Below are 56,556 nucleotides of genomic sequence, written 5' to 3'. Positions count from 1 at the left end.
GGCCCGCCGTGCCCATGCCCGCGACCACGACGGCCCGCGGGCGGCCCAGGCCGGCCAGCCGGTCGACGCCGGCCTCGACCGCGGCACGGTGGCCCGTGCGCACCTGGGCGGCCGAGGACGCGACCGCGAGCAGCATGCCGCCCGGATCGGCCTCGGCGAGATGTCGCTGGTCGTCGAGCCGCCCGGGCTCCCAGGTCACGGCTTTCTTGCCTCGTCGACCAGCAGGACGGGGATGTCATCGCGCACGGGGTAGATCAGACCGCAGTCCGTGCAGACCAGCTCCTCGGTCGCGGCCTCGGCGCGGAGGGGCGCCTTGCAGGCCGGGCAGGCCAGGATCTCCAGCAGCCAGTCGTCGATCTTCACAGTGACACCCTTCCCACGATGGCGAGGACCTCGTCCTTGATCGCCTTCATCTTGCTCTCGTCGGCCGCCTCGGCGTTCAGCCTGAGGAGCGGCTCGGTGTTGGACGCGCGCAGGTTGAACCACCAGTCGGGGCCGGTGATGGTCAGTCCGTCGAGCTCGTCGACCTCGCCCCGGCCCTCGAAGGCCGCGCGTACGAGGGACAGCGCCTCGCCCTGGTCGGAGACCGCGCTGTTGAGCTCGCCGGAGGCGTGGTAGCGGGAGTAGGCCGCCACCAGCTGCGACAGCGGGCGGTCCTGCTCGCCGAGTGCGGCCAGCACGTGCATCGCGGCGAGCATGCCCGAGTCGGCGAACCAGAAGTCGCGGAAGTAGTAGTGGGCCGAGTGCTCACCGCCGAAGATCGCTCCGGTGCGGGCCATCTCCGCCTTGATGAAGGAGTGGCCGACGCGGGTGCGCACGGGCGTGCCGCCGTGCTCGCGGACGATCTCGGGCACGCCGAGCGAGGTGATCACGTTGTGGATGATCGTGCCACCGGGGTCTTTGGCCAGCTCACGGGTGGCGACCAGCGCGGTGACGGCCGACGGCGAGACGGACGCGCCGCGCTCGTCGACCACCCAGCAGCGGTCGGCGTCGCCGTCGAAGGCGAGGCCCAGGTCGGCGCCGGTGTCGAGGACGGCCCGCTGCAGGTCGACGAGGTTCTGCGGCTCCAGCGGGTTGGCCTCGTGGTTGGGGAAGCTGCCGTCGAGCTCGAAGTAGAGCGGGACCAGCTCCAGCGGCAGGCCCTCGAACACGGCCGGGACCGTGTGGCCGCCCATGCCGTTGCCCGCGTCGACGACGACCTTGAGCGGCCGGATCGACGACAGGTCGACGAGCGCGCGCAGGTGGTGGGCGTAGCCGGACAGCAGGTCCTTCTCGATCAGCGACCCGGTCGGGGTGGCGGGGGCGCCGACCAGCTCGGCCGCGCGGTCGCGGATCTCGGCCAGCCCCGTGTCGCCGCCGATCGGCACCGCGCCGCCGCGGCACATCTTCATCCCGTTGTACTCGGCGGGGTTGTGGCTGGCGGTGAACATCACGCCGGGCAGGCCCAGGCTGCCGCTGGCGTAGTAGAGCAGGTCGGTGGAGCCGAGCCCGGCGAACACGACGTCGGCCCCGCGCGAACGGGCGCCCCTCATGAACGCCTCGGCCAGCGGTACGGAGGACTCACGCATGTCATGGGCGACGACGACGGAGACGGCTCCGGTCACCTCGACGAACGCCGCCCCCACGGCCTCGGCGATCGGCTCGTCGAACTCGCCCGGGACCACCCCGCGAACGTCGTACGCTTTGAAGATCTTGGCGAGGTCGCCCACTCTCCAGCTCCGCCCCTAGGTCGTCTGTCGTGTGGAACGAGCCTACCGGTCGCGGTGCTGCTGGGCCGACCGGAGAACGCGCAGGTGGCCTCTGCGCCCGACCTCGACCCCTTGGCCGACCGGCTCGCCGCTGCCGGACGGATTGGGCCTGGCGGCCTCCCTGACCGCGTTGGCCAGCGCCTCCAGGTCGTCCGAGCTGGGTGAGTTGCCGTCGGTGGGGAGCCGGACGACCTCCCAGCCGCGGGGAGCGGTCAGCCGCTCGGCGTGTTCGGCGCACAGGTCGTAACAGTGTGGCTCGGCGTACGTCGCCAGAGGGCCGAGAACTGCGGTCGAGTCGGCGTATACGTACGTGAGCGTGAAGACGGCAGGCTGGCTGCAAGCGGTGCGGGAACAGCGGCGGACGGGGCTCACGGAGGGACCGTATCTGGTAAGAGTGCGAGGCGCCACTATCTGGGCGCTCTTAACGAGCGTGTCGCCACAATTCGGACACCTGTCGCAGGCTTTCCGCCTACATGCACCGATGCGAGCGCCTGAGGGACAACACTGCCCCGTGACCGTTGACGCCACACCGGCGGGCATGTACTTTCCATATCAGTTAATTAACCACCAAGGAAAGTGATGAGACGGGACGATCAGCTGAGCGCCACCTTCGCCGCCCTCGCGGACCCGACGCGGCGGGCGATCCTCGCCCGGCTGGCCGAGGGCGAGGCGACCGTCGGGGAGCTGGCCGAGCCGTTCGACCTCACGCTGCCCGCCGTCTCGAAGCACGTGAAGGTGCTGGCGCAGGCGGGGCTCGTGGAGCAGGGCCGGCAGGCGCAGTGGCGTCCCTGCCGGCTGCGGCCCGAGCCGCTGCGCGACGTGCTGACGTGGATGGAGCAGTACCGCGAGTTCCTCGGGCAGAGCCTCGACCGCCTCGACGACTACCTGCGGGGCCTACAGGAAGGTGAACGACAGTGACGCGACAGGACCTGGGCGACGAGTCCACGACCGTGACCGCCGAGGACGACGTCCTGCTCATGGAACGGGTCTTCGACGCCCCCCGCGAGCTGGTCTGGACGGCCATGACCGGCGCCGAGCACATCCCCCACTGGTACGGCCCCCACGGCAACCGGGCCAGGGTGACGGAGATGGACGTACGGCCGGGCGGCCGGTGGCGCATCGCCCCGGAAGGCCCCGAGGGAATGGCCTTCACCGGCGAGTTCATGGAGGTCGTGCCGCCGGAGCGGCTGGTACGCACCTCGCGTCCGGACGTCGACCCGCCGGGCCCGGCGGCCGTGGAGACGCTGACCTTCGAGGACCTCGGCGGGCGGACGCGGCTGCGCTGGGAGGCCCGGTTCCCCTCGGCGGAGATCCTCGGCTTCGCGCTGGGCACGGGGATGACCAAGGGCGTGCTCGAACAGTTCGACCGGCTGGCCACACTCCTTCCCACCCTCCCTTCCTGACCGCGCCGCCCGGCCACGCCGACCCGGGACGGGGGTTCCGGGGGGCGGGGGCGGGTGCCCTTACACTTGGGCGGTGACTCCAAAGCGCGGTCCCAGACGGCGCGATCGCCACGGTCGTGGCCTGCGCGGCCCCCTCGCCCCCTCCCACGTCCCCATGGCCAGGTCCCGCAGCGAGCGTTTCGACGACCTCGTGCTCGACGCCGTCGACAGGCTCCGGCCGCGATGGGACAAACAGCTGTCCGCCGTGGAGTTCGCGGTCGAGGAGGTGCCGCCGCTCAACGAGCTGGGCGACGGCCCGAGCATGGGCACCGAGCCCATCCCGTTCGGCCGGGCCGACGCGGCCAGCGGCCAGTCACCCGCCGCCGTGGTGATCTACCGCCGTCCGCTGGAGGCCCGCGCCCGCGACCGCGACACCCTGGGCGCGATGGTGCACGACACGGTGGTCGAGCAGGTCGCCACCCTGCTGGGCCTCGCCCCCGAGACCGTCGACCCGGGCTACGACGACCGCCGCTGAGCCGCGGGCCCAGGTCGTCAGGGCGCCACCACGCGGGCGCTGTCGGTCAGCACGGGCAACATCGTCCACATGCGCGCGGGCGCGAGCGGCTGGGCCGTGACGAGCAGCCCGCTCTTCTGGCGTTCCTCGATGACGCGGCCCCCGTACACCTGGCCCGACACGGGGGTGACGACCACGGCGAAGTCGCCCTTGCCGCGCAGCCGTACGTCCTTGGTCCGGCCGGCGGGCACCGTCACGGCGAACGGCTTGCCCGCCGCGCCCTTCGCCGGCACCTCCTGCACCCTGACCTCGCCCGGCCCGCCCAGCGCGGTGAACAGCAGCCGCGTGCCGGCGCCGTTGCCCGCCACCGCGCTGCCCAGGTCGAGCGCCGGCGTGCCCGCCGTGAAAGCCACGTCCTGCCGCTGCCCGGTGCCGACGACGACCAGCCCGGCCACGACCGGCGCGGGCGCGGTGAGCACGAGCGCGGCCGACTCGCCGCCGATCCCGGTGGTCACGTCCACCGCGACCACGCTGCCGGCGGGCACGTCGACGGTCTCGCGGCCCTTCATGGCGTACTCGGCGTCCTGGCTGACCGCCTTGACCTGCACGGACACGTCGCTCTTGCCGGGCGCCGCGACCAGCAGCTCGCGTCGGCCGCCGCCGCCGGGGATGCCGGGCACCACCACGCGCGTGGCGGGCGGCGCGGCGAGCGGGAGCCAGTCCACGCCGCCGGCCCGCATGGACGCCCTGGCCGCGACCGCGACCCGGCCGAAGACGGTGGTGACGCTGACGGCCATGATGTCGGCCGAGGGGGCGAGCGTCCTGAGGTCGATCTCCTTGTGCTCGCCCGGCGCGATCTCCAGGCCGCGGCCCTTGTCCCCGGAGACCGGGCCCTCGGCCGCGTACACCTCGACGTCGGCCTGGGCCGGGGACTTGTCGGCGTTGGTGAGGTGCAGGAGCACGTCGCCCTCCGCGGGGCCGGGGCCGACCAGCCAGGCGACCGGGGCCGGCTCGGTGCAGCGCACCCCGGACAGTCCGCGCAGCGCGCCGGAGGTCACGCGGGTGGTGTATCCGGCTTCGAGCGCTCCGGGGCCGTTCGTCACGTACGGGTCGGCGTTCTTCATGACCTCGTGGGACAGGCGGCCGGGCAGGTAGACGTTCACCTGCGTGCCCTTGGCACCTGGGCAGACGGCGGTCACCGACTCGACGGCGACCTTCCTCGGCCCCTCCGCGCGTGGCTGGGCTGGGGCCGGGCGGGTGACGAAGGCGACGCCGTACAGGGCGGACAGGGCCACCACGACCAGCACCAGCAGGCCGAACCGGTTCTCCACGAACGCCTTCATCGCACTCCAACCGGCGCGGCGGCGGGCGCCTCGACGCCCTCGACCGCGCCGCTCTCCCGGCGTCCCGGCATGGCCAGGGCGAACACGAGCAGGGCCAGGACACCCTGCGCGCACAACCACGGCGTGTGCAGGACGCCCGCCGGCTGGACCGGTACGCGGGTGACCGGCTCGGTCAGCCGCCACAGGCCGCCCGCCTCGGACAGGCTCATGCGCCGCAACGACGGTTGCGAGTCGAGCGACCTGGCGAGCTGGGGCGGCACCGGCGCGGCCACGGCCATCATGGCGATCCCGTGCTGGGCCAGCGTCGCCGCGTCGGTCCCGCCGCGCCCGCCGACCAGGCCGCGCGCCGCGGTCGCCACCTTCGTACGGGCCTCGGAGGCGACCGGCAGCTCGGCCTCGCCGATCAGCGGGGTACGCCCGTGCAGCACGGTGAAGGCGTCACCCTTGATCACCAGCGTGCGTTCGCCGTTCCTGGTGCTCCAGGTGGCCAGGGCGGGCAGCACGTCGGGCGCGTGGCCGGTCAGCGGGCCGCGTACGCCGTACGCGATCCAGTAGCCGGCGGCCAGGATCGGCGTGCTCACGGCGGCGGCCACCACCAGGGTCGCGCCCAGCCTGCGCAGTCCGCCGCCGGCCCGCAGCTCGGCCAGCCGGTGCGCGGTCAGGCCCACGAGCACCAGCAGCCCGGTCCCCGCGAACGCCAGCGGCACCCCGGGCCAGGCCCGCGCCCCTTCGACGCTGATCCGGCCGATCAGGATGGCGGCCAGCATGCCGTACAGCGTGACACCCCAGCCGATCGCGACGATCATCCGCTGGCGGCGCATGAGCAGCGCGGCCAGCGCGGTCACCACCAGCCCGGCCGTCACCCAGAACGGCGGCAACCCCGGCCCTCCCGGGCTGAGCGCGAGCAGCGACTCCGGCGCGAGCCCCGCCTCCACCAGGGCGGGATCGTGCAGCCCGGCCTCCAGGAGGATCCGGCCTGGGTCCATGACCAGCCCGGCCAGCCACGGGAACAGCAGCGCGAGCGGCACCACGAGCGCGATCACCATGGAGGTCACCACACCGCGCCGCACCCCGCCGTACGCGACGGCGGCCAGCACGCCGAGCACCGCGAAGAGCGGGTACACCAGCGGCACGAACGCGGTCCCCACGGCGAGCAGCAGCCCGAGCGCCCAGGCCGCGCGCCGGGCGCGGCGCCGCTCGCCGGACAGCAGCGTGGTGCCGAGCGCGGCGTACACCGGGACCAGCACGAACACCACCGCCGTGCCGAGCCTGCCCGCCGCGATCGCGCCGGTCGCGACGGGCAGCAGCGCGTACGTCCCCGCCGCCCACGCCCGCGCGGGCACCGCCGGGATGATGTGCCTGGTCGCCAGGTACGCCGACGCCCCGGCCAGCGGCACCGACCCCAGCAGCAGCACGGACACCGCCAGCCACGTCTTGCCGAGCGCCAGCGTCGAGGCCAGCGCCAGCAGCCCCACGTACGGCGGCGCCCAGTCAGTGGACCCGAGCCCGATGTCGTGGAACCCCTCGGTGTAGAACCGCCACAGGTCCCCCGCGCCGCCCGTGACCGGCACCAGCGCGCCGCCGCCCAGCCGGTCGCCGAAGAGCAGCGACCGCTCGGCGGCCAGCGAGACCACGGCGAGCGCGAGCATGAGGACGACGCCGGGCCGGTGGAGGAAACGCTTGACCGCGCCGGTGTCGACCGGCGTGCTCTCCTCGTCCTCCTCGCCGGCGGAGTGGTGGTGGCGGCCGGCGGACTCCACGGGTCCCTCTCCGGCGAGGAAGCTCTGCACCATGTCGGTCAGCCGCCGGTACGCGACCCCCGACGGCGTCAGCAACCGCTTTATGCGGATAAATCCCTTTTTACGGCCTTCGCGCCGGGCCCTACGCGCCTTGAACAGCCTGAACGGGTGCACCAGGATCGACCCCAGCGCCACCATCTCGTCCAGCGCGTTCGCCGGCTGCTTGCCCACCAGGAACAGGAACGTGCGCAGCGCCGAGCCGGCCAGGTTCCGCAACAGCGCCCACACCATCACGCGGAACGGCAGGTTCGCCATGATCACGAAGATCGCGTTCCGCCGGTCGAGCCTGCGTGGATGGTCGCCGCTGACCGTGATCCGCCGCCGCCTGCGCGCCGCCGCCTCGGCGTGCCAGGCCACCGCCGAGGTGACGGCCAGGACCCTGTGCCCGGCGTTGCGTACCCGCCAGCACAGGTCGAGGTCGTCGCGGAAGAGCGGGAACAGCGGGTCGAGGCCGCCGAGGCGTTCCCAGACGTCACGGCGGACCAGCATGCCCGCCGTGGAGACCGAGAGCACCTCCCGGGTGCCGTCGTGCTGACCCTGGTCGAACTCGCGCGGCTCCAGCCCGGTGTCCCTGCGCCCGGTGAGGCCGACGGTCACGCCCAGTTCGAGCAGGCGCCTGCGGTCGAGCCAGTCACGCAGCTTCGGGCCGAGCACCGCCGCCTTGGGATCCTGGTCGGCCGCCATGAGCAGGGCCTCCAGCGCGCGCCGGTCGGGGGCGCAGTCGTCGTGCAGCAGCCAGATCCATTCGTCCGGCCCGCACGGCGGCAGCCTGTCCAGCACCTCCGCGACGGCGTCGCCGAAGGAGGCCGAACGCGGCAGCGTGAGCACGTTGGACGCGCCGAGCGTCTGCGCGAGCAGGTCGGCCGAGCCGTCCCTGCTGCCGTTGTCGACGCCGGCGACCCGCTCGGGCCTGCGGCTCTGGCCCGCCAGCGCGCGCAGCGTGTCCCCGAGCCAGCGCCCGCCATCATGGGCGACGACGATCGCGGTGACGAGGGGACGTGACATGGGCGGGCGACTCCAGCGTTGATCAGGCGCGCCCACCATACAGGTCAGAGCAGGACCACATGCGAAAAAGGGTCACACGGCAGCCCGCGTGACCCTTTCGCCTATATCCCCTAAACGGCCTGGCGCTTGATCCGTCTGCGCTCCCGCTCCGACAACCCACCCCAGATGCCGAATCGCTCATCGTGCTCGAGTGCGTACTCCAGGCACTCCGCACGGACCTCACACGATCGACAGACCTTCTTGGCTTCTCGGGTGGAGCCGCCTTTTTCCGGGAAGAACGCCTCCGGATCAGTCTGCGCGCACAACGCGCGCTCCTGCCATCCGAGTTCTTCAGCGTCAAGCTGATCCTGTGCGATGACCGGATCGGTCACTGCACACCTCCCTGCCGCCCGCCCGCAATGGAGCCCCCCATGGACGCCTTCCTTACTACCCACCCACAGGAAGGCGTAACAACATGGTTGTAATTACACGCGCGTGCCGTACGTGACGTCAAGCGGCATGACGGTATCCGGGGAAAGACCGACTCTCGCCCCGGTGTGCTCGGCATGTGGTGTTCGCACCAGGCCGGAGCCTCCTGCGCAGCAAGGCTTCGACCTGGTTCGTTCAACGCTGTCAGCGGTCGGAACCGTACCAGGGCGGGGTAGACGCCCGCCCTTTGGGCCACCTTCTCTCTAGCCGTCGTTTGCCGGTCCGTTACCTGCGTGGCTCGTTGGGCGTGTATATGGCCGTTGGGTCGATTGGGTCGTCGCCGGGGCGGTTCTGGGCGCCCAGCGCGTCCCCGAACGACGAGGGGTCCAGCCGCATCGTCGACTCGCCCTGCGCCTCGCTCCACCCGGCCGGGGCGTGGGGAGCCTGGGGAGCCTGCGGGGCCTGGTGGGTGGGGCGGTAGCCCTGGGGCTCGTACGCGCCCTGCTGGGGTTCGTACGCGCCCTGCTGCTGGTACGGCTGAGGCTGGGCCTGTTGGGGCTGGGCCTGCTGGGGGTGGCCGAACGGGTCGTCGTACGGCCTGGCCGGCTGGCCGGCGTAGTCGGGCACCCGCAGGTCGGGCTGGGTGCCGACGGCGCCGGCCGTCGAGCTCTGGTACGTCTCGGCCTGCTGGTAGGCGTCCAGGAGCTGCTGGGAGCGGGGATCCACGGGCGGGTCCGGCTCCTGGAAGGCGGGGGTGGCGTACTCGAGGCCGGAGTAGCCGGTGAACGGCTGACCGCCCTGCTGACCTCCCTGCTGGCCGGTCTGCTGGTCGAAGGCGTTCTGGCGGTCGTAGTACGACGGCTGCTGCTCCGCCGGCGGGTACGGGACGCTCGGGCTGGTCTCGCCGCTCGGGTACGCCTGGTCGGCGAACGCGTTCGGGGAGCTGTCGCGCGGGGCGTACGGGTTATCCGGGGTCGGGTAGTTCGTCTGGCCGTACGCGCTGGGCTGGCTGTCCGCCGGGACGTACGGGGCGGGCGTGTACTCACCGGCGGGCGGCTGGTAGCCGGAGTCGGGGAGCGTCTCGGACGGGGTGTAGGACGGCGTGGCGTACCCCTGGTCCTGGCCGAAGCCCTGCGGCGGGAGGCCCTGCGGCGCGAAGCCCTGGTCCGGCTGCCCGAACGGCTGCCCGGTCTGGCCCTGCGGGTGTCCGAAGGGCTGCTCGACCGGGGCGTACGGGGGCTCGGGGGCGGGGGCCGGGGGGAAGGGCGACTCGGGCTGGCGCTGGTCGGCGGGCGCGGCGGGGAGCGCGGCCCTGGCCGGCTGGTAGGGCTGCTGCTGCTGGTAGGGCTCAGGCTGCTGGCCTTGAGCGGGCTGGCCCTGGGAGGGCTGCTGGCTCTGCGCGGGCTGGCCGAAGGGGAGCTGGTCGGGCTGCTGACCGTAGCCGGGCTGCTGGCTCAGCCCCTGACCGTGGCCCTGGCCGTACGCGGGCTGGGCGTCGGGAGTCTGGGGGGCGTAGGGGGACTGCGCCTCGGCGGCGTGCGGGACGGGCGTCTCCGGCTGGTGCCCGTAGCCGGGGACGGCGGGCTCGGGCTGACCGTAACCGGAGGGGTCAGGCTGGCCGTAGCCGGAAGCGGCGGGCACGGGCTGACCGTAACCGGGGGCGGGCTGGACGTAGCCTGCGGCGTCCGGCTGGGAGAGGCCCGGGGTGGAGGGCTGGCCGTAGCCGGGGGTGGTGGGGTCGGGCTGGCCGCCGTAGCTCGGGGGCTGCTGGCCGTAGCCGGTGCCGGGCTGGCCACCGGGGCTGGTCGACTGGGCGCCGTAACCGGACTGCTGGCCAAAGGCGGCCGTCTGGTCCTGCGGGCCGAAACCGCCGGGCACCTGCTGGCCCGACGGCGGCTGCGGCACGTAACCGGAGGACGGGGGCTGCGGGGCGTAACCGGAGGAAGCGGGCTGAGGCTCATAACCCGAGGAGGCGGCCTGCGGCTCATAGCCCGAGGAGACGGGCTGCGGCTCGTAGCCGGACGACGCGGGCTGGGGCTCGTAGCCGGGCGAGGCCGCCTGCGGCTCGTAGGGCGAAGGCTGCTGGCCGGAGGGCGGCTGGGGGGCGTAGCCCGGAAGGGGCTGGCCGGGCGGCGGCTGCTGGCCCGAGGGCGGCTGCGGGGTGTAGCCGGACGCGGCGGGCTGCGGGTCGTGGGCGGAGGACTGGGCGTCCTGGCCGCCCGGGGGCAGCTGGGCGAGCGCGGGCTGCTGGCCGTAGGGGGTCGGCGCGGAGTGCGGCTGCGCGTACGCGGGCTGGTCGGACTGACCGTAGGCGGGCTGGTCCGGCTGGCCGAACTGAGGCTGGTCGGGCTGGCCGTACGGGGGCTGGTCCGCATGGCCGAAGTGGGGCTGGTCCGGCTGGCCGAACTGCTGGGCCTGGCCGTACGGGGGCCGGTCCGGCTGGCCGAACTGCTGGGGCTGGCCGAACTGCTGGGGGTGACCGTAATGGTTGGACTGGCTGCTGTAGCCGGTGGAACGGCCGGGCAGGACCTCGGGAAGCAGATAGACCAGCGCCACGGCGGTCAGCGCGAGCGTGGGGACGCCCGTGAGCACGTACTCGAACACCCCGCGGACCGTGTCGCCGGCGAACAGCCCGACGACCAGCACCAGCACGCCGAACACGGCGGCCAGCAGCAGGCCGGCCACGGAGCCGTAGGCGATGGGCCTGGCCGCGGACGAGCGCTCGCCGACCTTGGTGACGAGCAGCACGGCGCCCACGAGCAGCGCGGTCACGACCGGGCTGGTCAGGCCCAGCAGGTTGGCGGCGGCCCGGTCGGCGAACCCGGCGCCGTACGAGTTGCCCGCGCCGAGCAGGATGCGGCCGATCGTCAGGACCACGTCGACCAGACCGGTGACGAGCATGATCCAGGCGGCCGGCTCCCGTAGCCGGGTGGCATTTACTTTGCTCACGAGTAACCCCCATCGGACCCTTTGGCCCGAAGGGAGTTTGCCACATTGCCGACTTACGCGGCGGGCGTCCCAACAACCTCTTCCATCCCATTTACCCCTATACCTGGAAGTTCCTTGTCATCAGGAGGGGCAAAACCACTCCCCCCGCAGGGATGTCGGAGGCCGGTGGAAGACTGGGCCGCATGCACATCGTGTCACTCGCCGGCGGCATCGGCGGCGCCCGTTTCCTGCGCGGCCTGCGCGCCACCGCACCCGACGCCTCGATCACCGTCATCGGCAACACGGGCGACGACATCACCCTGTTCGGCCTGCGGGTCTGTCCCGACCTCGACACCGTCATGTACACCCTGGGCGGCGGCATCGACGAGGAGCAGGGCTGGGGCCGGGCCAAGGAGTCCCACGTCGTCAAGGAGGAGCTGGCCGCCTACGGGGTCGAACCGCAGTGGTTCGGGCTCGGCGACCGCGACTTCGCCACCCACATCGTCCGCTCGCAGATGCTGGAGGCGGGCTACCCGCTCTCGCAGATCACCGAGGCCCTGTGCGCGCGCTGGCAGCCGGGCGTACGCCTGCTGCCGATGACCGACGACCGCTGCGAGACGCACGTGGTGATCTCCGACGAGCACGGCAGGCGGGCGGTGCACTTCCAGGAGTGGTGGGTGCGGCTGCGCGCGTCGGTCCCGGCCGAGTCGTTCGCGCTGGTGGGGGTCGACACGGCGAAGCCGGCGCCGGGGGTGCTGGCGGCCGTCGAGCAGGCCGACGTGGTCATCCTGCCGCCGTCCAACCCGGTGGTGAGCGTCGGCACGATCCTTCAGGTCCCCGGCATCCGCGAGGCGGTCGCGGCCAAGACCGTGGTCGGCGTCTCCCCCATCATCGGCGGCGCGCCCGTGCGCGGCATGGCCGACGCCTGCCTGACGGCGATCGGGGTGGAGACCACGGCTCAGGCCGTGCTCGACCTCTACGGCTCCGACCTGGTCGACGGCTGGCTGGTGGCCGAGGAGGACGCGGGGGTGGCGCTCGACGGCGTGCGCGTGGTGTCCCGGCCGATCCTCATGCACGACGCCGAGGCCGCCGCCGACATCGCCCGCACCGCGCTCGACCTGGCCCTGGAGCTGGCCCGATGAGCACGCGACGCATCGAGGTCATCGCCGTGACCGGCATCGGCGAGGTGCGGCCCGGAGACGACGTGGCGGCCCTGCTCAAGGGCGCCGACCTGCGCGACGGCGACATCGTGGTGGTCACCTCCAAGATCGTCAGCAAGGCCGAGGGCCGCGTCCGCCAGGCGCCCGACCGTACGAGCGCGATCGAGGAGGAGACCGAGCGGGTCGTCGCCAGGCGCGGCGAGACGGTGATCGTCCAGACCCGCCACGGCTTCGTCATGGCCGCCGCCGGGGTCGACGCCTCCAACACCGAGCCGGGCACGGTCCTGCTGCTGCCCGACGACCCCGACGCCTCCGCCGCGCGGATCAGGGCCGGGCTCGGCGGCCGGGTGGGCGTGATCGTCTCCGACACGTTCGGGCGTCCCTGGCGCAACGGGCTGACCGACGTGGCGATCGGCGCCGCGGGGGTGCGTCCGCTCGACGACTTCCGTGGTTCCTCCGACTCCTACGGCAACCCGCTCAGCGCCACCGTCACCGCGCTGGCCGACGAGATCGCGAGCGCGGCCGAGCTGGTCAAGGGCAAACTCGACGGTGTTCCGGCGGCGATCGTGCGCGGTCTCGGCCATCTGGTGACCGACGAGGACGGGCCGGGGGTCAGGCCCCTCGTACGCCCGGCCGACGAGGACCTGTTCCGCTTCGGCGCCCGGGATGTCGTGTTCGCCCGCCGTACGATCAGGGAGTTCTCCGACCGCCCGGTCGACGGCGAGGCGGTGCGCAGGGCGGTGGCCGCGGGCATCGCAGCGCCGGCGCCGCACCACACGACCCCGTGGCGGTTCGTGCTGGTGGAGTCCCCCGCCACGCGCACCGCGCTGCTCGACGCCATGCGCGAGGCGTGGATCGAGGACCTGCGCGGCGACGGGTTCACCGAGCAGTCGATCGCCAAGCGCGTCCGGCGCGGCGACGTCCTGCGCAAGGCCCCCTACCTGGTGGTGCCGTGCCTGGTGATGGAGGGCTCCCACACCTACCGCGACGAGCGGCGCAACGCCTCCGAGCGGGAGATGTTCGTCGTGGCGACGGGCGCGGGCGTGGAGAACTTCCTGATCCAGCTCGCCGTCGAGGGGCTGGGCTCGGCGTGGGTGTCCTCCACGATGTTCTGCCGGCCGGTGGTGAGGGAGGTGCTCGACCTTCCGGAGTCGTGGGATCCGATGGGCTGCGTGGCGATCGGTCACGCCGCCGCGCCTCCTCGTGACCGCGCCCCCCGTGACCCGCGCGATTACATCGTGACGCGCTGAGCCTCTGACGAGAGTCCGGAAATCCGGTAAGCCAACCGTTTACCGTTAGGAAACTTTCCTTTACATTTGGACTATCCCCCCATGTAAAGGAGCCACTTCAATGCGAAGGACTCTCACGTTAGTCGCCGTGGCGGTGATCACCATCGCCACGGCGGTGTTCAACACCTCTCCCGCGTTCGCCCACGGCTATGTGAACTCACCCCCCAGCCGGCAGGCGTTCTGCGCCCAGGGCAAGGTGTCCGACTGCGGCCAGATCATCTATGAGCCGCAGAGCGTGGAAGGGCCGAAGGGCCTGCGGAGCTGCAGCGCGAATCTTGGACAGTTCGCTCAGCTCAGTGACGAAAGCAAGCCGTGGCCCGCCACCTCTGTGGGCAACTCGGTCACCTTCACCTGGACGTTCACCGCCAGGCACGCCACGCTCAACTACGAGTACTACATCGGCGGCACCCGGGTCGCCGTCTTCAACGGCAACGGCCAGCAGCCGCCGTCGACGATCTCCCACACGGTGAACCTCTCCGGCTACTCCGGCCGCCAGAAGGTTCTCGCGATCTGGAACATCTCCGACACCTCCAACGCCTTCTACTCCTGCATCGACCTGCAGATCGGCGGCGGCGGTCAGCCGACCCCCACCCCGACCCCGACCGTGACCCCGACGCCCACCCCGACCCCGACGCCGACCACGACGGCCTCGGGCACCTGGAAGGCCGGTACGGCCTACACCACGGGCAGCACGGTCACCTACAACGGCGTCTCCTACCGGTGCCTGCAGCCCCACACGGCCATCGCGGGCTGGGAGCCGCCGAACGTGCCGGCGCTCTGGCAGCGGGTCTGAGGTCTGGACACGTCGATGACCAAGCTTCGTGACGCCGCGCTGTCGCTGTTCCGCATCGTGGTGGGCCTGCTGTTCGCCTGCCACGGGGCCGCCACTCTGTTCGGCGTACTCGGCGGCCCGTACGGCGGAACGACCCCCTCCATAGGCCAGTGGCCCGACTGGTGGGCGGGGGTGATCGAGCTCGGCGCGGGCGGCCTCGTCCTCATCGGGCTCGCCACCCGTATCGCCGCCCTGCTCTGCTCGGGCACGATGGCCTACGCCTACTTCACCGTCCACTTGCCCAAGGGCTTGTTCCCGTTGCAGAACGGGGGCGAGACCGCGGCCATGTTCTCGTGGTCGTTCCTGATGCTGGCGCTGCTGGGCAGCGGCGCGTGGTCGCTGGACAAGCTCGTGTCCCACCTCCACCATCGCGGCGAGAACGCCACCGTGCAGCAGATCTAGACCGAGGGGGTGCCGGGCGACCGGCATCCCCTCAGGTGGCCGGCTTGCAGGTGGGGTGGCAGAGCCGGCGGGCCAGGGCGCCGAGGAAGACGTCGATGATCTCCCCGGGCTCCTGGGCCTCGTGCAGCGAACCGTTCGTGACCGCCGTGATCTGCGACAGGCTGCCGCGGTCCACGTCCTTGCCGAACGCGATGATGACGATCTGTACGGGCCTGTCCGGATCCCATTCGTTCCGCAGGGTGTTCAGAAGCTGCGGAAGCTTCACACCCTTGCCGTCGTCCCTGCCCGCGGTGATCACCAGCAGCGTGTTGTTCATGTCGTCGCGGTAGTCGCCGCTGACCTTGCGGAACCCGCTGAGCACCGCGTCGTAGAGCGAGCTGTCCAGGTCGGGGTGCGGGGCGATGGTGCTGGTCAGCTCGTCGAGTACGCTGCGCCGCAACACCTGGCCCGACTCCGGCTCGCTGATCGGGCCGAGCCCGACGCGCTCCCGGTAGCCCCTGATGTTCCCGACCTTGTCGGCGAACTCCCACATGCCCATGTGCGTGGAGTTCGGGAAGAGCTGCAACCCGATCTTGGCAGCGGCCAGCGCGATGCGCACCTTGGTGCTGCCGTTCAGCGGCTCGGCCATGTGCTTGGAGGTGTCGGCCAGCACGAGGATGTTGGTCGGCGGCGCCAGCCTGCTCCAGGCGCGCAGCGCCTCGTCGATGTCCTGCTGCGACACCGACGGCCTGGTCCTCGGCGCCTCGGACGGGATCTGCGGCCCCGGCGGGAGCGGCCCCAGCCGGCCGTCGCCCGACCTGAACCCGGCGCGCCGGACGATCTCCTGGGCCTGAGTGCCCTTCAGCCAGTCGGCGAAGGCCGTGGACGCCTCCGCGACCGCGGGGTCGGCGGCCGTGACGACGTAGGGATAGTCGAGGTCGATCGTGCCCTCGCGCGGGTGCAGCGCCACGACCGGGTCTGCGGAGGGCACCTGGTTGTGGTTCCACACCGACTGCTCGGGGACGATCACCACCGGCCGCTGCCAGAAACCGCGGTCGTCCACGGCGTCGAGCATGCTGCGGTAGTCGGGCGCCGACCCGGCCTGCGCCCACCGGACGAACGCGGTCAGCGCCTTGTCGGCGGCCTCGCCGGTGCCCACGACGTCCCTGGCCGCGGCCACGGTGGCGATCCCCGCGCCCACCAGGGACGGATCGGGCACCCGTACGACGTCGGGCTCGTTCGAGTTGGGGGTCAGCCGCCCGCGCACGGTCGGCGGGAAGACCATCCGCCAGTTCATCTCGGTCCGGCCGACCGAGAAGCGCCGGGCCAGCGACGACCGCGTGGCGAACACCAGCGGCGAGGTGGCCACCACGGTCTCCCCCGCGGGCAGCGAGCTCGCGCCCTGGCTGCGGGCCAGCCTGATCCAGGCCGAGGAGTCGGCGATCCAGCCGTCCGGACGCTCGCGCAGCACGCCGGCCCGGTCGCCGATCAGCGTGCGCAGCACCGTGGCCGGCGGCTGCTCGGTGACCTGGACCAGCACGCACCGGCCGCCGACCGACGTCTTCGTCCCGTTGAAGCGCCCGGCGGCCTCCATGACCGCCGGCGCCACGTCCACGGCGGCGGCCACGCTGACCAGAACAGGCTCTCGCGACACGCAGAGGGCGGGACCGCCGCCCAGGACCACGTACAGGCTGCCCGCGGCGACGGCCACGGCGGCGAGGCCCGCCAATATGCCACGTTGGAGCGCTTTCCTGCGTCGCTGCACGGGAGGCAGCGCGGCACGGTGTCGACCCAACCGCACGATGAACCTCTCTCCGGTGGAGTGATGATTCTCCCAGGGCCTCCCATACCGCCCGCAACCCTTGTTAGAACTTGTTATAACTACGCCATCGGCAAGACCCTTCTCACGCTCTGGCACACGCCGTCGCTCGCCTGCGCGGCGGCCAGCCGCTCGGACGTGGGACGGCCGTACTCGGTGGTGCGCTGGCGCACCGGCCTGCCGGTGACCTCGACCATCTCGCGCAGCTCACTGATCGTCTTGTACGAGCCGTTCTCCGATCCCGCCATCCGGCTGATCGTCTCCTCCATGAGGGTGCCGCCGAGGTCGTTCACGCCGCCCCGGAGCACCTGGCGGCACAGGTCGTCCTGGAGCTTGACCCACGAGCACTGGATGTTGGGGATCGCGCCGTGCAGCAGGATCCTGGCCAGGGCGTGCACCGCGCGGTTCTCCTGGGCGGTCGGGCCGGGCCGGGCGATGCCGGCCAGGTAGATCGGGGCGCTGGTGTGCACGAACGGCAGCAACACGAACTCCGAGAACCCGCCGGTCTGCTCCTGCAGCCGCCTGATCAGCTTGATGTGCCTGACCCAGTGCAGGTGGTTGTCCACGTGGCCGTACATCATCGTGGACGTCGTCGGGATGCCGACCTCGTGGGCCGTCGTGATGACCTCGACCCACTCCTTGGCCGGCAGCTTGCCCTTGGTCAGCACCCAGCGCACGTCGTCGTCGAGGATCTCGGCCGCCGTGCCGGGCAGCGAGTCCACGCCGGCCTCCTTGGCGGCCTCCAGCCAGTCGCGTACGGACAGGTTCGTCCGTGAGGCGCCGTTGATGACCTCCATCGGGGAGAACGCGTGCACGTGCATGTCCGGCGTCCTGGCCTTGACCGCCCTGGCGATGTCGAAGTACGCGGTTCCCGGCAGGTCGGGATGGATGCCGCCCTGCATGCACACTTCGGTCGCGCCCGCCGCCCACGCCTCCTCGGCCCGGTCGGCCACCTGGTCCAGGCTCAGCGTGTACGCGTCGGCGTCGGTCCTGCGCTGGGCGAAGGCGCAGAAGCGGCAGCCGGTGTAGCAGACGTTGGTGAAGTTGATGTTCCGGTTGACGACGTAGGTGACCTCGTCGCCGGCGACCTCCTCGCGCAGCGCGTCGGCGATGGCGGCCAGCTCGTCCAGCGCCTCGCCCTCCGCACCCAGCAGCGCGACCGCCTCGGCGTCGGTCAGCCCGGCGGGGTCGGACGCGGCCCGCCTGAGCGCCTGCCGCACGTCGCTCGGCGTCGAGGGCGCGGCCGTGCCGAGCCGTTCGCGCAGGGCCGCCCAGTCGCCGTAGACGTGGTCGAAGTCGTCGCGCCGGTCGTTCGTGCGGCCGGTGGTGTCCACCTCGACGTGCAGGTCCACCCGGCCGGCGGCGGCGAACCCGCCGTCGGGCTCCTGCCAGGGACGTCCCTCCAGCACTGCGTCCGCGCGGGCCAACCCGGTGGCGGGATCGGCCAGGGCCTCGACGTGCGCGAACAGCCGCGGGTCCAGCCAGGGCTCGCCGGCCTGGACGTACTCGGGGTAGATCGTCAGGCGTTCCCGCAGGTCGAAGCCGGACTCCGCGGTACGGGCCGCCAGGTCGTCGATCTGCGGCCAGGGGCGTTCGGGGTTGACGTGGTCGGGGGTCAGCGGCGACACGCCGCCCCAGTCGTCGATGCCGGCGCGGATCATCAGCGCGTACTCGGAGTCGACCAGGTTGGGCGGGGCCTGGAGGCGTACGCGGGGGCCGAGGACCAGGCGCGCCACGGCGATCGTGGCCGCGAGCTCGTGCAGATCGGCGTCCGGCAGGCCGCGCATGGCCGTGTCCGGCTTGGCGCGGAAGTTCTGGACGATGACCTCCTGGATGCCGCCGTACTCGCGGGCGACCTTCCGGATGGCGAAGATCGACTCGGCCCGGTCCTGGACGGTCTCGCCGATGCCGATGAGGATCCCGGTCGTGAACGGCACGTTGGTGCGCCCGGCGTCCTCCAGCACCCGCAGCCGCACCGCCGGGTCCTTGTCCGGCGAGCCGTAGTGCGGCTGTCCCTTCTCCTCGAACAGCCGCCGCGAGGTGGTCTCCAGCATCATGCCCATCGACGGCGCGACCGGCTTCAGCCGTTGCAGGTCGCGCCAGCTCAGCACACCGGGGTTCAGGTGCGGCAGCAGCCCGGTCTCCTCCAGCACCCTGATCGCCATGGCCCGTACGTAGGACAAGGTGTCGTCATAGCCGTGCGCGTCCAGCCACTCGCGGGCCTGGTGCCAGCGGTCCTCCGGCCGGTCCCCCAGCGTGAACAGCGCCTCCTTGCAGCCCATCGCGGCGCCCTGCCGGGCGATCTCCAGCACCTCGTCCGGGCTCAGGAAGAGCGACTCCAGCTTGTGCGGCGCGGTGGCGAACGTGCAGTAGCCACAGCGGTCACGGCACAACCTGGTCAGCGGGATGAACACCTTCCTGCTGTAGGTGATCACCCCTTCCCGGCCGGCCGCCTTCAGCCCGGCGTCCCGTACGCGGGAGGCGTGATCGAGCAGCGCGTCGAGCTGCTCGCCCCGCGCGTGCAGCAGGACCGTGGCCTCGGTGACGTCGAGCGCCTTGCCGTCACGGGCACGGGCGAGGGCGCGGCGGAGCGCGGAATCACTGACAAGACTCATAAAGGCACAGTACGCACCCCTGAGTTCGCGACGCGCACCCAGGGCCGCTGGTCAGAACGACCGGTAGTCGCGCGCCGCCATCCGCGGCCCGCGGGCCGGCGGGCGCAGGCCGCTGAGCCAGATGAGCACCGTCGCCCGGTGCCGATGCCCCCGGTACGGCTCCAGCAGCCGCATCATGCCCTGATCGTCGGTCTTCTCCCCCGTCAGCGCGTAACCGACCAGCTTGGCCAGGTGGAAGTCGCCCACGCTGACCGCGTCGGCGTCGCCGAAGACACGCTGGCGCACCTCGGCCGACGTCCACACGCCGATGCCCGGCAGGGCCCGCAGCAGCCGGTCGAGCTCCTGCGTGGTGGCCGCGGCCTCCAGCTTGGCGGCGTGCCAGGCGGCGTTGGCGATCGTCCTGGCCCGCACGGCCTCCGCGCCCGCCCGGTGCCAGTGCCAGCTCGGGATCTGCCGCCACACGACCGGCTCGGGCGCCACCCGCATGCCCTCGGGCGCCGGGCCGGGGGCGGGCTCGCCGTAGTGGCCGAGCAGCGAGCGCCAGGCCCGCCACGCCTCCCGGCCGACGACCTTCTGCTCCAGCACGGCGGGCACCAGCGCCTCCATGACCCGCCCGGTACGCCCGATCCGCAGGTCGGCGTGCTTGCGGGCCACGTCGGCCAGCACGTCGTGCCGGACGCGGAAGCCGGAGACGTCGTCGAACGCGCCGAGCAGGGCGGGCAGTGTCTCCAGCGACCATCCGGCGCCCGGCCCCCACGCCTGGGCGTGCACGGCCCCGGCCACGACGTTCACCCGCAGCGTGCTCGGGCCGTCGGGGGTGCGGCAGGTGCGCCAGACCGAGCCGTCGGGGGTCCTGCGCCAGGCCGGATCACCGGTGCCACGCCGATGGGGGCCCAGCGCCAGCTCGACGTCGAGCGGCCCGGCGGGCTCCCACCTGCGTTCCATCACCCGTCCAGTGTGCCGCCCACGGGCAGGTGGTCGCTCACACGTCGCTGGAGTAGCGCACCGCGCACTCGGGCAGCTCGATGCCGGGCCAGACGCGTACGCCGCCCTGCAACTCGTTGCCCGGCCCGACCACCGCGCCGTCGCCGATCACCGCGTCGCGCACCACCGTGCCGGCGCAGATGCGGGCGCCCTTGCCCACCACCGAGTCCTGGACGGTGGCGCCGCCCTCGATGACGCAGTCGTCGCACAGGACCGATCCCACGACCGACGCGCCCGCCTCGACGACGGCCCGCGCGCCGACCGCGCTGCCGCCCTGGACCTTGGCCTCGGCCGAGATCTCGGCCCCTTCGAGCGCGAGGTGCTCACCCTGCGGGCCGGGCATCGCGGGCGAGTCGAGCCGCCCGAGCACCAGGTCGCGCGAGCCCTTCACGAACGCGGCCGGGGTGCCCACGTCGAGCCAGTACGTACGGTCGGCGTAGCCGAGCACCAGCTCGCCGGAGTCGATCAGCCCGGGGAACGTCTCACGCTCGACGGAGACGACCTCGCCGCGCGGGATCGAGTCGATCACCGAACGGGTGAACACGTAGCAGCCGGCGTTGATGCGGTTGGTGACCGGGTTGGGGGTCTTCTCCAGGAACGCGGTCACCCGTCCGGACTCGTCGGTCGGCACACAGCCGAACCGCGTGGGGTCGTCCACTTCCGTCAGGTGGAGCGTCACGGCGGCGCCGCGCTCGCAGTGGGTACGTACCTGGTCGCCGATGTCGTGCCCGGAGAGGATGTCGCCGTTGAGGATGAGCACCGGGTCGTCGGAGCCCGACGTGAGCGCCTCGGCGGCGTTGCGGATGGCCCCGCCGGTGCCGAGCGGTGTCTCCTCGGTGATGTATTCGAGCGAGAGCCCGAAGGCCGCCCCGTCACCGAAGACGGGCTCGAACATCGACGCCTTGTACGAGGTCGCGAACACGATCCGGCGTACGCCGAAGGACCGGGCCCGCGCCAGTTGGTGGGCCAGGAACGGCACTCCGGCGGTCGGCAGCAGCGGCTTGGGCGTGCCCAGTGTCAGCGGGCGCAGGCGTGTGCCCTGCCCCCCGACCAGGAGGATCGCCTCGAGGTCTGGCAAAGAGCTCTCCATCACTCCGTGACTGTAGCGAACTATTCGATTGCGCGTTGATAAGAGTTGAGATGGGCCTCCGCGGAAGCGGCCCAGGTGAACTCACGTGCCCGTGCCTGCCCGGCCTCCTGCAACTGCCTCCTGCGCTCGGCGGAGGCCAGCAGTTCGCCCAGGGCGTCGGCGATGCTGTCGGCGTCCGGCTCGGTGTAGGCGACCGCGTCGCCGCCCACCTCGGGCAGCGAGGTGCGATGGGTGGTGAGCACGGCAGCGCCGCAGGCCATGGCCTCCAGCACCGGCATGCCGAAGCCCTCGCCCCGCGAGGGGAACGCCACCACGAGCGCCCCGCCGAGGAACCCCGGCAGATCGGGCGCACGCAGGTATCCGGGCCTGATCACCCGGACGGTGGCCTCGACCTCGCGGCAGGCGGCGTCGACGTCGTCCTCGTGCACGCCGCCGCCCAGCACCAGCGCGGGCGGCGTCTCCAGCCGCTTCACGGCGGCGGCGAAGCCGCGGATCAGGTTGGGGACGTTCTTGCGGGGGTCGAGGTTGCCGAGGAAGGCCACGTACGGCTGGCCGTTCAGCCCGCATCTCGAAGCCGCGCGGCGGATCTCCTCCGCGCTCGGCGGGTGGAACTGGGCGACGTCGACGCCGTGGTAGGCGACGTCGATGCGGGTGGGGTCGGCCGACAACACGCGTACCAGCTCGTCCCTGGTCGCCTTGGACGGCACGATCACGCGCCGGGCATGGCGGACGGCCGTACGGGTCGCCGAGCGGAAGAACGCGGCCCTTGCCGGGCTGTGCTGCTCGGGCTCGGTGAACCAGGTCACGTCGTGCACCGTCACGACGGTCGGCACGCCGGAACGCAGCGGCATCGAGTAGTAGGGGGCGTGGATGACCTCGGCCCCCGTCTGGCGGGCGATCAGCGGCACGCCGGTCTGCTCCCAGGCGAGCCGGGTGGCCCTGTTGGTGATGGCGACGGGACCGGGGATGACACGGGCCGAAGGCGCCAGCCGCTGGTACCTTTCCGCTTCCGCACGCTGGCAGACCACGGCCAGATCGGCTCCGGCCCGGTGGAGCGCGGCCACGAGCCCGTCCACGTACCTGATCAACGCGCCGCGGTCGGCGGGGACCGCTGCGGCATCGACGAGCATTCGAGGCATTACGTAGATCTTCTCCCCTCAAGATCGACGTGGGACCTGGCAAGTCCCCCCTCTTCGGTTCAGCTTATGACCAGCCTCCCCCAAATCGTGGGCCAAATCACACTGAGTCCCGACGTGAGGCGATTCCCGCCAAGCCTGCGCAGATCAGGTCCCCTAGCACGATGACAATGCGGGAGGAAAGGGCCACCGCGATGGCCGCACCGCTGTCGAGCACCGGAGCGAGCACGGCCACCATGGCCACCTCGCGCACCCCCGCCCCCGCCGGCACGACGAAGGTCACGATGCCCAGGCACCACGACAGGGCGAACGCGCCGACGGCGAACAGCAGGCCGCCCTGGGGCGCGATGAAGTAGAAGTGCACGCCGTAGGCCGCCCAGCCGGCCAGCGCCCAGCCGAGCGCGGTGAGCATGCCGCGGCGGGTGAGCGGGCGTTCGAGGGGGTTGCGCCCGAGCTTGCGCAGGCCGAAGCCGATCACGCCGTTGATGACCTTCGGCTCCAGCAGCACCAGCAGCAGCGGGATGAACAGCAACACCCAGCCGAACCGGTCCCAGCCGAGCGTGACCAGCGTGACGAGCAGGCCGCTGGCGATCTGGACGGGCATCATCAGGAAGAACGCCGCCGCGCTGCGCGGACGCGGCACGCCGAGGTCGCGGCCCATCTCCATCTGGGCGAGCACCGGCCAGACCGCGCCGGGGATGTACTTGCCGAGCTGGCCGACGAAGAACACCTTGGCGGCCGGCCGCAGCGGCAGCGGCGAGCCCAGGTCGGCCAGCAGCGTACGCCAGGTGAGCATGGCCCCGAGCAGCGCGGCGACCACGGCGACCAGCGATCCGGCCAGCGCCGGCCACGACAGCCGGGCGAACCCGGCCACCACCGCGTCCCACTGCCTGGCCACCGCCCACGCGCCGAAGGCGAGCGCGACGGCGAGGAAGCCGAAGCGCAGCAGCCTGCGCGGGAGCGACCGCCTGGGGACCGCGCTCGCGCCGGTCTCGTCCACGAGGCTCACAGCGGCAGGACCCGCTCGGGCGGCTGCGGCAGCGCGGCCCCCGCGGGCCTGCGCGGCGTCTTGGTGGCCACCCACAGGTACGTCGGCACGACCGGCAGCAGCAGCCGCAGCACCTCGCGCGGAGCACGGGCCAGCACGGCCTTGACCACCCGGCCCAGCGCACCGGGGAACAGCTCCGAGCCGGCGAACCTGGTCGGCGTGGCCAGCACGGGGAAGGTGTAGTCCCATACGTGGAAGGCCCGCAACATCCTGCGCAGCCCCCGCCGCGTCCTGAACCGCTCGTAGTAGTGGTCGGCGCGGCCGAAGGCGCGGACGTACCGGTCGGCCAGCGTCGGCGGCAGGTAGGACAGGAACGGCAGCTTGTAGTGCGGCTCGACGACCCCGAGCCGGTTGCCGAGCCCGAGGTAGAGCACGCCGTCGTCGGACAACACGCGGTGCATCTCGGCCACCACGGCGTCGGGGTCGACCACGTGCTCGTAGATGTGGTTGAACACCAGCACGTCGAGCGAGCCGTCGGGGAAGGGCAGCGCGGTGCCGTCGCCGCAGACGAACGCCACCCGCTCGCCGAACCGGTCGGCGGCCTTGCGCAGCCCCGGCACGTCGATGTCGATGCCCAGCGTGTGCTTGGCCCCGGCCCGCGCCAGCTCGTCGGCGATGAACCCGGCCGAGCAGCCGACGTCACCCACGGTCAGCCCGCCGAGCGGCCCCTGGAAGTGCTCCAGGACGGCGATGATCTTCGCGGCCTTACGGCGGCGTTTGTCCTCGTCGAGCATGGCCGACTGGAATTCGGAGTACTCGAGCTGCGCGACCCGTTGCTTGCCCACGTCGCCCAACAGTACCCGCGCCGCGGGCCTCGGCACGTTGAGCCGCCAGACATGAGCCGCCCGACATGAGCCCGCGACTCTGGCTCTTCCCGGCGGCTCGCGCGTAGCCTGGGCTGATGCTGCGCCGTCTGTTGCGCGTCCTGCTCGCGCTGGTCGCCCTCGCCTTCCTGGGCTACGGCCTGGCGACCAACTGGACCGAGACCACGCAGGCCCTGGCCAGGCTGTCGCCCTGGGCGGTGCTCGGTGCGTTCGGGGCGGTGCTGGCCGGACAGCTCTGCATGCTGGTGGCCTGGCGGCAGATCATGGCGGGGCTCGGCACGCGGCTGCCGCTGCGGGTGGCCGGGCGGATCATGTTCGTGGGCCAGCTCGGCAAGTACATCCCGGGCGCGGTGTGGGCGTACGCGGCCATGATGGACCTCGGGCGCGACCACGGGAGCCCGCCGCGGCGCACGTTCGCGACGATCTCGCTCGGGCTGGTGGTCAACCTCGGCGTCGGCATCTCGGTCGCGGCCGCCACGCTCGGCTCGCACGAGGCCGTCCGCCAAGCCTGGTACGTGGTGCTGCTGGTGCCGGTGATCATCGTGTGCCTGCATCCCAAGGTGCTCACCTGGGGCCTCAACCTGGCGCTGCGGATCGCCCGCAAGGAACCGCTGGAGAGCGCGCTGCCCGGCCGTACGGTCGTCGTCACGGTGGCCTGGACCGTGCTCGGCTGGTTCGTCTACGGCCTGCACACCTGGCTGCTGACCGGCCGCGCCGACCTCTACCTCGTGGCGACCGGCGCGTACGCGTTCGCCTGGTGCACCGGCATCCTCACCTTCGTCGTGCCCGCCGGGGTGGGCGTACGGGAGGGCGCGCTGGTGCTGGTGCTCGGGCCGGTCATCGGCACCGCCCCGGCCATCGCGGTGGCGATCGTGTCGCGGCTGGCGTTCACGCTGGCCGACGCGGTCGCCGCAGGGGTCGCGTTCGTGCTCGGCCGTCAGATGCCGAGCAGCGTGCCCGCGTACGCGGCCCAGAACGGCTCTGGATCGACCGCCTTGACCCCCGACCGCAACCTCTCCGGCTCGCCCGAGGCGTAGAAGCGCTCGATCGCCGCGCGCAGCGCCCCGGCGTCACCCGGCTCGACCAGCAGCCCGTCCACGCCGTCGGTCACGTGGTCGGCCAGCGCGCCGACCCGGGTGGCGATCACCGGCACGCCGTGCTCGTGGCCGAGCCAGACGTTCTGGCTGGCGGTGGCGCTCCGGTACGGCAACACCAGCGCGTCGGCCGCGGCGAACAACTTCGGCACGTCGGCGGCGGCGACGTAACCGGGCCGCAGCTCGACCCGTTCGGCCAGGCCCAGCTCGTCGATCAGCGCTTTCGTCCCGTCGAGCCCGCCCCAGAACTCGCCCGCCACGGTCAGCGACACCCCGTCGGGCAACGCCCGCAGCAGCAGGTCGAGCCCCTTGTACGGGCGTACCATCCCGAAGAACAACAACCGGCGGCGCACCTCACCGGACTTCTCGGCCGACGTGGACGGCAGGTGCGGCGGCAGCCCCGCCACCCCCACCGGCTTGCCCGGCGCGAGCCCCCTGGCCAGCTCGGCCTGCTGCTCGGAGTGGGTCAGCACGCCGTCCACCCGCCGCAGCAGCGCCTTCATGAGCGGCTGGTCGTAGGGCTTGCGCTCATGCGGCAGCACGTTGTGGCAGAGCGCGACCGTCCGGACCTTCCGCCCTGTCCCGGACAGGATCCCTAGATACGGAGGAACCTGCACCGAGCTGAGCACGGCCAGCACCACCAGGTCCGCGCCGCGCAGCCGCCGCCCCGCCGCGAACCACCCGTCGGGCCGCCGCCAGTCGAGCCGCCGCTCGGTCCTCGGGTACGGCGTACCCTCGGGCTCGGAGATCGTCTGCTGCCCCGGGTAGAGGAAGGACGGGTACTGTGCCCGCCACGACTCGATCACCACGTCGTGCCCCTGGGCCGTCAGCCGGTGCGCCAGCTCGGTGGTGTGCTGCGCCCCGCCCCCCTTGTACGGATGGGTCGGGCCGACGATCGCGATGCGCACCCGCTATTCCCCCCGCGACCGCACGATCAGGTCGGCCAGCAGCGCCACCGAGCCGATCAGCAGGCCGGACAGGAAGATCATGACCGTGTTGGCCGGGAAGTAGAACGGCTGCCGGACCATGTCCCAGACGCCCTTCACGAACCCGATCGCCACCAGCCACAGAGCGGGCGGCATGAGCACCTTGAGCGGGTTGAAGTACATGATCATCCGCAGCACCTGGAGGATGTAGCGGTAGGCGTCGGAGATGAAGCTGAACTTCGACTTGCCGGCCCGCTTGGCGTACTCGATCGGCAGGTAGTAGACGTCGTGCTGGTTGGACAGGAACGACAGCGTGATCGTCGTGACGCACGAGAACCCGGGCGGCAGCAGCCGCAGGTAGGGCCGGGCCACCGACTTGCGGAAGGCGCGCAGCCCGGAGTTGAGGTCGGGGATCTTCTGCCCGGCGAGCTTCTCGGCCACCTTGCGGATCACCCACTTGGCCGGCACCCGCAGGATCTTGTGCGAGCCCTCCTCGGTGGTGCGCGCGCCGACCACCTGGTCGACCGTCTGGTCCTTCTCCAGGATCTGCACCAGCTCGGGGATGCGCTCGTTGGGGTAGGTCATGTCGGCGTCGGTCCAGACGACGATCTCGCCCCTGGCCTCCTGCGTGCCGATGCGGCGCACGGTGCCCGAGCCGCCGTTGCGGTGGAAGGCGCGGACGCGCAGGTGGGGGTATTCGGGGGCGGCCTCTTCGAGCCGGGCCAGGGTCTGGTCGGTCGAGCAGTCGTCGACGGCGACCAGCTCGTAGGTGTAGCCGCTGGAGTCCATCGCCCGCGTGATGCGCTCGACCTCGTCGATGACGTGGTCCTGCTCGTTGTAGCAGGGCAGGACGATCGTGACGTACGGCGCTTCTTCCACGGCAGGTCCACTCTTGGGGGTCTCAAGCGTGCTCACGGGGGTCGAGGGTACTCTGCCCCGCTGAGAGCCGAGTCCACATCGACGGGCTTTACGCTCACTTGATCAGCTGTGACCATCCTACGCCGGGCATCCTGAGCATCTCCTGACCCACCGTCTTGGCCTTGGCCGGGTCGTCGAAGCGGACGTACAGGATCTCGGGGACCCGGTCGAGCGTGAGCGGCGGCGCGTCGCCCTGATAGAGCCGGGAAAGCCGCATGCCGAACGGCTTGTCCTGGAGGAACACCTCGTCCACGCCGTCCAGCTCACGCAGCCCGGCCTCGATCTGCGCCTGCACGAGCGCGCGGTAATCCACCCCCGCCTCGCCGTTGATCGTCCGCTGGGACCAGCGTCGTTCGAGCTCGGCGGCCGGCACCAGCGTGGGCGCGACGCCCGCCACGACCATCGCCGTCAGCCGCCCGTGGGCCTCGATCCAGCCTCGTAACCAGGGCTCGCGGTCGTCGCCGAACGACAGCTCATCGCTCTCAGACATGCGCACGACTATCGCGATCCGCTCAGATCAGGTCAACCCACCGCCATCCACACGTTCACCCGCAGGGACCAGGTGCCGTCGGGCGGGTCGACGAGCGAGCGTTCGTCCTGGCGCGTCACCAGGGCCATGATCTGGCGCGGCGGGCCGTAGGGCGCGACCTGGCCGGCGTTCGCGGCGAGCACGACCGGCACCCGGCCGGCCGCCCTGACCCGGGCGATCGCGGCCCGTACCCGCTGCTCCGGCGCGAGGTCGCCCGATTCCCGCTTCACCTGCGCCGCCGGGCGGCCGCACATGCCGCGGACGAGCTGGGTGAGCCGGTCGCCGGTCACCCGTTCGACGAACAACACCGACGCGTCCGGCGGGATCGCCGCGCACAACGTACGGACCGCCGCCGCCTCCCCGCGCTCGATCGGCGTGAACGCGGTGCCGATCGAGGTCACCGCCGGCGGCACGAGCACCAGCAGCACCCCGGCGGCCGTCACCCACCGCCGCGCCGGCTCCCGCGACCATGACCGTTCCCGCAACCAGCCCAGCCCCCACACCGCCAGCACGATCAGCCCGGGGATCACGATCGGGACCAGCCGCCGCGAGGCCCACGGCTGGTCGGGGGTGATCTCGGGCCGCAGCAGCGTGGTGACCGTCGTCCAGCCGAACATCGCCAGCGGCAGCAACCATCCGAACGGCCTGCCGTCGCGCAGCAGCCGGCGCAGCAGCACGGCCGCCGCCACCGTGGCCAGCACCACGGCCGGGATGCCGATGTACCAGGTCACCCAGTGGAGGGAGTACTCGAAGTAGAGCCGGTCCGCCTGGACGGGCAGCCCGTTGGCCTTCTGCGTCTCGGCGATGAACGCGGCCGTACGGGCGTCGTTGACGTTCGCGGGCGTCCTGGTCACGGTCTGGAACCAGGGGCGGGCGTACAGACCGGCCATGACCAGCGCGACCAGCGTGGCTCCCGCCGTGGGCAGCCAGCGCGGCGGCCGGATCCTGGCCAGCGCGGGCGCGGCCAGCACCCCGGCCGGCGTGAGCACGAGCACGGCCGCGCAGATCATCAGCAACGGCCGCACCGACCCGGACAAATACTCCAGGTACGGCCGCGCCAGCGCGTACGCCGCCACCAGCCCGAGCCCCGCCCCCGCCACCAGCCCCGCCAGCAGCGGCACCCCCACCGCCCCCTGCGGCCTGCCGGACCGCCGCATCGCGATCAGCAGCCCCGCGAACGCCAGCACCGGCAGCACGTCGCGCAGCCCGTCCACCCTGACCAGCACGGCCAGCCCCAGGACCAGCCCGGCGACCAGGCCGCGTCCCCAGCCGGGCCGGTCGGCCTCGATCGCGTCCTGGGTCAGGGCCAGGCCGCCGAACAGCAGGATCAGCGACGGGATCTCGCTGAAGGTCGTACGCGAGGTGTAGAGGACCGGCAGGCTCACCGCGAACGCCGCCGCCGCGAGCACCGCCCACCGCCCGCCGGCCAGCCGCGCCGCCACCCCGGCCACCGCCAGCACGGCCAGCGCGCCCAGCACGGCCGGCACCGCGAACGGCACGCCGAGCCAGTCGCCGATCGCGAACAACATCGGCGGCCCCGGCATGAACTGCGGCACCACGCCGCCGTCCACCGGGTAGGTGCCGACGCTGTCGAAGTACAGGAGGGAGGGGTCGGCGCCGCCGAACGCCGCCGCCTGGTCCGGGATCGGCAGCGAGCCGTGCCCGGCGATCCAGGCGGTGTACTGGGCGTAGGTGGCCGGGTCGCGCCGGACGAGGAGCTGCTCGGCGTGCAGGATCGTGTTGAACACGCCCGACCCGGCGGCCACCGCCACGATCCCCGCCACCTGCCAGGCCGTGGCCTGGACACCCTGGCCCGGGCCGCCCGCGCAGCGCAGGAGGCCGCGCGTGCCCACCCAGCACAGCGCCGCCGCGGCGGGCAGTCCGAGCAGCAGCGCGGGCAGCGGCGCGAAGCGGCCGGCCAGCAGCAGCGGCAGGCCCGCGAGCAGCCAGCCCGCCACGGCGAGCGCGGGCGACACCGACAGCGCGGCCAGGACACGGCCCGATCGATCACGTTCCATCGGTGAGCGAGCGTATCCAACGCCGGAGTCACGGGGTCCACGGAATCGCGGGTAGCGTACGCGAGGTGCAGGAGGAGCGGGATGACGCGCGGGTGAAGCCGGAGCCTCGTGCGGGGACCCGGGCCCGCGGCGGCACGCGCCTGGCCAGGTTGTTGCGTACGCCGTCGCGCGCGAGGGAGGCCGCCTGGTGGCGGCGGCACGGCTGGTTCGCGGGCGTCCTCGCGGCCGGCGTGCTCCTGCGCGCGCTCGCCATGCTCGGCTACCGCCCGGCCCTGTGGTTCCCCGACTCCTACACCTACGTCGTCACCGTCTTCCGGCCGCGCCCCGACCTGGTGCGCCCGGCAGGCTACTCGATGTTCATGAAGCTCCTGGAGCCCTTCCACGGCTTCTGGGCGGTCACCGCCGCGCAACACCTGCTCGGCCTGGCCACCGGCGTCATCGTCTACGCGACCGCGCGCCGGGCCCCCCTGTGGGCGGCCACGCTCGCGGCCGTGCCCGTGCTGCTCGACGCGTACCAGGTCGAGCTGGAGCACCTGCTGGTCTCCGACACGTTGTTCCTGTTCCTGGTGGTCGCGGCCGTGGCGCTGAGCCGTACGGAACGGCCCGCCACCGTCGCCGCCATCGGCCTCCTGCTGGCCGCCGCCACCCTCACCAGGACCGTGGGCCAGCCGCTCATCGTCGTCCTGGCCGCCTGGTACGTGCTGCGCAGGCGCGTGGGCCTGGCCGGGGTGCTGCTCGCCGCCGCGCTGGTCCCGGTGATCGCCTACGGCGGCTGGTTCTACGCCACCTATCACCGCATCGGCCTGGTGGGCGCGAACGGCGCCTTCCTCTACGCCCGCACGATGTCCTTCGCCGACTGCGCCCGGATGAACCCTCCGGCCGACCTGCGGGTGTTGTGCGATCCCCGTCCGCCGGAGTCGCGCCCGCCCTCGCAGGAGTACATCTGGTCCAAGGACTCGCCGCTGGTGAAGCTGCCGGGGATCACGTTCTCGAAGGCGAACGACGACCTGGCCTCCAGGTTCGCGACCCTGGCCGTCACCAGCCAGCCGCTCGACTACGCGGCCTCCGTGCTGCGCGAGCTGGGCCGTACGTTCACGTGGGACCGCCCGGTCTATCCCGACCCCGAGGTCTACGCCTACTACCAGTTCCCGGCGACGCCTCCCGGACCGCCTGGGCGCTATCCCGCGCAGGTCGGCGCCGAGTATGCCAAGCTCTATGAGCAGGGTGCGATCGGTACGGAGATCGTCGAGCCCTACGCCGGATGGCTGCGGGGCTACCAGAGCGTGGTGCGCCTGCCCGGCCCGGTGCTGCTGGCGCTCCTGCTCGCGCCGCCCGTCGCGGCCGTCGTGCGCCGGGTGCGCGGCCCGCGTCAGGCGGGTCCGCCGGCGTGGCTGGTGCCCTGGTCGGCAGCCGTCGTGCTGCTCGTCGTACCACCTGCCGTGGCCGAGTTCGACTACCGGTACGTGCTCCCGGCCGTGCCTCTGGCCTGCCTCGCGGGGGCCCTGATCGTCCGGCCTGACCTGCGGAAACGGTCAGAGAACGGGAAAGACTTTGGCAATGATATTCCACGAAATGTCCGGCTCTGAGTATGCTGTGCCGCGGAAACATCACGCCCGGGTCACGGTCGTTTCCGGCGGTCATGGCACCGGGCACGCCGTACGTGACCTAATCTCGTGGCGCGGAGCGACCAAGCCGGCGCGTTGGCGCAAGGAACGAGGCTAGGGGGCGTATGAGTGACTACAGGAGCGCGTCCACGCAGGACGCCAGGGTCACCCCCAGCGCTCCGGGCAGCCGGATGGCACGCAGGGCCGCGGGCTCCCCGCCTCCTCCTCCCGACGACCGGCCCCCGCGTGGCCACCGCGGCGGCGGCGACAACGGCCAGGGCAAGATGCGGGTGCTGGCCTGGGTCAGCATCGCGGCCACCACGGTCATGGTCGCGGGAGCGCTGACCGGTTACACCGTCTACCGCGACGCCTTCGGCAACATCACCCAGAAGAGCGTCAAAGAGGACATCATCAACCCGCGTCCACGCGACACGGGCGCGCTCAACGTCCTGCTCGTCGGCTCCGACACCCGCGCCGGCAAGGGCAACGCCCGGTACGGCCAGCAGATCGCCAGAACGGCCGACGCGGGCGGCAAACGCACCGACACGATCATCCTCATGCACATCTCCCCCAACCGGGACAAGGCGCGCCTGATCAGCTTCCCGCGCGACTCGATGGTGCAGATCCCGAGGTGCAAGAACGAGACCACCAAGGCCGAGATGGCCCCCCGCCGGGACATGATCAACTCGGCGTACAACTCCGGCGGCATCGCGTGCACGATCTCCACGATCGAGACGCTCACCCAGATCCGCATCAACCACTTCGTCGAGGTCGACTTCAGCGGCTTCAAGAACATCGTCGACGCCCTCGGCGGCATCGAGATCTGCCTCAAGTCCGGCGTCAACGACAAGGCATCCCATCTCGTCCTGCCTCCGGGCAAGAGCCTGCTCAACGGCGAGAAGGCGCTCGGATACGTACGCCTGCGCCACTACGGCGACGGCAGCGACATCCAGCGCATCAAGCGCCAGCAGATCTTCCTGAGCAAGGTCATCGCCAAGGCCACGAGCAGCGAGCTGCTCACCGACCTCGGCAAGCTGACCGGCTTCATCAAGGCCGCGGCCGGCTCGGTCACGATGGACCCCGAGCTGGCCAACGACACCCAGCAGCTCATCGACATCGCCACCAGCGCCAAGGAGCTGACCGCCGGCGGCGTGCAGCTCACCACGATCCCGTGGCTGCCCGACCCGCAGGACCCCAACCGGGTGGTCTGGAAGCAGCCCGACGCCTCCGCGCTGTGGGCCTCGGTCATCAGCGACACCGAGATCGCCACCCCGGCCCCGAGCGCCAGCGCGAGCACCAAACCCAAGGTCACGCCCAAGCCCGAGCAGGTGAAGGTCCAGGTGCTCAACGGCACCACCACGCCGGGCAAGGCCCGCGAGGTGGCAGACGAGCTGGCCAAGCAGGGCTTCAACGTCGTCGGCGTGGGCAACTACCAGGCCGCCGGCGGCGCGAGCCTGCCGACCAGCGAGATCCGCTACGCCAAGGGGGCCACCACCGGCGCCGACTACGCGGCCGTGCTGTCCGGCGCGGTGGTGCCCAAGCCGGCTCCTGAGGCGGGCAAGGTCACCACGACCAACCTGCAGCCCTACACGTCCACGGTGACCGCCGGGGCCGGCCTCAAGGGCGCTCCGCTGATCCAGCTCGTGGTGGGCTCGGACTTCAAGTCGGTCAAGGTGACCAAGCTTCCTGACAGCGTGAACAACAGCACGATCACGGCCTCCGACCAGAAGAACGTGTGCACCTGAGGCTCCAAGTTCCCTGTGGAACCGGGCATCCCGTGAGACACGGGACGCTAGATCGGGATAATGTTTGCGGGTCGGCGACTCAGCGCGACATGGCTGCTGTTGAAGCGTTTGTAAGAGCGGCCTGTCAGAGTTGCGTCGTGCACCCCGGCCCCTAGCGAAGCTGAGCTCCCCAGTGTCTGAGACCAAGTTCTCCTCACCCGTCACGACCCCGCGGAGCCCTGACGGCCCCGTGGAGGAAGGCGGGCCGGCCAACACTGGAGCTCGCTGGCCGCTGCCCCAGGAGTCCGCCTGGGGCAACCAGACCGATCCTCACGGCATCGCCAGGCCCGACGACCCGCAGGAGCGGGAGGAGCCCGCCGAGGAGCCCGAGCCGCCCAAGCGCAAGCGCGATCCCTATCTCGACAACGTCAAGTTCGTCCTGATCGCGCTCGTGCCGCTCGGCCACTCGCTGGTGCCGACGCTCGCGGCCCATTCCTCCAGAGCGCTCTACATCTACATCTACATGTTCCACATGCCGCTGTTCGTGCTGATCAGTGGCTACCTGTCCAGGAACTTCTGGAACTCCAACGCGAAGACGAACAAGCTCGTCGACACGTTCGTCGTGCCGTACGTGATCGTCGAGGTCGGCTACGCGGCCGTCCGCGCCGGGCTGGGCCAGAAGTGGAGCCTGACGATCATCGATCCGGCCTGGCTCAACTGGTATCTGCTGGCGCTGCTGTTCTGGCGGTTGTCCACACCGGTGTGGAAGCGCATGAAGCACCCGGTGCCGGTCGCCATCGCGATCTACATGTTCGCCGGGTTCTCGCAGATCGCGGGCGACTTCAGCATGGACCGCTTCTTCGGCCTGCTGCCGTTCTTCGTGATCGGCCTGGTCATGCAGCCCGAGCACTTCGAGATGCTCAACAAGTTGTGGATCAAGATCGTCTCGGGCGTCACGCTGCTGTGCGCGGCGGCCGTGGCCATCGTCATCGCACCCAAGGCCCCGCTCGCCCCGTTCTACTTCAAGAACAGTTTCCAGGACATGGACCTGTCCTGGTGGATGGGCCTGCTGCTGAAGGTCGGGCTACTGGTCTGCGCCCTGGCGATGTGCTTCGCCGTGCTGGCGCTGGTGCCGCGCGGCGAGACCTGGTACTCCGACCTCGGCACCCGCACGCTCTACTGCTACCTGCTCCACGGCATCCCCGTGCTGATCGCCAAGGACCAGGGCTGGCTGGCGCTGCCGTGGCTGCACGGGCCCCTGGGCGTGCTCGCCATCGCGGCCAGCTCGTTCGCGCTGGCGATCGTGTTGTGCCTGCCGGAGACCCGTACGGTCTTCAAATGGGTGCTCGAACCCCGCCTGACCTGGCTCTATCGCCGCCCATCTGGAAGTTAAGCGGCACTTCCACCTGCGTTAACGCCTTTGACCTGGTAGGCGCGGAGCATCGACACATGCGCGCATGTGTCGCCACCACCGTCCACCATCCCGAGGACGCCCGGATCATGCACAGGCAGATCCGGGCGCTGCTCGACGCGGGCCACGAGGTGACCTACGTCGCGCCGTTCACCTATTACAACGTGACCCCGGCCGCCGGGCTCACCGCCGTCGACGTCTCCCGCGACGCGCCGTACGGCAAGGCCCGCGCGGCGCTCAGGCGCGGCGTACGGGACGCCGACCTGCTGATCGTGCATGATCACCAATTGCTGCGCGCGCTGCCCCACCGGCGCCCTCCGGTCGTCTGGGACGTACGCGAGGACGTCTCCCCCAGGCGGCGGGCCCGCGCGGAGAGACGGCACCACGTGATCACCTCCGCGGTGGTGCCCGAGGCGACCCTGGTGTCCCTCAGCCCGCCTCCTCCCGGAGACACCAGGGTCGTGCACATCGGCCGCCTGGCGGCCGACCGCGGCGCGGCCGAGCTGATCGCGCTGGCCGAGCGCCTGGTCCCGCACGGCATCAGGATGGACCTCATCGGCGCCGCCGACCGCGACGTACGCCCGCTGCTGCGCGACGCCCAGCGCGTCGGCCTGCTCGACTGGTTCGGGTACGTGCCCAACCGGCATGCCCTGCGCATGGCCGAGGGCGCGCTGGCCGGGTTGTCCCTGGCCGGCGACGCCGTGACCGAGCCGCCGACGAAGATCCTCGACTACATGGGCCGCGGCCTGCCGGTGATCGCCACCCCGCAGGCCGCCCCACTGGTCAAGGCCATCGGCTGCGGCCTGATCGTCCCCCGGGACGTGGACGCGCTGCTGGACGCCGTACTGGACCTGAAGGAGGACCCCGCGCGGCGGGCCGACCTGGGGGCGCTCGGGCACGCGGAGGCCCGGCTCCGCCACCACTGGCCCGACCAGGCCGGGCAGTTCGTCACGCTGGCCGAGTCGTGGGCCGGGCTGACCGAACACGCGCTGGCGGTGTAGGAATGGCCAGCGGGCTCGCGGGTTGATGTACTGGACCCATGGCATCGCATCTGATCCAGGGCCGGACGGTGGGCATGCCTGTGCGAGTGGAGGACGCGGAGGTCTGCAGCGCTTTCTACACGGTGCGGGCCGACGCGGCGCGGGCGGTGATCGCCTACTCGGGCCTCGACGTGGCCGAGGTCTTCCCCGGCAAGGCCGTGTGCGTGCTGCTGTTCGTCGACTACCGCGAGGGTGACCTCGACACCTACCACGAGTTCGGGATGGCCTTCCTGATCCGGCGGCCGGGCGCAAAGGGCACGGTCGGGCTCCGCGACCTGCGCGAGGCCGGCATGTTCGTCCACTGGCTGCCCGTCGACCAGCGGTTCACGCTGGAGGCCGGGCGGCGGATCTGGGGCTTCCCCAAGGAGCTGGCCGACATCGAGCTGCGGCTCGGGTCGCCGTACAAGCGGTGTGTGCTGCGCAAGGACGGCCGGCTCGTGCTCGACGTACTGATCAGGCCGGGCCTGCCGGTGCCGGCGGCCATGGCCCCGCTCGACGCCTACACCCACCTGGAGGGCGTCACCCGGCGCGTCCCCTGGTCCGTACGGGCCGGCGGCACCCGGATCCGGCCGGGCGGCGCGCTGATCCGCCTGGGCAACCACCCGATCGCCAAGGAGCTGAGCGAGCTGGGGCTGCCCAAGCGGGCGCTGTTCACCTCGACCGTCTCCCGAGCCTCGATGACCTTCGGCGAGGCGGAAGAGGTCCGTACGGTCTAGACGATCGGCGGGCGGCCCAGCTTGACCATGTGCCAGGCGGTACGCCAGGCCATGGGACGGCGTTCGCCCGCCGGTGTGCGCAGCCCCTCGAAGAAGCCGGAGAACCACGCCTTGATCGCGACCCCCGAACGGCGCTCGCGGATCAGCGTGAGCACCACCCAGTTGGTCAGGTAGAGGAACGCCAGCGGCCACGGCAGGTTGCGACGGGCCAGCCAGACGCGGTTACGGGCGTTGAGCCGGTAGAACTGCGCGTGGCGGGTCGGCGGGACCTGCGGGTGGTACATGACGGTCTCGGCGTCGTACTCGATGCGGTAGCCCTCGCCCAGCAGGCGCCAGGCCAGGTCGGTCTCCTCGTGCGCGTAGAAGAACTTCTCCGGCAGCCCGCCGACCTGGAGGAAGGCCGAACGGCGCACGGCCGAGGCACCCCCGAGGAACGTGGTGACCGGCGAGGAGCGCTGCGGGTCGCCGGCACGCAGCCGGGGCACGTGACGCCGCTGGCCGACGCCGCCCTCCGGGTCCATCACCCGGAAGGAGATCACCGCGAGGTCGGGCTCGGTGGCGAAGCGGTCGCGCACGTGGGCGACGACCTTCTGGTTGGCGTACCAGCCGTCGTCGTCGAGGAACAGCACGACGTCGCCTGAGCACTCCTCGACGCCGCGATTACGGCCGGCGGGAATGCCGGTGTTGTGGTCGAGCCGGATCGTCTTCACGACCGCGGCCGAGCCCTCGGGTGGCGTCGCCGGCACCTGGGGCACGTCGGCGCCGTTGCCCACGATCACCACTTCGACGTCTCCGTCGATCTGGTTGAGCGCGGACTCGACGGCCCGGTTCAGCTCCGCGACCCGGTTGCCCATGGTGAGAATGACGCACGAAATCTTCAACGGGTCATCGTCCTGACGCGTTGAGGACACGAGCGGAGCATACTTTCATGATCACCGAGTCTGCTGGTCTGCAACTTGTTGACAATGGTGGAGCTAAGCGTATCGGAACCGATGGTGAACCCCCACCGAACGGCGGACGTCCGATCAATACGACGGACGGGAAGCTCCTCCGGTTCCGACATGAGATCACCCAAGCCGCCTCGAGGCCATAATGCTGATCAGATGGAGCACGGTCTGCAGCCCGGCGGCGATCACGCAGGCCACGATGAGCACGCGGGAGGCCCCGAGCGCTCCGGTCGCCAGATCGATCACCGCGGCCACCACCGCGAGCAGGGACAGCTCGATCGGCTGCACGATCCGGTGGAACTTCGTCGCCGCCAGCACCCGCCTGCCGAACCCGAGCAGCCCCGAACGGAACTGCACCGCCGACGCCTCGGAGGAGGAGCCCAGCCCGCCCTTGGCCCGCGCGACCTCAACGAGGTCGGTCTCGGCCTTGATGAGGATCGCGCCGAGCGCGGCGGCGAAGCCGAGCACGGTGTACCAGTCGGGCAGGACGGCCGAGGCCCGCCAGCCGAGCCCGGCCAGCACGGCCGCCTCGGTGAAGTAGGCCCCGACGCGGTCGAGGTAGACCCCCGCCAGCGACGTCTTGCCCGTCCAGCGGGCCAGCTCGCCGTCGGAGCAGTCGAGCAGCAGGTAGACCTGGACGAGCAGGGCGGCGAGCACGGCGGCCCACAACCCCGGCAGGGCCAGCACGAAGCCCGCCGCGACCCCGGCGACCGTCATCACCCAGGTGAGCTGGTTGGGCGTGACCGACGTCTTGCTCATCAGCCACGTGACGTAGATGGACAGCCGGCGCATGTAGAGCACGCCCGCCCAGTGTTCGCCGTTCCTGCGTTCCAGGTGGCCCTCGGGCTGGGCGACCCGCCGCAGCTCAGCTACCGAAGGCCCGGACATAGTCCTCCACCCGATCGCGGATCTCGGAGTCCTGCATGCGCAGGTGTTCCAGGATCGTGTAACGGCCGGGACGGGTCGACGGCGCCAGGGCGACGACCTCGGCGAACTGCTCGCCGGTCAGCCCGATGTCGGCGGGCACGACGGGCAGCTCGTGCCGGCGCAGACAGTCGACGACCTGGGTCACCCTGGCGGCGTCCTCCCGGAGGAAGAAGCAGAAGGCGGCCCCGATGCCGGCGAGCTCGCCGTGGTTGGAGGTGCCGGGGAAGAGCTGATCCACGGCATGAAGGATCTCATGATCTCCACCGCTCGCGGGCCGGGACGACCCGGCCACCACCATCGACATCCCGGACAGGATGAGCGACTCGGCGAGAACGGTCAGGAAGGCGTCGGACTCGATGCCGTCGCTCCGGCCGACCAGCGCCTCGGCGGCGGTACGGGACATCGAGCAGGCCAGGCCGTCGATGGGCTCGCCGCGCTCGACGCTGCCGAGCTGCCAGTCTTCGATCGCCGACAGGTTGCTGACGACGTCGCCGATCCCGGCCCTGACCAGCGACTTGGGCGCGTTGTGCACGAAGTCGAGGTCGACCAGGATGGCCAGCGGCATCGGCACGCCGAACGTGCCCTTGCCCCCCTCATAGACGAGGGAGGCTGTGGGCGAGCAGATGCCGTCGTGGGAGAGGTTGGTGGCCACGGCCACCATCGGGATGCCCGCGAGCGAGGCGGCGTACTTCGTCGCGTCGATCGTCTTGCCGCCGCCGACTCCCACGACAACCTCGTAGGCACCCTTGCGCAGGTCTGCGCCGAGCGAGACGGCGGCCTCGACCGACCCGTCGCTCACCCTGAACACCTCGGCCTCGCCCAGCGTGGGGGCGATCAGGCTCTCGATGTGATCGCCCTGGCCGGGCCCGACGGCCACGGCCACCCGGCCGGACGTCGCCACGCGGCTGTCGGCCAGCAGGGCGCCGAGCTCCGCCACGGCGCCGCGCCTGACCTCCATGGTCAGGGGCGCCGGCAACATCCTCGCTAGAAGCGGCATGCGCGCTCCCTCTAGTAGCGAACGGCTATGGTACGAGCCTTGGCCAGGTCGTCGTGATTGTCCACCTCGACCCAGTCGACCTCGCCGATGGGCGCGACGTGGATGCCCTCGCCGCGCTCGACCATCTCCTGGTAACCGTCCTCGTAGTAGAGCTGGGGGTCGCGCTCGAAGGTCGCCTTGAGCGCGTCGGCCAGCCGCTCGGCCGCGCCGGGCCTGATCAGCGTGGCGCCGATGTACTCGCCGTACGCCTCGGACGGGTCCATCAGCTTGGTGATGCGGCGCAGCGAGCCCTCCTGCGAGAGGGTCACCTTCATCTCCTCGTCGGCCAGCTTCTTGACGTCGTCGACCGCGAGCAGGATGTCGCTGGTCTCGGGAGCGGCCAGCAACGTCTTCTCGACCGAGACGGGGTGGACGGTGTCGCCGTTGACCAGCAGCGCGCCCTGGGCGAAGTAGTCGCGGGCGCACCAAAGGGAGTAGGCGTTGTTCCACTCCTCGGCCTTGTCGTTGTGCACGAGGGTGAGCTTGACGCCGTGTCGCCTCTCCAGCTCCTCCTTGCGCTCGTGCACGGCCTGCGCCGCGTAACCGACGACGACCACGACCTCCCGCAGGTCCACCTCGGCGAGGTTGCGCAGCGAGATGTCCATGATCGTGGTTTCGCCGTCAACCGGCACGAGCGCCTTGGGCAGCGTGTCGGTGTACGGCCGCAGGCGTCGTCCGGCCCCGGCGGCCAGAACCATTCCCAGCAACGTGCACTCCTCGGTCGAGCATGACTACGTGTGCCCAAAGGTTAGTTGCCTTTGGCCCCTTCGCGGGTAATCCGGCGTTAGTCTTGCGTTCCCATCTCGGTCGCCTCGATGCCCGATCGGGGCGCGGCCAGCCAGCATGTGATGCTCTCCCAGCCGAACAACGCCCACAGGTAGAGCGTCAGCAGCACGTACCCGGCGGTCATCCAGCCGGCGATCGCGGCCAGCGAGACCGCCATCATCCGGCCGTCCCAGCCCAGGCCGAGCGTCGAGAGCCAGGGCGGCGGGTAGACGTGCTGGCGCAGCCGGTAGACCAGGTCGTAGTGGTGGAAGGCGAGCGCGCCGAGCAGCAGGAAGGTCAGCACCGGCGGCAGGCCGTGGGCGAACCCGCAGGCGGCGACGAAGCTGTACTCGATGAGCCGCAGGATCGGCGGCACGAGCCAGTCGAAGCGGCCGTCGTGCGGGTGGGTGCTGCCCGGTCCGGCCAGCAGCAGCGTCACGGCCGGCGCGAACACCGCGAGCCCGTCGGAGCCGGCCACGCCGATCAGCAGCAGCACGCCGGTGACGAACGTACCGGCGATCACCGGCGGCAGCGGCGGGAGCTGCCCGGCCACGAGCAGGCCCATGGCGCGCGAGAGCGGCCCGTCGTCGCGGTAGGCGACGACGGTGCTGTTCGGTACGGGGGTCATGTGGACGGAGATCACGCTGCCGGCCTCCCGATCGGCGCAACGACGGCCCGGCGGGCGGCCCTCATGAAGGCCCGCGGGTCGGCCCGCCTCACCGCGCCGACCTGGCGACGCGGCCGACGAGCTGGTAGAGGGCGGCGATCCCGCCCCAGACCAGCAGGGACAGGAACGTCACCCTGGCGTTCCACACGGCGGCGGTGACGGCGACCAGCGCGGTCCGCTCGCCGATGGGCAGCACGATGATCTTCTTGAACCAGCGGGCGACCGAGTCCCGTTCCATGCGCTGGGCGAACCCGAGCACCCCGTGGGCGTGCCGGGCGTCGGCCGACTCCAGCAGGGAGCGGGCGGGCCTGGCCCACAGCGCGCCCACGCGGCCCGCGTCGGCGACGGCCCCGGCGTAGGAGTAGTCGAGGGCGTGCCGGACGACCTGCGCGATCATCGCCGCGGCGGCCAGGTACCAGATCTCGGTGCCGCCGTAGCCGAAGGCGAGCCCGGCGTAGACCAGGTACTCCTTCAGCCGGTCGGCCATGCCGTCGGCCCACGCCCCGAGCGGTGAGAACGCGCGGGTGTAGCGGGCGAGCTGGCCGTCGAGGCAGTCGAGCGCGAACGACAACACGAACAGCACGCCCCCGGCCACGCGGGCGGGTTGGGTGCCGGCCGAGAACCAGACGGCCGCCAGCGCGGCCAGCCCGATCGAGACGCCGGTGACGGTGTTGGGGGTGAGCTTGAGCCGGACGGCCGGTCTGATCAGGTGGCGCGACCAGGTCGAGACGAAGAACGTGGCGAAGAAGCCGTCGTCCTCCTTGACGGCGGTGTCGAGCCTGACCCTGGCCTCGTCGATCTCGGCGAGCCTGGTCAGGGCGCTGTCGGCGGCGTTCTGGCCGGTCACGCGGTCGGCGTGCAGCGGGCCGAGCGAGGCGGCGCGCACCCGTACGCCCGATCTGACCAGGCCCACCAGCAGCAGGTCGATCGTCTCGACGGCGGTGACCGGGCCGAGTTTGCCCGTGTCGGCCAGCTCGGCCAGTTCCTCGGCGATGTCGGCCAGGGACGCCAGGTCGGCCTCGCCGGCCTGGAGCACCCCCCTGAACGTGGCGTTGGCCTCGGGGACGGTGTGGAAGGAGCTGCCGGCGGCGACGACCCGGCCGGCCTCCACCCGTACGGGCGGGCGCATCGGGCCGGCGGCGGCGTCGTGGGAGACGAGCGCGCCGGTGTCGCGCGCGGGATGTTCGAGCAGGAGCGCGAGCGCCTCGGTGTGGGCGACGAGGTCGGCGGGGAGCACCACGATCGTGCCGGCGGAGACCCGGGCGATCTTGGCCACGCCTCGCAGGTCGGCGCCGAGCCCGCCCCCGGCGGTCACCACCTGGACGTCGCGGACGGGGAGCACGGTGAGCTGGTCGCTCAGCCGGTCGAGCAGCGTGCCGTCGGCGCAGGAGAGACGGCAGGCCGGGGTCGTGGCGAGCAGCACCACCGAGGTGGTCGTGCCCTCGCGGGTCAGTGAGTCGGGCAAAGCGCAGGTCTCCTCCCGGTAGGGAGTGCGTGGACACAGCGTAGCGACAGGGCGACGCGATATCACGGAACAGGACCGTTACGCTGCCGGACATGGAAGCAGCGCTGCGGTCGGTCGGAGTGCTCCTCGCGGGAGGCGTGGGGCAGCGGGTCGGACATGAGATACCCAAACAGCTCATCGAAGTAGCCGGGCGGACGATTCTGGAGCACTCGATCGCGGTGTTCGAGCGGGCGCCGGAGATCGACGAGATCGTCGTGCTGATGACACCGGGTTTCACCGACCGGGTGAAGGACATCGTGGCGGGCGGCGGCTACCGCAAGGTCAGCCAGATCGTCGAGGGCGGCCGGAGCCGTACGGAGAGCACGTGGAGGGCGTTGCGCGCGCTCGGCACGCAGGAGTGCGACGTGCTGCTGCACGACGCCGTACGGCCCCTTCTGGAGCCGCGGATCATCACCGAGTGCGTGGCGGCGCTGCGTACCCACAGGGCCGTCAACGTGGCGATCCCGAGCTCGGACACGGTCCTGGTGGCCGTGCCCGGCCCGGACGGCGGCGAGGTGATCGGCGAGGTCCTCGACCGGTCGCGGCTGCGCCGCAGCCAGACGCCGCAGTGCTTCAGGCTCTCGGTGATCCGCGAGGCGTACGAGCGGGCCCTCGCCGATCCCGGCTTCGCCGACCGCCCGGCCACCGACGACTGCGGCGTGGTGCTGCGTTACCTGCCCGAGGTGCCGATCCACCTGGTTCCCGGCAGCGAGCGCAACATCAAGGTCACCCATCCGGACGATCTGCGGATCGCCGAGCAACTGTTCGCGATCAGAGGGTCCATCTCCTGACGTGTCCGGGCATGTCGTAGACGATCGCGTGGAAGGCCCTTGACCTGCGGGTTGTTACCGTGCGGTCGCATGAGAAGACTGCTGGCGATCGGCGCGCTGCTCGGCTGCTACCCCCTTCTGCTGGCGTCGGCGCTGTGGCCGGCGCCGCTGCTGTTCGGGCTGGTCGCCGTGGTCTCCTACGGCGTGGAGTTCGCCGCCGGACGCACGGCGGACGGCGTGACCGACCTGCTCAGCCGGATGCACCTCGGGGTCACGCTGCGTTTCGCGGCCCGGGAGACGGCCGCGCTGCTGCTGGTGGCGCGGGTGTCGGGGGCCGACTCGCCGTGGTTCGTGGCGCTGGCCGCCGGGCTGTTCGCCCTGCACGGCGCGCGGGCGGCGCACTCGGGCCTGGCCATCCGCCTGCGGCAGACGCTCAGCAGCATGCCGGTGACCACGCGCAACATCGACGTGTCGGCGCTGCGCATCCCCAAGATGCCGCCGCCGTTCCTGGGCGGCCATCGCGGCGTGCGCTTCCTCGGCCTGGACGCCCTGCCGGTGCTCGGCGCGACGTTCGGCGCGGCGGCGGGCGCGGCCGGCGCGGGCGTGGCGCTGCTGCTGGCCTCGGCGGGCGTGCTGGCGCTCCTGCCGTACGTGCGGCGCACCCGGCCGCTCGGTGACCGGGCGCGGGTGCTGGAGGTCGTGGGCGAGCAGGTCAGGGCCTACGACCCGGAGGTCATCCTGTACTTCTCCGGCGCGACGGCCGCCGCCTACCAGGCCAGGATGTGGCTGCCCACCCTCGAACGCATCGGCAGGCGTGCCATCGTCGTGCTGCGCGAGCGCGGCATGGCCCGGCATCTGGAGACGACCACGCTGCCGATGGTGTGCATCCCGTCCTCGGCCGACCTGATGAGCTTCCGCGCCCTGTCCGGCGCCAAGCTCTGCCTGTACGTCTCCAACGTCGGCCGCAACGTCCACATGCTGCGCATCCCCACGCTGCGCAGCGTGTTCCTCAACCACGGCGACAGTGACAAGGAGGCTTCGTTCAACCCGTTCTCGCGGGTCTACGACGAGGTGTGGGTGGCCGGTCCGGCCGGTCGCGACCGCTACCGCCGCGCCCGCGTCGGCGTACGGGACGAGAACATCCACGAGGTGGGCCGTCCGCAGCTCGAAGGCATCTCGACGGAGGGGCCGAAGCTGCCGTACCGGACGGTCCTGTACGCCCCCACCTGGGAGGGCTGGAACGACGACCTGTTCCACACGTCGCTGATCACCATGGGCCCGCGCATCGTACGCGCCCTGCTGGAGCACGACCCACCGCTGCGGATCATCTACAAGCCGCACCCGCTGACCGGCCACCGCGACAAGAGCGCCACCCGGGCGCACCGCAGGATCGTGGCCATGATCGAGGCGGCCGAGCTGGCGAAGTCGAAGGCCAGGCACCCGTCGAGCTCCGGCGACGCGCCCGAGATCCGGCATCTGATCGTCACCGGCCAGCGCCCGCACCTGTACGACTGCTTCAACGAGTGCGACCTGCTGATCAGCGACATCTCCAGCGTCGTGGCCGACTTCCTGGCCAGCGAGAAGCCGTACGCGGTGACGAACGTCGCGGGGCTGCCCGAGCGCGGCTTCCACGAGCGCTACCCGAGCACCGAGGCGGGGGTGCTCATCGGCGAGGACCTCGCGGCCCTCGCCGGTTTCCTGGACGGTGAGGACACTCTGGCCCGAGCCAGGATCAAGCTCAGGAGCTACCTGCTCGGGCCGGAGTACCCGGACGCGCTGACCCGCTTCGACGCGGCCGTCGAACGGGTCTTCTCGGGCTCGTGATCAGCCTGGCGGCCTGGCCAGCCTTCGCGGGCTGGTGAGGAAGCCCCAGCCCCACGAGATGTGCATGGCGGCGTAGACGACGGGCAGCCGCAGCTTGGCCGCGCCCGGCAGGCCGCTGCCGGTCAGCGCCGAGCCGGCCACGATGGCCAGCGCGTAGCCGCCGGGGACGACGAGCGTGAACGGGAAGAACGGCGACAGGACCAGCCCCAGCACCATGGCCAGCACCGCGGCGGGCGGGGCCAGATAGCGCAGGTTGATGGTGCCCTCGTGGGTGCGCGCGACCACGCGCCGCCAGCGGCCGTAATGGAAGTACTGCTTGGCCAGCGCCTTGACGTTGGGCCGCGGACGGTAGGAGACCCGCATGCGCGGCTGGAACCAGACCAGCCCGCCGGTCTGGCGGATGCGGTGGTTCATCTCCCAGTCCTGGGCACGCTGGAAGTGCTCGTCGTAGCCGCCGACCCGGTCGAGCGCCGAGCGGCGGAACACGCCGAGGTAGACGGTGTCGGCCGGGCCCGCGGTGCCGCCCACGTGGAAGGCGGCGGCGCCGACGCCGATCTTGGAGGTCATGGCGCAGGCCACGGCCTGCTCGAACGGCGTGACGCCCTCGGCCGCCATGACGCCGCCCACGTTGTCGGCGCCGGTCTCGGCCAGCGTCTCGACGGCGACGCGCAGGTAGTCGGAGGGCAGCATGGCGTGCCCGTCGACCCTGGCGATGATGCCGTTGCGCGAGGCGCCGATGGCGGCGTTGAGCGCGTTGGGCGTGCGACCGGTCGGGTTGGGCACCACGGTCACCCGGCGGTCGGCCGCCGCGATGGCGTCGGCGACCTCCTGGGTGCGGTCTTGGGACGGACCCACGGCGAGGACGACCTCGATCTCACCGGGGTAGCTCTGGGCGAGGACCTGGTCGACGGCCTCGCGAAGGTGCCGCTCCTCGTTGAGGACCGGCATGACGACGGAGATGGGGGGCCAGGCGCGCGTCTCCGCGGGCGCGTGCGGCGAGTCGGGGAACTGCTTCATGGCGGGGCTCACGCTACTGTACGACCAGGGGAGGAGGGCAATCGAAGGCCCCGCGTCCCCGGCGGATACGAGGAGGAGGGCATGCGCGAACCGGGCGAGGAGGACGGCGGCGTGCTGGTGGGCGGCGACGCCTACGGCGGCGTCAGGCTTCCCCCCACCCCCCGTCCCCGCAGGCCCGTCAGGAGCGCCAAGGCCCGCCGCCGCAACGTGATCGTCGCCGGCCTGCTGTCCACGGGCATCCTGGTCACCACCGGCGTGGTGTGGGCGACCCCGCGCCAGATCGGCACGGTCGACGCGGGCGTGACCGCGCCCAAGTCCCAGGGCGCCGAGAACATCCTGCTCGTCGGCGTCGACAAGCGCGACGACCTCACCAGGCAGCAGCAGAACCAGCTCAAGCTGGGCCGCGAGTCCGGCCAGCGCACCGACACGATGATGGTCATCCACCTGTCGGAGGACCACCAGCGCGTCACCGTGGTGAGCCTGCCGCGCGACACCTGGACGACGATCCCCGGCAAGGGCGACCACAAGATCAACTCGGCGTACCAGTTCGGCGGGCCGAAGCTCACCATGCAGGCCGTGAGGGCCGCGACCGGGCTGGAGATCAACCGCTACATCGAGGTGAACATCCTCGGGTTCATCGACGTGGTCGACTCGCTCGGCGGGGTCACCGTCTGCACGCCCATCCCGATCAACGACCCGAAGACGGGCCTCAACCTGCCCGCGGGCACCCACCAGCTCCAGGGCGCCCAGGCGCTCGGCTACGCCCGCACCCGCGCCACCGCCCGTTCCGACCTCGACCGCATCGACCGGCAGCAGCAGGTCATCTCCGCGCTGCTCAACCGCGCGCTCAGCGCCGACACGCTGGCCAACCCGGCCAAGCTCGCCGCGTTCGTCAACTCCACGCTGAGCACGGTCAAGGTCGATCCCGACGACGGGCTGATCGGGCTGGCCACCCAGCTCCGCGACGTCTCGCTGGATGACGTGCGGTTCGCCGACGTGCCGCTCGCGAACGTCGACTTCAAGGCCCCGACCGGCGAGTCGGCGGTGTTGTGGGACCGGCCGGCGGCCCGCGACATGTTCCGCCGCATCGACGCCGACGAGGATCTCGCCAAGCCCGAGCCGACCCGGACGGCCACGCCCACGCCGGTCAAGACCGTGGTCCCGCCGGAGAGCGTCACCGTCAAGGTGATGAACGGCACGCTCATCACGGGGCTGGGCGCGCGTACGAAGTCGGCCCTGGTGGCCTCGGGCTTCAAGGTGCCCGGAGAGCCGGGCAACACGGCCAAGAAGGACAACAAGAAGACCCTCGTGCGCTACGCCGCCGGGCAGGAGGCGGCCGCCCGGCTGGTGGCGTCCGTCATCCCGGGCGCGGAGCTGCGGGAGGCCGACGTCAAGGACGTCGAGGTGATCGCCGGAAGCGACCAGCCGAAAATCAAGAAACTCAAGCAGCCCGGCACTCCGTCAGCCAAACCCACAGCTACGCCGACGACTAAGACTGCAATGGAGAACATCTGTAAGAAATAGGCATAAGCACGTAAAGTTCGGGCAGGTCATCCCTATGGTGGTCAGATATTGGCGGGAGGACCCCTGTACGGTGCTCCACGTCGCGGGTGACCTTGACGTCGCGGGCGCGCCCCGGCTGCGTGCGGAGATCGACCAGGCGATGGCGGCGGCCGATCCGCTCAATCTGGTGATCGACCTGACCGAGGTGCCCTTCTGCGATTCCGTGGGGCTCGGCGTTCTGGTGGCGACGCTCAATCACGTCCGGGACATGAAAGGGCGCATGATCCTCGTTCTCGGGCCCGGCATGATCCGCCACCTTCTGACGATCACCAATCTCGATCGGCATTTCGAGACCAGCGGCTCGCTCGGCGAGGCCAGGGCCGCCCTCGATCCGGCAGCCTGACGCCGGCCTCTTTTGCGGGAACATGGGCGTGTTGTCATCCGGGGCACACCTTCCCGCGTCCTCTGCCTCATAGAGTCTCGGGAGAGCCCCCTTCAGTTCCGGAGGCTTCCACGTTGTTCGATGAGTTCCCCGAGCCCGCCCGCTCCCAGCTCGCCGCGGCCTTCGACGAGGGCAGGACGCGGCCGGAGTGGTGCTTCGTGGAAGGGCAGGCCCGCCTGGCGTTCTGGGCCCCCTTCGCCGGCGCGGACCCGGTGATCGTCTGGCAGTTCGACCCCGGCCCCGACCCCGCGGCGGGCGCCGCGCTGCTGCGCCGCAGCCTGCGCGAGACCGGGCTGGACAAGATGATGCACGACATCTCGCTCAAACCTGGCCTGACCCCTCTCGTCGACCGCGCGGTGGAGCACGAGGCGCTGACCGCCGCCGGGTTCGTCATGGAGGTCGAACGGCTGATGCTCGAATGGGCGGCCGGCACCGACGTCCCGCAGGAGCCGGGCAGGCTGACGTACCGGCCGGCGCGGCAGATGGACCCGGCCGAGGTGCTCGACCTCCTCATGCGCATCTCCGTGGGCTCCCTCGACCACGACACGCGGGTCGAGGTGGCCACCGCGGGCGCCGAGCGCGAGGCCCGCTGGATGTACGACGACCTGGTCAACCGCAGGGCCAAGCCCGACTGGTTCGTCGTCGGCCACCTCGGCGAGTCCCCCGTCGGCCTGGTGGCGCCCGACGACCACTCCATCGCCTACATCGGCGTCGTGCCCGAGCAGCGCGGCCGGGGCTACGTCCACGACCTGCTCGCGCACGGCACGCGTACGCTGGCCGAGGCCGGGCTCCAGCGCATCGCCGCCGGGACCGACGTGGGCAACACCCCCACCGCGAACGCCTTCCTGCGTGCCGGGTACTCCGAGGTCGGCCGGCTGTTCCGCTATTACTGGAGGGCTTCGTGAGACTCGGCGTGATGTTCGACCGGGACCTGCCTCCCGAGGAGCTGATCCCGTTCGCCAGGGCGCTCGACGGGACCGCCGTCGACGACCTGTGGGTGGTGGAGGACCTGGGCTGGACCGGCGGCGTCTCCGCGGCGGCGACCGCGCTGGCCGTCACCTCCCGCCTCCGCGTCGGCATCGGCATCACCCCCGCGCCCCTGCGCAACCCGATGCTGCTGGCGATGGAGCTGGGCAATCTGGCCCGCGTGCATCCCGGCCGGCTGGCCGCGGGCATCGGCCACGGCGTGCAGGAGTGGATGCGGCAGGCCGGCGCCGCCGTGCCGTCGCCGCTCGCGCTGCTGGAGGAGACGATCACGGCCGTACGCGCCCTGCTGCGCGGTGAGACGGTCACCCTGCGCGGCAGGGCCGTGCACCTCGACGGCGTGTCGCTGGTGCATCCGCCGGCCGAGCCGCCGCCCGTCCTGGCGGGCGTGAAGGGGCCGCGTTCGCTGGCGTTGTCGGGCCGGGTCGCGCAGGGCACGATCCTGCCGGAGGGCGTCGGCCCGGAGCAGCTTCCCGGGATCGCCGCCCGGATCGCCGGGGACGAGGACCATGAGCTGGCCGTCTTCAGCTTCCTCCACATCGGCGACGAGGCCGACCGGCTCGCCCACCCCACGGTCCAGGGCCAGGCGGCCTTCCTGGGGGTGCCGCCCCGCGACGTCGTCATGGCGGCCGGCACCCCCGCCGAGGCGGCGGCCCAGGTCAGGGCCATGTGGGCGGCGGGCGCCCGTACGGTGGTCCTGCGCCCGCTGGACCGCGATCCCCTGCCGCACGTGACTGCCCTGCTGTCGGCGTTGTAGTCCTTTCAGCCGAATGGCGGAGGCCCATCGGTCGAACGGCCGATGGGCCTCCGCCGTCGCGCCGCCACGATCGTTTCCATGAGGCTATTCGTGATACTCGCGGCATTCTTGGCGATCGCCGGCTGCAGCGTGCGCTTCGACACGGAAGAGGTGCCCGCCGTCCAGACGTTCCCGTTCACCGGGAACCAACTGAAGATCACGTCCTCGCTGGGCGGGCTGCGGGTGCTCCCCGGCACCAGCCCGGCCGTCGAGGTGGAACGCTGGACGCGGGGCAAGGCCTCGGCCAGTCCCAGTTGGTCGTTGCGCGACGGCGTGCTGCGGCTCAGCGCCGAATGCACCCTCGTCTTCGGCGACTGCGGCGCCCGCTACCACGTCAAGGTGCCGTCCGGGGTGCGACTGGTGATCGACTCGCCCGACGGCGTCATCCTGGACGGCCTCACCCAGGACGTGGACGTCTCCAGCGGCGACCGCATCCAGGTCAAGAACGCCTCGGGCAAGTTGCGCCTGCTGAGCGACTCCGGCGGGATCGAGGGCGACGGGCTGAAGTCGCCCAGCGTGCGGGGACGCACCCTGGACGGCTCCATCTCCCTGGCCTTCACCGCGCCGCCCACGACCCTCGACCTCAAGTCCCGCGAGGGCGGCGTGACGGCCCGCGTCCCGAAGGAGTCCTACCAGGTCACGGTCAAGAGCGCGGACGGCAGCTCGCACTCCGACATCGAGAGCACGAAGAGCAGCAACAGGACGATCCTGGTCCGCAGCACGTACGGGAACGTGCGCGTCCTGGCCAAGTAGCCGCCTCCGGTCAGCTCACCTGCTCGAAGGGGGTCGGGGTCTGGCCGGTCCAGCGGTAGAGCTGGGCGCGGCCGGTGTTCTTGGTGACGCCGTTCTCCGTGACCTTGCCCGCCTTGGCGGCGTAGTAGCGGCCGTCGCCGAGGGAGATCAGGCCGTACTCGCCGGTGAACTGCCAGCCGCGCACGCCCGTGGCGGCGTCCTGGAGGCCGCCGGGGGCGAGGGTGAGGAGTTCGCCCTGCTCGGGGGTGGGCTGGCCGGCCAGCTCGCCGGTCACCGGCCGGTCGGCGGCACGCACCATGAAGAAGGAGTAGTTGGGGAAGCCCGGCTTGACGCCCTTGTAGACGGCCATCATCCAGTTGCGGGTGTACTCGTCGTACTCCAGGTTCTGCACGCCGTACGTGGTGTTGCCGGTGTAGGCGAAGAACTTGCCGTCCACCCGCTCCGGGCCGCTCTTGTGCGGGGCGGTCTCGGTGAGCGGGCGCTCGTACTTGCGCCACTGCTGGACGTCGTACTGCAGGAGGACCTGGTGGTCGTTGTCCTTCCGGGCGGTGTTGGAGTAGACGCCGTACGCGACGGTGAGCTTCTGCTTGCCGTGCTCCTTGCCGAACTCGGGGCCGAACGCCACACCGTCGATGCCGCTGCAGCCGTAGCGGTGGTCGGGGGTGTTGCCCACGTTGCCGTCGAACTTTCCGTCGCCGTTCATGTCGGCGGTGTAGTCGGCGACGACCTCCTTGAGGTAGACCGTGCTCACGACGTCGCTGGTCTGGGCGTCCATGCCCATGCTGGTGATGCGGTCCACGTCGAAGATGGCGATGTAGAAGGACTCCTGCTCCTTGTACTCAAGGGAGCCGTACACGCGGCCGTCCTTGGTGTTGAAGTCGAGGTCGCCGAGGTGGCCCGTGAAGCCGGTCACCGAGCCGACCGGGTTGCCCTGAAGGTCGGTCTTGACCAGGACGTTGGTGAAGGAGAAATACATGTAACCCTGGCGGCGGTCGATGGCGATGCCCTGGACGTGCCCCTCCGACCAGGCGCCTCCGTCGACGTCGGCCGGGAGCTCCACGGGTCTGGCGGCGGCGGGGGCGGTGAACAGGGCGAGGGTGGCGGTGGCGGCCACTGCGAGGGCCATCGTCTTGCGCATGGTGCACTACCTGTCTTCGTCTAGCGATCAGCTCGAAAACCGACGCTATCTGGACGAATTGGCGCTGTCTGACAAACAAGTGAACTGACAGTGAAGATCAGCCGAACCGGGTCGAGTCGATTGATTCCCCGTGTGATTCCCCGTGGAAGTTGCCCATGGTTGCGGCGACGGGTGCCGGAGCGCAGGAAGGCCGGGCTGCGGCCGCCGCCCATGAGCAGGACGTCCGCCCGCACCCGCGCGTGCTCCCGCCACCGGCCCGGCGTCCCGATGACCGGATCCGCGTCCTGGTGGGAAGGTCGGGCACCGGCTCGACCATGTCGTCCAGCGCTCTCGTTCAGCGCTCGCGTTCAGCCGACCTCGGCCTCCTGTCGGGCCTCGGCCTCCCGCCGTGCCTCCACCTTCCGTACCGATGCCTCCGCCTGGCGCACCGCCTTCCAGAAGTACGTCGAGCTGGGCTTGCCGGCCCGCGCGTACTCCTCGGCCAGCGCCCTGGCCAGCACCACCAGCCGGCGCCCTCGCAACTGGAACCCCGCCGCCTCCGGCACCGCGCCGAGCGCCCGGTTGTTCCAGTACGCGGCCAGCCGCCGCCAGTGCTCGGCCTCCTTCTCCCCCGCACCGCACGCCTCACAGGCGAGCAGCACGGCCAGCTCGTGGGCGGCCCTGGCATCCCCGTTCTCCGCCAGCCGCAGCCGGAACTTGCCCAGCCGACCCCAGTGCAGGGGCACCCGCTGGTCCATGGCCGACGGCCGCCACGAGGACTGCTCACCCGGTACGGGCTCCAGGACGTCCCCGCCGGTACGGGCCGCGGCCGACGACCTGTTCCGGCGCCTCGCCGCCTCCCCCTCCTCGGCCTTGGCCGCCTGCCACAGGACGGTGAACTCGGCGGTCAGCTCCTCCACGGATTCGATGGGCATGCCGGACTTCACGGCGATCGCCTGGCACACCTCGACGATGGTCCGCATCAGCAGAAAGTCCGGCACCTTCTGCGACCTGCCGTTCAGCAGGTCGGCCACGGTCGACTTCGGCAACGGCCGGCACCATCTCTTCCGTTCCGGGTCATCCTCCGAAAGGGCGAGCGCGACTTTTTCGATCCGTTTGAGCGACGGGTTTCCGCATTCGATTTCACGCAGTCTGTTCAGACGTGTCACGAGCAGAGCAAGGTGATCTTCGCCTTGATCGACAACCTTCATGAGCCGCCCCGGTTCGGACACCGTTGTCCGGTTTAAGAGTGGAAGTGGCGTACGAGAAGATAGACGCGCGCCACCATCTCATCGCGTTGAGATAAGTAGCCATAGTGCCATAAGTCGGGCTTGTAGCGGCGCCATGCACAACACACACATCTGCCCCTTCAGCCCCACACGGCCGAATCCATCCGAGACCGTCCGAATACGTCCGAGGAAAGCGCGATCATGGCCGGAAAGATCAGTTACGCGGACGCATGCCCGAACCCCGCTGGTACTCCTACGTCATGAACCAAGCCCGTACGTCAAGGGGACACGAATGAGCAAGGCAACCCTCATCTGGTCGGCGGTCAGCGGCGTCCTGCTCGCGCTGCTCGTCGGCGTCGTCGCCGGCCTGCTCGCCACCGGGAACGGCAGCACCGTCGCCGGCGCCATCATGGCGGGCGCGACGGCCTCCGGCGGCTTCGCGGCACTCTGGATCACCGGTACCTCCGCCCTGCACACCTGGCTGAACTCCCAGAAGCCCGACACCCCGCCGGAGGAAACCAGCGGCTGACCCCGCTCCCGGCCAGGCACGCCCCCGCAACCGTACGGGACGGCGACACCCCAGGACCGGTCGGCGATCCCGCACCGGTCCGCACAGTCACACATTCCCCCGCCACCGCTTACCGGACACATATTCGGCAACGCATTACCCGCGATCCCCGGACATTCCTTACGCCTTTTACCGGCATCCTCCGAGAATTGCTCCTCTGCCTTTCATGACGTCGGCAATCCGGAACAACGGTTATGATTGACGACCGTCCGCATGACTTTTCTCGCCGCCCTCCTCAGGAGGCGGAATTCGGAGGCGCCCATGGCGATGCCCAGGAAAGGCTCCCGGCCCATCACCGTCGACGGCGCCGCCTTCCGCTGGCGCGTCGGTCACCGGCCCAGCCGCCGCGGCGGCGACGGACCGAGCCCGCTCACCTTCGCCGTCGAGCGGGCCGAGCATCCCGGGTGCGTTCTCGTCGTGTCGCTCCCCTGCGCCCGGCCGGACAACCAGTGGGGCAGCCGGACCATCACGGTCCGCCCCCTCCTCGTGGCCGCGTGCGTCCGCCGGGCGCTCGAAAGCGGCTGGACCCCTTCCCGCCCCGGCCCCCTCTTCACCCTCGACCTCACCGAGGACGAACTGACCGGCCTCCTGGGCGGCCCGCCCGCCTACCTGATCCCCTTTCTCTGGGGCATGATCCCGGAAGGCGGCACGATCAGGGACCTCCCCCGCGCCAGGCAGATCTGGAGCCGGGAAAACGACGAAAAGGCGTCCCCCGAGCGTCGGGAAACGTAATTCCATTGCCCTCAGCCGAAGCGGCGGGCAAGGTCGAGGGCATGGTCGAACTGCGCATCCTGGGGCCGGACGACTGGCCGCTCTGGCGCGAGCTGCGACTCGCGGCGCTCGCCGAATCGGGCCCCGCCTTCGGCTCGACACTGGCCGACTGGCAGGGCGACGGCGACCGCGAGGAACGCTGGCGGGCGCGCCTGACGATGCGCGGCTCGCACAACGTCATCGCCTTCCTCGACGGGCACCCGTCCGGCATGGTCAGCGGCGTACCGGTCGAGGGGGCGAACAGCGTCGAACTGGCGTCCATGTGGGTCAGCCCCGCGGCCCGCGGCCGGGGCGTCGGCGACCACCTGATCAGGGAGGTCGAACGGTGGGCCGCGCAGCGGCACGCCGAGACCGTCCGGCTGTCCGTCAGGCCCGACAACACCATGGCCATCGCGCTCTACACCCGCCACGGCTTCCAGGACGCCGAGAAGCTCGCCGCCCTCGACCCCCGCGGATGCCGCGTGATGACCAAACCCCTCCCCCGTCACCCCGCTCGATGAGAAACACCTTGCGGAGAAACACCTTGCTGAGAAACCCGCGCGCACCTCGTTGAGGAATGCGCGCACCGGCTTCCGCGCGGTCGCGGCGCGAGCCCTCACCCCTGGCGGCGGACCATCTCGTTGATCCAGACGGGCGCGTACGGAGACGTGCAGCCCGGGGACGTCGGATAGTCCTTGAGCACCTCCAGGCGCTCTCCGATGCCGATCGCCCGGGCCCGCTGCCCGGAGTGGTCGATCCCGATCTGGGCCAGGCAGTGGTTCATCGCCCACTGCAGGCGGTCGGGGGCGTCCTTCATCCGCGACTCGATGACGTCGAGCAGTCCGGCGAGGTCGAGCCCCTCCGGCTTCTTCGTCACGCGTTCGGTGGTCAGCGCCCAACCGGCGCTCGCGACCACCGGGTCCGGATCGGCGAACCAGGCCAGGCGCAGCTCTTCGACGTACGGGCTCTTCTTCACCACATAGTTCACGAGCCAGTCGTGCACCTTGGGCGTACGCGCCTCGCGCACCATCGCGTCCAGCTCGTCACGTCCGAACGCCTTCGGCCGGCAGATCAGGAGGGCCAGCAGCCGCGCCGCCGTGTCACCCGTCGCCCAGAGCCGGCCCGCGAGCTCCTGCTGCGTCTTCAGCCGCTTCGCCAGCGCACGCAGCTTGCCGAGGTTCACACCGTGATCGTCACCGTGTCTCTCGTTCACCTCACGCGCCCGGGGATCCTCCAGCTCGGCCAGCTCAGCCAGAACCTCAGCCACACTCACCCCGGCCCCGCCCGTCCCGCCCACGCTCGTCCCGCCCACGCTCGTCCCGGCCACCTCAGCCTCCCGTCCCTCACGAACGGCTTCAGCCTACGGCGGCGCGACCCGCCACCGGACCTCACTGTCCTGAAGCCCGCTCTTCCCCGCTACAACCACGCCTCGTCACGCGGATCGACCAGGGCGACATCGTCAGCGGCGACCGGCATCTGGTTCAGGCCACCCACCGAGCTCTCGGTCTGCATGGCGGCGATGAAGAAGTCCTTCGACCCGGCCCTGCCCGCCTTCTTGTACGTGATGGCCAACGCGTACGCCGCCTTGACCAGCTGAAGCCCCCGAAGCCGCAGCACGGCGCTCCGAGGGCATCGTCCCGGGCGAAGGCCCTCTCCGGGCGCAGGTTCCAGCACATCACCGCCGACCCGACCACCCACCGCATCCTCACCGCGACGTACGCCACCAGGATGTGCGACGACGTGGCCCGCTTCGCTCTGCCAGAGCTACTGAGGTGTTCTCAGCGACGTGACCAACGGGCTTGTGGAAGGCCACAGTTGGGTCGGCCGGGTCGGGGAAGCCCCGGCTGCAGACAGTCGTTGGCCCCCTGGTAGGACGGTTCTCTCACAAGATCGTCCACTGCGAACCCCAGAGGCCCACGGTCGGTCACCTATGTTGCCACGCTCGACGTCCCACGCCACGTCGTGGAGCACCTCGCTCGCCTGTTGGCCGCCCATCGCCGCTGGATCGGGACTCCGAGGAACTCGCGTGCCCTGGGCCCGTACCGCCAAGCAGTGCCGGTCCTGCGCTGGTTCCGCGAGCGCGGCTGCGTGCACTGCCTCGCCCGTGACGTCTCGGCCGCTGCCGAGGCGTGGGCATGACCCACGTGATCCTCGACGGCACGCTGATCGCCTCCGACCACGTCGCCGGTCTCCGTGAGAACGGCAACGACCTCTGGTTCAGCCAGAAGCACAAGGCGTTCGGCGGCAACGTACAGTTCCCGGCCGCTCCTGACGGCATCCCGCGGTGGGTCTCCGACGCCGAACCCGGCTCCGCCCCCGACATCACCGCCGGCATCGGCATCCTCGTCCCAATCCGCCGTCCGAAAGGCCAGTCGGAACAGGCCATGCACGCCGACACACGAACTACGAGCAACCTGATCAGAGGCATCCGAGCACTCGGAGAACGCGCAGCCGCCGAACTCAAGCAGCGCTGGCGAGCCCTGCGGCGCGTCACCATCAGCCCCAGTCGGACAGGGGACATCGCGCGCGCCGCCCTCACACTCGACACGATCTGGAAATGATCATCACTGAGCCGTTTTCATCCCCGTGCGGTGAGTTGCTGATCACAGCATCATCGCGAGGTTGACGTTCGCCTGATGACATGGCGAAACCCCTGGTAGACGGGTTGATCA

54 protein-coding genes (1 of these 54 only partly in view) are annotated in these 56,556 nt (G+C 71.3%); 24 read left to right on the top strand and 30 right to left on the bottom strand.

The annotated features are described in order from the left end of the window. The 4 genes in view from IEZ27_RS26730 to IEZ27_RS26715 are tightly spaced (at most 42 nt apart) and all read right to left on the bottom strand, a layout consistent with a single transcriptional unit that may run on beyond the window. Positions 1-199, bottom strand: the 5' end (the start) of a protein-coding gene (locus tag IEZ27_RS26730) for an SIS domain-containing protein (protein ID WP_229824363.1). 908 nt of this gene lie to the left of the window's left edge; only the first 199 of its 1,107 coding nucleotides appear in the window; its start codon is at positions 197-199; the stop codon falls past the left edge of the window. After that, entirely contained in the window at positions 196-363 is a 168-nt protein-coding gene (locus IEZ27_RS26725) for a Trm112 family protein (RefSeq protein ID WP_125632382.1), read from the bottom strand. The genes IEZ27_RS26730 and IEZ27_RS26725 overlap by 4 nt, the downstream gene beginning before the upstream one ends. Beyond that, entirely contained in the window at positions 360-1,709 is a 1,350-nt protein-coding gene (locus tag IEZ27_RS26720; protein WP_189649767.1) for a phosphomannomutase/phosphoglucomutase, read from the bottom strand. Before IEZ27_RS26720 ends, IEZ27_RS26725 begins: the two co-directional genes overlap by 4 nt. 42 nt (positions 1,710-1,751) lie before the next feature. Next, positions 1,752-2,120: a DUF3499 domain-containing protein gene (locus IEZ27_RS26715; RefSeq protein ID WP_125632386.1), complete on the bottom strand. Its 369-nt coding sequence runs from the start codon at positions 2,118-2,120 to the stop codon at positions 1,752-1,754. Between the two features lie 207 nt (positions 2,121-2,327). Here IEZ27_RS26715 and IEZ27_RS26710 point away from each other — a divergent pair, with 207 nt between their 5' ends. From IEZ27_RS26710 to IEZ27_RS26700, 3 genes are all read left to right on the top strand, one after another. Continuing rightward, positions 2,328-2,666: an ArsR/SmtB family transcription factor gene (locus tag IEZ27_RS26710; RefSeq protein WP_189649766.1), complete on the top strand. Its 339-nt coding sequence runs from the start codon at positions 2,328-2,330 to the stop codon at positions 2,664-2,666. Continuing rightward, entirely contained in the window at positions 2,663-3,151 is a 489-nt protein-coding gene (locus IEZ27_RS26705; protein ID WP_189649765.1) for an SRPBCC domain-containing protein, read from the top strand. Before IEZ27_RS26710 ends, IEZ27_RS26705 begins: the two co-directional genes overlap by 4 nt. Before the next feature lie 73 nt (positions 3,152-3,224). After that, on the top strand, positions 3,225-3,665 hold the full coding sequence (locus tag IEZ27_RS26700) for a metallopeptidase family protein (protein WP_125632390.1): 441 nt from the start codon (positions 3,225-3,227) through the stop codon (positions 3,663-3,665). A gap of 17 nt (positions 3,666-3,682) precedes the next feature. On the opposite strand, the gene IEZ27_RS26695 is transcribed toward IEZ27_RS26700, so the two are convergent. The 4 genes from IEZ27_RS26695 to IEZ27_RS26680 all read right to left on the bottom strand — a co-directional run bounded on the left by IEZ27_RS26695 (position 3,683) and on the right by IEZ27_RS26680 (position 11,148). Then, entirely contained in the window at positions 3,683-4,987 is a 1,305-nt protein-coding gene (locus IEZ27_RS26695) for a DUF5719 family protein (RefSeq protein WP_189649764.1), read from the bottom strand. Continuing rightward, on the bottom strand, positions 4,984-7,791 hold the full coding sequence (locus tag IEZ27_RS26690) for a glycosyltransferase family 2 protein (protein WP_189649763.1): 2,808 nt from the start codon (positions 7,789-7,791) through the stop codon (positions 4,984-4,986). Before IEZ27_RS26690 ends, IEZ27_RS26695 begins: the two co-directional genes overlap by 4 nt. A gap of 110 nt (positions 7,792-7,901) precedes the next feature. Beyond that, on the bottom strand, positions 7,902-8,162 hold the full coding sequence (locus IEZ27_RS26685) for a WhiB family transcriptional regulator (RefSeq protein WP_020546325.1): 261 nt from the start codon (positions 8,160-8,162) through the stop codon (positions 7,902-7,904). Positions 8,163-8,484: 322 nt separating this feature from the next. Beyond that, on the bottom strand, positions 8,485-11,148 hold the full coding sequence (locus tag IEZ27_RS26680) for a hypothetical protein (RefSeq protein ID WP_189649762.1): 2,664 nt from the start codon (positions 11,146-11,148) through the stop codon (positions 8,485-8,487). Between the two features lie 182 nt (positions 11,149-11,330). On the opposite strand from IEZ27_RS26680, the gene cofD reads away from it, so the two are divergent. The 4 genes from cofD to IEZ27_RS26660 all read left to right on the top strand — a co-directional run bounded on the left by cofD (position 11,331) and on the right by IEZ27_RS26660 (position 14,810). After that, positions 11,331-12,269 carry a 2-phospho-L-lactate transferase gene (gene cofD / locus IEZ27_RS26675; RefSeq protein ID WP_189649761.1) on the top strand — a complete coding sequence of 313 codons (939 nt, stop codon included), beginning with the start codon at positions 11,331-11,333 and terminating at the stop codon, positions 12,267-12,269. Then, the gene (locus tag IEZ27_RS26670) at positions 12,266-13,537 is read left to right on the top strand and encodes a coenzyme F420-0:L-glutamate ligase (protein ID WP_189649760.1); all 1,272 of its coding nucleotides are present in this window, start codon (positions 12,266-12,268) and stop codon (positions 13,535-13,537) included. Before cofD ends, IEZ27_RS26670 begins: the two co-directional genes overlap by 4 nt. A 100-nt stretch (positions 13,538-13,637) precedes the next feature. Further along, positions 13,638-14,369, top strand: a complete 732-nt coding sequence (locus tag IEZ27_RS26665) for a lytic polysaccharide monooxygenase (protein ID WP_189649759.1) — start codon at positions 13,638-13,640, stop codon at positions 14,367-14,369. A 15-nt stretch (positions 14,370-14,384) separates the two neighbouring features. After that, the gene (locus tag IEZ27_RS26660) at positions 14,385-14,810 is read left to right on the top strand and encodes a DoxX family protein (RefSeq protein ID WP_189649758.1); all 426 of its coding nucleotides are present in this window, start codon (positions 14,385-14,387) and stop codon (positions 14,808-14,810) included. Positions 14,811-14,841: 31 nt separating this feature from the next. Here IEZ27_RS26660 and IEZ27_RS26655 read toward each other — a convergent pair whose 3' ends face one another. From IEZ27_RS26655 to IEZ27_RS26625, 7 genes are all read right to left on the bottom strand, one after another. Next, on the bottom strand, positions 14,842-16,518 hold the full coding sequence (locus tag IEZ27_RS26655) for a substrate-binding and VWA domain-containing protein (RefSeq protein WP_229824362.1): 1,677 nt from the start codon (positions 16,516-16,518) through the stop codon (positions 14,842-14,844). A gap of 152 nt (positions 16,519-16,670) precedes the next feature. After that, entirely contained in the window at positions 16,671-19,223 is a 2,553-nt protein-coding gene (locus IEZ27_RS26650; protein ID WP_189649757.1) for a bifunctional FO biosynthesis protein CofGH, read from the bottom strand. 51 nt (positions 19,224-19,274) lie between these two features. Then, entirely contained in the window at positions 19,275-20,168 is an 894-nt protein-coding gene (locus tag IEZ27_RS26645) for a DNA-3-methyladenine glycosylase family protein (protein WP_189649979.1), read from the bottom strand. 37 nt (positions 20,169-20,205) lie between these two features. Next, complete coding sequence (manB, locus tag IEZ27_RS26640; RefSeq protein WP_229824361.1) at positions 20,206-21,285, bottom strand: mannose-1-phosphate guanylyltransferase; 1,080 nt, start codon at positions 21,283-21,285, stop codon at positions 20,206-20,208. 32 nt (positions 21,286-21,317) lie between these two features. After that, complete coding sequence (locus IEZ27_RS26635; RefSeq protein ID WP_189649755.1) at positions 21,318-22,427, bottom strand: glycosyltransferase family 4 protein; 1,110 nt, start codon at positions 22,425-22,427, stop codon at positions 21,318-21,320. 106 nt (positions 22,428-22,533) lie between these two features. Then, positions 22,534-23,442 (bottom strand): lysylphosphatidylglycerol synthase domain-containing protein, encoded by a 909-nt coding sequence (locus IEZ27_RS26630; RefSeq protein WP_229824360.1) that lies wholly within the window; start codon positions 23,440-23,442, stop codon positions 22,534-22,536. Beyond that, a complete protein-coding gene (locus tag IEZ27_RS26625; protein WP_189649754.1) occupies positions 23,439-24,266 on the bottom strand; it encodes a class I SAM-dependent methyltransferase in 828 nt (275 codons plus the stop codon). The genes IEZ27_RS26630 and IEZ27_RS26625 overlap by 4 nt, the downstream gene beginning before the upstream one ends. A 116-nt stretch (positions 24,267-24,382) precedes the next feature. Between IEZ27_RS26625 and IEZ27_RS26620 the strand changes: the two genes are divergently transcribed. Then, positions 24,383-25,342, top strand: a complete 960-nt coding sequence (locus IEZ27_RS26620; protein WP_189649753.1) for a lysylphosphatidylglycerol synthase domain-containing protein — start codon at positions 24,383-24,385, stop codon at positions 25,340-25,342. Here IEZ27_RS26620 and IEZ27_RS26615 read toward each other — a convergent pair. From IEZ27_RS26615 to IEZ27_RS26600, 4 genes are read right to left on the bottom strand one after another with little or no spacing between them, the layout of a single operon-like run. Continuing rightward, on the bottom strand, positions 25,243-26,307 hold the full coding sequence (locus IEZ27_RS26615; protein WP_189649752.1) for a glycosyltransferase family 4 protein: 1,065 nt from the start codon (positions 26,305-26,307) through the stop codon (positions 25,243-25,245). The two genes, IEZ27_RS26620 and IEZ27_RS26615, sit on opposite strands and share 100 nt — an antisense overlap. Before the next feature lie 3 nt (positions 26,308-26,310). Continuing rightward, positions 26,311-27,240 carry a glycosyltransferase family 2 protein gene (locus IEZ27_RS26610; protein WP_189649751.1) on the bottom strand — a complete coding sequence of 310 codons (930 nt, stop codon included), beginning with the start codon at positions 27,238-27,240 and terminating at the stop codon, positions 26,311-26,313. 58 nt (positions 27,241-27,298) lie between these two features. Continuing rightward, positions 27,299-27,733, bottom strand: coding sequence for a hypothetical protein (locus tag IEZ27_RS26605; RefSeq protein WP_189649750.1), 435 nt, complete (start codon positions 27,731-27,733; stop codon positions 27,299-27,301). A 32-nt stretch (positions 27,734-27,765) separates the two neighbouring features. Beyond that, entirely contained in the window at positions 27,766-29,790 is a 2,025-nt protein-coding gene (locus IEZ27_RS26600) for a glycosyltransferase family 39 protein (protein WP_189649749.1), read from the bottom strand. 65 nt (positions 29,791-29,855) lie between these two features. Here IEZ27_RS26600 and IEZ27_RS26595 point away from each other — a divergent pair, with 65 nt between their 5' ends. From IEZ27_RS26595 to IEZ27_RS26575, 5 genes are all read left to right on the top strand, one after another. After that, positions 29,856-31,376, top strand: coding sequence for a hypothetical protein (locus tag IEZ27_RS26595; RefSeq protein ID WP_229824359.1), 1,521 nt, complete (start codon positions 29,856-29,858; stop codon positions 31,374-31,376). Positions 31,377-31,519: 143 nt separating this feature from the next. Further along, complete coding sequence (locus IEZ27_RS26590) at positions 31,520-33,139, top strand: LCP family protein (protein ID WP_189649748.1); 1,620 nt, start codon at positions 31,520-31,522, stop codon at positions 33,137-33,139. Positions 33,140-33,311: 172 nt separating this feature from the next. Next, positions 33,312-34,511 (top strand): acyltransferase family protein, encoded by a 1,200-nt coding sequence (locus tag IEZ27_RS26585; RefSeq protein ID WP_189649747.1) that lies wholly within the window; start codon positions 33,312-33,314, stop codon positions 34,509-34,511. Positions 34,512-34,567: 56 nt separating this feature from the next. Continuing rightward, positions 34,568-35,530 carry a glycosyltransferase gene (locus IEZ27_RS26580; RefSeq protein WP_189649746.1) on the top strand — a complete coding sequence of 321 codons (963 nt, stop codon included), beginning with the start codon at positions 34,568-34,570 and terminating at the stop codon, positions 35,528-35,530. 38 nt (positions 35,531-35,568) lie between these two features. Then, positions 35,569-36,285 (top strand): acetoacetate decarboxylase family protein, encoded by a 717-nt coding sequence (locus IEZ27_RS26575; RefSeq protein ID WP_189649745.1) that lies wholly within the window; start codon positions 35,569-35,571, stop codon positions 36,283-36,285. On the opposite strand, the gene IEZ27_RS26570 is transcribed toward IEZ27_RS26575, so the two are convergent. The 6 genes from IEZ27_RS26570 to IEZ27_RS55035 all read right to left on the bottom strand — a co-directional run bounded on the left by IEZ27_RS26570 (position 36,282) and on the right by IEZ27_RS55035 (position 42,092). After that, positions 36,282-37,166, bottom strand: a complete 885-nt coding sequence (locus IEZ27_RS26570; protein WP_189649744.1) for a glycosyltransferase family 2 protein — start codon at positions 37,164-37,166, stop codon at positions 36,282-36,284. The genes IEZ27_RS26575 and IEZ27_RS26570 overlap by 4 nt on opposite strands. A 186-nt stretch (positions 37,167-37,352) precedes the next feature. Then, complete coding sequence (locus IEZ27_RS26565; protein ID WP_189649743.1) at positions 37,353-38,120, bottom strand: CDP-alcohol phosphatidyltransferase family protein; 768 nt, start codon at positions 38,118-38,120, stop codon at positions 37,353-37,355. Continuing rightward, positions 38,098-39,138 (bottom strand): iron-containing alcohol dehydrogenase family protein, encoded by a 1,041-nt coding sequence (locus tag IEZ27_RS26560; RefSeq protein WP_189649976.1) that lies wholly within the window; start codon positions 39,136-39,138, stop codon positions 38,098-38,100. The genes IEZ27_RS26565 and IEZ27_RS26560 overlap by 23 nt, the downstream gene beginning before the upstream one ends. A gap of 29 nt (positions 39,139-39,167) precedes the next feature. Then, entirely contained in the window at positions 39,168-39,902 is a 735-nt protein-coding gene (locus IEZ27_RS26555) for a phosphocholine cytidylyltransferase family protein (RefSeq protein WP_189649742.1), read from the bottom strand. Positions 39,903-39,979: 77 nt separating this feature from the next. Next, positions 39,980-40,603 (bottom strand): DUF5941 domain-containing protein, encoded by a 624-nt coding sequence (locus tag IEZ27_RS55040; protein ID WP_189649741.1) that lies wholly within the window; start codon positions 40,601-40,603, stop codon positions 39,980-39,982. A 73-nt stretch (positions 40,604-40,676) separates the two neighbouring features. Further along, positions 40,677-42,092: a CDP-alcohol phosphatidyltransferase family protein gene (locus IEZ27_RS55035; protein ID WP_189649740.1), complete on the bottom strand. Its 1,416-nt coding sequence runs from the start codon at positions 42,090-42,092 to the stop codon at positions 40,677-40,679. Positions 42,093-42,184: 92 nt separating this feature from the next. Here IEZ27_RS55035 and IEZ27_RS26540 point away from each other — a divergent pair, with 92 nt between their 5' ends. Both IEZ27_RS26540 and IEZ27_RS26535 read left to right on the top strand, forming a co-directional pair. Then, positions 42,185-42,922, top strand: a complete 738-nt coding sequence (locus IEZ27_RS26540; protein ID WP_185844533.1) for an IspD/TarI family cytidylyltransferase — start codon at positions 42,185-42,187, stop codon at positions 42,920-42,922. A gap of 69 nt (positions 42,923-42,991) precedes the next feature. Next, complete coding sequence (locus IEZ27_RS26535; RefSeq protein ID WP_125632439.1) at positions 42,992-44,725, top strand: CDP-glycerol glycerophosphotransferase family protein; 1,734 nt, start codon at positions 42,992-42,994, stop codon at positions 44,723-44,725. Here the strand turns inward: IEZ27_RS26535 and IEZ27_RS26530 are convergent, their stop codons facing one another. Beyond that, the gene (locus IEZ27_RS26530; RefSeq protein WP_125632758.1) at positions 44,726-45,742 is read right to left on the bottom strand and encodes a glycosyltransferase family 2 protein; all 1,017 of its coding nucleotides are present in this window, start codon (positions 45,740-45,742) and stop codon (positions 44,726-44,728) included. An 81-nt stretch (positions 45,743-45,823) separates the two neighbouring features. On the opposite strand from IEZ27_RS26530, the gene IEZ27_RS26525 reads away from it, so the two are divergent. The 5 genes from IEZ27_RS26525 (at position 45,824) to IEZ27_RS26505 (ending at position 50,220) form a co-directional block, all read left to right on the top strand. Continuing rightward, positions 45,824-47,266 carry an LCP family protein gene (locus IEZ27_RS26525; RefSeq protein ID WP_189649739.1) on the top strand — a complete coding sequence of 481 codons (1,443 nt, stop codon included), beginning with the start codon at positions 45,824-45,826 and terminating at the stop codon, positions 47,264-47,266. 34 nt (positions 47,267-47,300) lie between these two features. Then, on the top strand, positions 47,301-47,648 hold the full coding sequence (locus tag IEZ27_RS26520; protein ID WP_125632443.1) for an STAS domain-containing protein: 348 nt from the start codon (positions 47,301-47,303) through the stop codon (positions 47,646-47,648). Positions 47,649-47,761: 113 nt separating this feature from the next. After that, positions 47,762-48,592 carry a GNAT family N-acetyltransferase gene (locus IEZ27_RS26515; RefSeq protein ID WP_229824357.1) on the top strand — a complete coding sequence of 277 codons (831 nt, stop codon included), beginning with the start codon at positions 47,762-47,764 and terminating at the stop codon, positions 48,590-48,592. Beyond that, a complete protein-coding gene (locus IEZ27_RS26510; RefSeq protein ID WP_229824356.1) occupies positions 48,589-49,428 on the top strand; it encodes an LLM class flavin-dependent oxidoreductase in 840 nt (279 codons plus the stop codon). The genes IEZ27_RS26515 and IEZ27_RS26510 overlap by 4 nt, the downstream gene beginning before the upstream one ends. Positions 49,429-49,506: 78 nt before the next feature. Then, positions 49,507-50,220: a DUF4097 family beta strand repeat-containing protein gene (locus tag IEZ27_RS26505; protein WP_189649738.1), complete on the top strand. Its 714-nt coding sequence runs from the start codon at positions 49,507-49,509 to the stop codon at positions 50,218-50,220. Positions 50,221-50,230: 10 nt separating this feature from the next. Here the strand turns inward: IEZ27_RS26505 and IEZ27_RS26500 are convergent, their stop codons facing one another. Next, entirely contained in the window at positions 50,231-51,358 is a 1,128-nt protein-coding gene (locus IEZ27_RS26500; protein WP_189649737.1) for a hypothetical protein, read from the bottom strand. Between the two features lie 347 nt (positions 51,359-51,705). Then, the gene (locus IEZ27_RS26495) at positions 51,706-52,386 is read right to left on the bottom strand and encodes a hypothetical protein (RefSeq protein ID WP_189649736.1); all 681 of its coding nucleotides are present in this window, start codon (positions 52,384-52,386) and stop codon (positions 51,706-51,708) included. 472 nt (positions 52,387-52,858) lie between these two features. Here IEZ27_RS26495 and IEZ27_RS26490 point away from each other — a divergent pair, with 472 nt between their 5' ends. From IEZ27_RS26490 to IEZ27_RS26480, 3 genes are all read left to right on the top strand, one after another. Continuing rightward, positions 52,859-53,095: a hypothetical protein gene (locus IEZ27_RS26490; protein WP_189649735.1), complete on the top strand. Its 237-nt coding sequence runs from the start codon at positions 52,859-52,861 to the stop codon at positions 53,093-53,095. 300 nt (positions 53,096-53,395) lie between these two features. After that, complete coding sequence (locus IEZ27_RS54140) at positions 53,396-53,866, top strand: hypothetical protein (RefSeq protein ID WP_229824355.1); 471 nt, start codon at positions 53,396-53,398, stop codon at positions 53,864-53,866. Positions 53,867-53,871: 5 nt separating this feature from the next. Beyond that, on the top strand, positions 53,872-54,405 hold the full coding sequence (locus IEZ27_RS26480; RefSeq protein ID WP_229824354.1) for a GNAT family N-acetyltransferase: 534 nt from the start codon (positions 53,872-53,874) through the stop codon (positions 54,403-54,405). A 95-nt stretch (positions 54,406-54,500) separates the two neighbouring features. Here the strand turns inward: IEZ27_RS26480 and IEZ27_RS26475 are convergent, their stop codons facing one another. Both IEZ27_RS26475 and IEZ27_RS26470 read right to left on the bottom strand, forming a co-directional pair. Next, positions 54,501-55,151 carry a DNA alkylation repair protein gene (locus IEZ27_RS26475; protein WP_379478575.1) on the bottom strand — a complete coding sequence of 217 codons (651 nt, stop codon included), beginning with the start codon at positions 55,149-55,151 and terminating at the stop codon, positions 54,501-54,503. A 149-nt stretch (positions 55,152-55,300) separates the two neighbouring features. Beyond that, entirely contained in the window at positions 55,301-55,501 is a 201-nt protein-coding gene (locus IEZ27_RS26470; RefSeq protein ID WP_189649734.1) for a hypothetical protein, read from the bottom strand. Between the two features lie 518 nt (positions 55,502-56,019). Here IEZ27_RS26470 and IEZ27_RS26465 point away from each other — a divergent pair. Next, entirely contained in the window at positions 56,020-56,445 is a 426-nt protein-coding gene (locus tag IEZ27_RS26465; protein WP_379478576.1) for a transposase family protein, read from the top strand. Positions 56,446-56,556 lie beyond the last annotated feature (111 nt).

Source organism: Nonomuraea spiralis, assembly GCF_014648435.1.
GTDB classification, from domain to species: Bacteria; Actinomycetota; Actinomycetes; order Streptosporangiales; family Streptosporangiaceae; genus Nonomuraea; species Nonomuraea spiralis.
Note: the sequence above shows the minus strand (reverse complement) of the source record. Positions and strands in the feature narration are given on the sequence as shown.

Bases quoted from the DNA above. Each gene is read 5' to 3' on its own strand.
- IEZ27_RS26710 (WP_189649766.1), top strand. From the start codon at position 2,328: ATGAGACGGGACGATCAGCTGAGCGCCACCTTCGCCGCCCTCGCGGAC.
- IEZ27_RS26695 (WP_189649764.1), bottom strand. From the start codon at position 4,987: ATGAAGGCGTTCGTGGAGAACCGGTTCGGCCTGCTGGTGCTGGTCGTG.
- IEZ27_RS26690 (WP_189649763.1), bottom strand. From the start codon at position 7,791: ATGTCACGTCCCCTCGTCACCGCGATCGTCGTCGCCCATGATGGCGGG.
- cofD (WP_189649761.1), top strand. From the start codon at position 11,331: ATGCACATCGTGTCACTCGCCGGCGGCATCGGCGGCGCCCGTTTCCTG.
- IEZ27_RS26670 (WP_189649760.1), top strand. From the start codon at position 12,266: ATGAGCACGCGACGCATCGAGGTCATCGCCGTGACCGGCATCGGCGAG.
- IEZ27_RS26665 (WP_189649759.1), top strand. From the start codon at position 13,638: ATGCGAAGGACTCTCACGTTAGTCGCCGTGGCGGTGATCACCATCGCC.
- IEZ27_RS26660 (WP_189649758.1), top strand. From the start codon at position 14,385: ATGACCAAGCTTCGTGACGCCGCGCTGTCGCTGTTCCGCATCGTGGTG.
- IEZ27_RS26650 (WP_189649757.1), bottom strand. From the start codon at position 19,223: ATGAGTCTTGTCAGTGATTCCGCGCTCCGCCGCGCCCTCGCCCGTGCC.
- IEZ27_RS26645 (WP_189649979.1), bottom strand. From the start codon at position 20,168: ATGGAACGCAGGTGGGAGCCCGCCGGGCCGCTCGACGTCGAGCTGGCG.
- IEZ27_RS26635 (WP_189649755.1), bottom strand. From the start codon at position 22,427: ATGCTCGTCGATGCCGCAGCGGTCCCCGCCGACCGCGGCGCGTTGATC.
- IEZ27_RS26620 (WP_189649753.1), top strand. From the start codon at position 24,383: ATGCTGCGCCGTCTGTTGCGCGTCCTGCTCGCGCTGGTCGCCCTCGCC.
- IEZ27_RS26605 (WP_189649750.1), bottom strand. From the start codon at position 27,733: ATGTCTGAGAGCGATGAGCTGTCGTTCGGCGACGACCGCGAGCCCTGG.
- IEZ27_RS26600 (WP_189649749.1), bottom strand. From the start codon at position 29,790: ATGGAACGTGATCGATCGGGCCGTGTCCTGGCCGCGCTGTCGGTGTCG.
- IEZ27_RS26590 (WP_189649748.1), top strand. From the start codon at position 31,520: ATGAGTGACTACAGGAGCGCGTCCACGCAGGACGCCAGGGTCACCCCC.
- IEZ27_RS26580 (WP_189649746.1), top strand. From the start codon at position 34,568: ATGCGCGCATGTGTCGCCACCACCGTCCACCATCCCGAGGACGCCCGG.
- IEZ27_RS26575 (WP_189649745.1), top strand. From the start codon at position 35,569: ATGGCATCGCATCTGATCCAGGGCCGGACGGTGGGCATGCCTGTGCGA.
- IEZ27_RS26565 (WP_189649743.1), bottom strand. From the start codon at position 38,120: ATGTCCGGGCCTTCGGTAGCTGAGCTGCGGCGGGTCGCCCAGCCCGAG.
- IEZ27_RS26560 (WP_189649976.1), bottom strand. From the start codon at position 39,138: ATGTTGCCGGCGCCCCTGACCATGGAGGTCAGGCGCGGCGCCGTGGCG.
- IEZ27_RS26540 (WP_185844533.1), top strand. From the start codon at position 42,185: ATGGAAGCAGCGCTGCGGTCGGTCGGAGTGCTCCTCGCGGGAGGCGTG.
- IEZ27_RS26535 (WP_125632439.1), top strand. From the start codon at position 42,992: ATGAGAAGACTGCTGGCGATCGGCGCGCTGCTCGGCTGCTACCCCCTT.
- IEZ27_RS26530 (WP_125632758.1), bottom strand. From the start codon at position 45,742: ATGAAGCAGTTCCCCGACTCGCCGCACGCGCCCGCGGAGACGCGCGCC.
- IEZ27_RS26525 (WP_189649739.1), top strand. From the start codon at position 45,824: ATGCGCGAACCGGGCGAGGAGGACGGCGGCGTGCTGGTGGGCGGCGAC.
- IEZ27_RS26520 (WP_125632443.1), top strand. From the start codon at position 47,301: ATGGTGGTCAGATATTGGCGGGAGGACCCCTGTACGGTGCTCCACGTC.
- IEZ27_RS26505 (WP_189649738.1), top strand. From the start codon at position 49,507: ATGAGGCTATTCGTGATACTCGCGGCATTCTTGGCGATCGCCGGCTGC.
- IEZ27_RS26500 (WP_189649737.1), bottom strand. From the start codon at position 51,358: ATGCGCAAGACGATGGCCCTCGCAGTGGCCGCCACCGCCACCCTCGCC.
- IEZ27_RS26490 (WP_189649735.1), top strand. From the start codon at position 52,859: ATGAGCAAGGCAACCCTCATCTGGTCGGCGGTCAGCGGCGTCCTGCTC.
- IEZ27_RS54140 (WP_229824355.1), top strand. From the start codon at position 53,396: ATGGCGATGCCCAGGAAAGGCTCCCGGCCCATCACCGTCGACGGCGCC.
- IEZ27_RS26465 (WP_379478576.1), top strand. From the start codon at position 56,020: ATGACCCACGTGATCCTCGACGGCACGCTGATCGCCTCCGACCACGTC.